The sequence below is a fragment of the Allonocardiopsis opalescens genome, from assembly GCF_003002095.1.
GTDB classification, from domain to species: domain Bacteria; phylum Actinomycetota; class Actinomycetes; order Streptosporangiales; family Streptosporangiaceae; genus Allonocardiopsis; species Allonocardiopsis opalescens.
Window position 1 is genome coordinate 54,829 of the sequence record NZ_PVZC01000003.1, and the last position, 57,061, is coordinate 111,889.

The 57,061-nt window shown below is 74.4% G+C and carries 48 protein-coding genes, 1 tRNA gene, 1 pseudogene and 1 riboswitch (2 of these 51 running past the window's edge); of the genes and pseudogenes, 19 read left to right on the forward strand and 31 right to left on the reverse strand.

Annotated elements, in window-relative coordinates; translation table 11 throughout:
* Positions 1 to 404, forward strand: partial view of a DUF1707 SHOCT-like domain-containing protein gene (locus CLV72_RS10360; protein ID WP_106243940.1) — the 3' portion only. 196 nt of this gene lie to the left of the window's left edge; only the last 404 of its 600 coding nucleotides appear in the window; the start codon falls outside the window, past its left edge; it ends in the stop codon at positions 402 to 404.
* Between the two features lie 95 nt (positions 405 to 499).
* Positions 500 to 1,714, forward strand: a complete 1,215-nt coding sequence (serB, locus tag CLV72_RS10365) for a phosphoserine phosphatase SerB (RefSeq protein WP_245930088.1) — start codon at positions 500 to 502, stop codon at positions 1,712 to 1,714.
* Positions 1,715 to 1,718: 4 nt separating this feature from the next.
* Here the strand turns inward: serB and CLV72_RS10370 are convergent, their stop codons facing one another.
* From CLV72_RS10370 to CLV72_RS10385, 4 genes and pseudogenes are all read right to left on the reverse strand, one after another.
* A complete protein-coding gene (locus tag CLV72_RS10370; protein WP_106243945.1) occupies positions 1,719 to 2,204 on the reverse strand; it encodes a SixA phosphatase family protein in 486 nt (161 codons plus the stop codon).
* 274 nt (positions 2,205 to 2,478) lie between these two features.
* Positions 2,479 to 4,797 carry a sodium-translocating pyrophosphatase gene (locus CLV72_RS10375; RefSeq protein ID WP_106243948.1) on the reverse strand — a complete coding sequence of 773 codons (2,319 nt, stop codon included), beginning with the start codon at positions 4,795 to 4,797 and terminating at the stop codon, positions 2,479 to 2,481.
* A 623-nt stretch (positions 4,798 to 5,420) separates the two neighbouring features.
* Entirely contained in the window at positions 5,421 to 5,906 is a 486-nt protein-coding gene (locus CLV72_RS10380) for an ATP-binding protein (protein ID WP_106243950.1), read from the reverse strand.
* A gap of 18 nt (positions 5,907 to 5,924) precedes the next feature.
* Positions 5,925 to 6,274 (reverse strand): annotated as a pseudogene (locus CLV72_RS10385) (STAS domain-containing protein).
* A 243-nt stretch (positions 6,275 to 6,517) separates the two neighbouring features.
* Between CLV72_RS10385 and CLV72_RS10390 the strand changes: the two are divergent.
* A complete protein-coding gene (locus tag CLV72_RS10390) occupies positions 6,518 to 8,797 on the forward strand; it encodes a DEAD/DEAH box helicase (protein ID WP_245930090.1) in 2,280 nt (759 codons plus the stop codon).
* Between the two features lie 1,654 nt (positions 8,798 to 10,451).
* Here CLV72_RS10390 and CLV72_RS10395 read toward each other — a convergent pair.
* The 7 genes from CLV72_RS10395 to ssd form a co-directional block, all read right to left on the reverse strand.
* Positions 10,452 to 10,868 carry an Rv3654c family TadE-like protein gene (locus tag CLV72_RS10395; RefSeq protein ID WP_106243956.1) on the reverse strand — a complete coding sequence of 139 codons (417 nt, stop codon included), beginning with the start codon at positions 10,866 to 10,868 and terminating at the stop codon, positions 10,452 to 10,454.
* Entirely contained in the window at positions 10,840 to 11,265 is a 426-nt protein-coding gene (locus tag CLV72_RS10400) for a TadE family type IV pilus minor pilin (protein WP_106243959.1), read from the reverse strand. Before CLV72_RS10400 ends, CLV72_RS10395 begins: the two co-directional genes overlap by 29 nt.
* Complete coding sequence (locus CLV72_RS33800) at positions 11,255 to 12,142, reverse strand: DUF4244 domain-containing protein (protein ID WP_342755663.1); 888 nt, start codon at positions 12,140 to 12,142, stop codon at positions 11,255 to 11,257. Before CLV72_RS33800 ends, CLV72_RS10400 begins: the two co-directional genes overlap by 11 nt.
* A 439-nt stretch (positions 12,143 to 12,581) precedes the next feature.
* A complete protein-coding gene (locus tag CLV72_RS10410; protein WP_245930094.1) occupies positions 12,582 to 13,394 on the reverse strand; it encodes a type II secretion system F family protein in 813 nt (270 codons plus the stop codon).
* Positions 13,395 to 14,552: 1,158 nt separating this feature from the next.
* Positions 14,553 to 15,269, reverse strand: coding sequence for a type II secretion system F family protein (locus tag CLV72_RS10415; protein ID WP_211302803.1), 717 nt, complete (start codon positions 15,267 to 15,269; stop codon positions 14,553 to 14,555).
* Positions 15,266 to 16,519, reverse strand: coding sequence for a TadA family conjugal transfer-associated ATPase (locus CLV72_RS10420; protein WP_106243966.1), 1,254 nt, complete (start codon positions 16,517 to 16,519; stop codon positions 15,266 to 15,268). The genes CLV72_RS10415 and CLV72_RS10420 overlap by 4 nt, the downstream gene beginning before the upstream one ends.
* Complete coding sequence (ssd, locus tag CLV72_RS10425) at positions 16,512 to 17,600, reverse strand: septum site-determining protein Ssd (protein ID WP_106243970.1); 1,089 nt, start codon at positions 17,598 to 17,600, stop codon at positions 16,512 to 16,514. Before ssd ends, CLV72_RS10420 begins: the two co-directional genes overlap by 8 nt.
* 195 nt (positions 17,601 to 17,795) lie before the next feature.
* A riboswitch (TPP riboswitch) is annotated at positions 17,796 to 17,913 on the forward strand.
* On the opposite strand from ssd, the gene tenA reads away from it, so the two are divergent.
* Positions 17,904 to 18,632: a thiaminase II gene (gene tenA, locus CLV72_RS10430; RefSeq protein WP_106243973.1), complete on the forward strand. Its 729-nt coding sequence runs from the start codon at positions 17,904 to 17,906 to the stop codon at positions 18,630 to 18,632. Its footprint overlaps the riboswitch before it by 10 nt.
* 762 nt (positions 18,633 to 19,394) lie before the next feature.
* Here tenA and CLV72_RS10435 read toward each other — a convergent pair.
* Positions 19,395 to 20,180 carry a Fic family protein gene (locus CLV72_RS10435; RefSeq protein ID WP_211302804.1) on the reverse strand — a complete coding sequence of 262 codons (786 nt, stop codon included), beginning with the start codon at positions 20,178 to 20,180 and terminating at the stop codon, positions 19,395 to 19,397.
* Between the two features lie 149 nt (positions 20,181 to 20,329).
* Between CLV72_RS10435 and acs the strand changes: the two genes are divergently transcribed.
* Positions 20,330 to 22,330 (forward strand): acetate--CoA ligase, encoded by a 2,001-nt coding sequence (gene acs / locus CLV72_RS10440; RefSeq protein WP_106243977.1) that lies wholly within the window; start codon positions 20,330 to 20,332, stop codon positions 22,328 to 22,330.
* A 463-nt stretch (positions 22,331 to 22,793) separates the two neighbouring features.
* Here acs and CLV72_RS10445 read toward each other — a convergent pair whose 3' ends face one another.
* A complete protein-coding gene (locus CLV72_RS10445) occupies positions 22,794 to 24,116 on the reverse strand; it encodes an amidohydrolase (RefSeq protein WP_211302805.1) in 1,323 nt (440 codons plus the stop codon).
* 209 nt (positions 24,117 to 24,325) lie between these two features.
* Here CLV72_RS10445 and nhaA point away from each other — a divergent pair, with 209 nt between their 5' ends.
* The 4 genes from nhaA (at position 24,326) to CLV72_RS10465 (ending at position 28,919) form a co-directional block, all read left to right on the forward strand.
* Entirely contained in the window at positions 24,326 to 26,218 is a 1,893-nt protein-coding gene (nhaA, locus tag CLV72_RS33180) for a Na+/H+ antiporter NhaA (RefSeq protein WP_106243980.1), read from the forward strand.
* A gap of 10 nt (positions 26,219 to 26,228) precedes the next feature.
* Positions 26,229 to 27,158: an alpha/beta fold hydrolase gene (locus CLV72_RS10455; protein WP_106243982.1), complete on the forward strand. Its 930-nt coding sequence runs from the start codon at positions 26,229 to 26,231 to the stop codon at positions 27,156 to 27,158.
* A gap of 26 nt (positions 27,159 to 27,184) precedes the next feature.
* A complete protein-coding gene (locus tag CLV72_RS10460; RefSeq protein WP_106243985.1) occupies positions 27,185 to 27,679 on the forward strand; it encodes a DUF309 domain-containing protein in 495 nt (164 codons plus the stop codon).
* 373 nt (positions 27,680 to 28,052) lie between these two features.
* Positions 28,053 to 28,919, forward strand: a complete 867-nt coding sequence (locus CLV72_RS10465; RefSeq protein WP_245930096.1) for an MBL fold metallo-hydrolase — start codon at positions 28,053 to 28,055, stop codon at positions 28,917 to 28,919.
* Positions 28,920 to 28,995: 76 nt separating this feature from the next.
* Here CLV72_RS10465 and CLV72_RS10470 read toward each other — a convergent pair whose 3' ends face one another.
* Complete coding sequence (locus tag CLV72_RS10470; protein WP_211302806.1) at positions 28,996 to 29,679, reverse strand: Crp/Fnr family transcriptional regulator; 684 nt, start codon at positions 29,677 to 29,679, stop codon at positions 28,996 to 28,998.
* Positions 29,680 to 30,054: 375 nt separating this feature from the next.
* On the opposite strand from CLV72_RS10470, the gene nth reads away from it, so the two are divergent.
* The 3 genes from nth to CLV72_RS10485 all read left to right on the forward strand — a co-directional run bounded on the left by nth (position 30,055) and on the right by CLV72_RS10485 (position 32,762).
* Positions 30,055 to 30,795 carry an endonuclease III gene (gene nth, locus CLV72_RS10475; protein WP_106243991.1) on the forward strand — a complete coding sequence of 247 codons (741 nt, stop codon included), beginning with the start codon at positions 30,055 to 30,057 and terminating at the stop codon, positions 30,793 to 30,795.
* Complete coding sequence (locus tag CLV72_RS10480; RefSeq protein ID WP_425428057.1) at positions 30,792 to 31,478, forward strand: NUDIX hydrolase; 687 nt, start codon at positions 30,792 to 30,794, stop codon at positions 31,476 to 31,478. Before nth ends, CLV72_RS10480 begins: the two co-directional genes overlap by 4 nt.
* A 93-nt stretch (positions 31,479 to 31,571) precedes the next feature.
* Complete coding sequence (locus CLV72_RS10485; protein ID WP_106243994.1) at positions 31,572 to 32,762, forward strand: MarP family serine protease; 1,191 nt, start codon at positions 31,572 to 31,574, stop codon at positions 32,760 to 32,762.
* Between the two features lie 376 nt (positions 32,763 to 33,138).
* On the opposite strand, the gene CLV72_RS10490 is transcribed toward CLV72_RS10485, so the two are convergent.
* The 5 genes from CLV72_RS10490 to CLV72_RS10505 form a co-directional block, all read right to left on the reverse strand.
* Positions 33,139 to 33,426 (reverse strand): putative quinol monooxygenase, encoded by a 288-nt coding sequence (locus tag CLV72_RS10490; protein WP_106243997.1) that lies wholly within the window; start codon positions 33,424 to 33,426, stop codon positions 33,139 to 33,141.
* Between the two features lie 104 nt (positions 33,427 to 33,530).
* Entirely contained in the window at positions 33,531 to 34,373 is an 843-nt protein-coding gene (locus CLV72_RS10495; RefSeq protein ID WP_211302807.1) for an NUDIX hydrolase, read from the reverse strand.
* 43 nt (positions 34,374 to 34,416) lie between these two features.
* The gene (locus CLV72_RS10500; RefSeq protein ID WP_106244001.1) at positions 34,417 to 34,884 is read right to left on the reverse strand and encodes a RidA family protein; all 468 of its coding nucleotides are present in this window, start codon (positions 34,882 to 34,884) and stop codon (positions 34,417 to 34,419) included.
* On the reverse strand, positions 34,881 to 35,042 hold the full coding sequence (sp36, locus tag CLV72_RS31715) for a Sp36 family protein (RefSeq protein ID WP_146159408.1): 162 nt from the start codon (positions 35,040 to 35,042) through the stop codon (positions 34,881 to 34,883). The genes CLV72_RS10500 and sp36 overlap by 4 nt, the downstream gene beginning before the upstream one ends.
* Positions 35,043 to 35,105: 63 nt before the next feature.
* Positions 35,106 to 36,188: a slipin family protein gene (locus CLV72_RS10505; protein WP_106244006.1), complete on the reverse strand. Its 1,083-nt coding sequence runs from the start codon at positions 36,186 to 36,188 to the stop codon at positions 35,106 to 35,108.
* Between the two features lie 256 nt (positions 36,189 to 36,444).
* On the opposite strand from CLV72_RS10505, the gene bagA reads away from it, so the two are divergent.
* On the forward strand, positions 36,445 to 37,452 hold the full coding sequence (gene bagA / locus CLV72_RS10510; RefSeq protein WP_211302808.1) for an ATPase BagA: 1,008 nt from the start codon (positions 36,445 to 36,447) through the stop codon (positions 37,450 to 37,452).
* A complete protein-coding gene (gene bagB, locus CLV72_RS10515) occupies positions 37,452 to 38,648 on the forward strand; it encodes an ATPase BagB (protein WP_106244013.1) in 1,197 nt (398 codons plus the stop codon). The genes bagA and bagB overlap by 1 nt, the downstream gene beginning before the upstream one ends.
* A gap of 19 nt (positions 38,649 to 38,667) precedes the next feature.
* Here the strand turns inward: bagB and CLV72_RS10520 are convergent, their stop codons facing one another.
* Positions 38,668 to 38,967, reverse strand: coding sequence for a WhiB family transcriptional regulator (locus CLV72_RS10520; RefSeq protein WP_106244015.1), 300 nt, complete (start codon positions 38,965 to 38,967; stop codon positions 38,668 to 38,670).
* A 372-nt stretch (positions 38,968 to 39,339) separates the two neighbouring features.
* Here CLV72_RS10520 and CLV72_RS10525 point away from each other — a divergent pair, with 372 nt between their 5' ends.
* The gene (locus CLV72_RS10525) at positions 39,340 to 41,511 is read left to right on the forward strand and encodes a transglycosylase domain-containing protein (RefSeq protein ID WP_245930097.1); all 2,172 of its coding nucleotides are present in this window, start codon (positions 39,340 to 39,342) and stop codon (positions 41,509 to 41,511) included.
* Positions 41,512 to 41,724: 213 nt separating this feature from the next.
* On the opposite strand, the gene CLV72_RS10530 is transcribed toward CLV72_RS10525, so the two are convergent.
* The gene (locus tag CLV72_RS10530) at positions 41,725 to 43,485 is read right to left on the reverse strand and encodes a S9 family peptidase (protein ID WP_106244018.1); all 1,761 of its coding nucleotides are present in this window, start codon (positions 43,483 to 43,485) and stop codon (positions 41,725 to 41,727) included.
* A gap of 111 nt (positions 43,486 to 43,596) precedes the next feature.
* Here CLV72_RS10530 and CLV72_RS32130 point away from each other — a divergent pair, with 111 nt between their 5' ends.
* Positions 43,597 to 43,743: a hypothetical protein gene (locus CLV72_RS32130; RefSeq protein ID WP_170140947.1), complete on the forward strand. Its 147-nt coding sequence runs from the start codon at positions 43,597 to 43,599 to the stop codon at positions 43,741 to 43,743.
* A gap of 909 nt (positions 43,744 to 44,652) precedes the next feature.
* The gene (locus CLV72_RS10535; RefSeq protein WP_106244023.1) at positions 44,653 to 46,050 is read left to right on the forward strand and encodes an alpha-L-fucosidase; all 1,398 of its coding nucleotides are present in this window, start codon (positions 44,653 to 44,655) and stop codon (positions 46,048 to 46,050) included.
* A gap of 46 nt (positions 46,051 to 46,096) precedes the next feature.
* On the opposite strand, the gene CLV72_RS10540 is transcribed toward CLV72_RS10535, so the two are convergent.
* Together CLV72_RS10540 and CLV72_RS10545 are read right to left on the reverse strand one after the other, a co-directional pair.
* Positions 46,097 to 46,375, reverse strand: a complete 279-nt coding sequence (locus CLV72_RS10540; RefSeq protein ID WP_106244027.1) for a hypothetical protein — start codon at positions 46,373 to 46,375, stop codon at positions 46,097 to 46,099.
* Positions 46,376 to 46,626: 251 nt separating this feature from the next.
* The gene (locus CLV72_RS10545) at positions 46,627 to 47,259 is read right to left on the reverse strand and encodes a dihydrofolate reductase family protein (protein WP_106244031.1); all 633 of its coding nucleotides are present in this window, start codon (positions 47,257 to 47,259) and stop codon (positions 46,627 to 46,629) included.
* A 111-nt stretch (positions 47,260 to 47,370) separates the two neighbouring features.
* Here CLV72_RS10545 and CLV72_RS33600 point away from each other — a divergent pair, with 111 nt between their 5' ends.
* A complete protein-coding gene (locus tag CLV72_RS33600; protein ID WP_106244035.1) occupies positions 47,371 to 50,016 on the forward strand; it encodes a helix-turn-helix transcriptional regulator in 2,646 nt (881 codons plus the stop codon).
* A gap of 21 nt (positions 50,017 to 50,037) precedes the next feature.
* On the opposite strand, the gene CLV72_RS10555 is transcribed toward CLV72_RS33600, so the two are convergent.
* A tRNA-Pro gene (locus CLV72_RS10555) sits at positions 50,038 to 50,111 on the reverse strand.
* Between the two features lie 60 nt (positions 50,112 to 50,171).
* The gene (locus CLV72_RS10560) at positions 50,172 to 51,089 is read right to left on the reverse strand and encodes a metallophosphoesterase (protein WP_106244040.1); all 918 of its coding nucleotides are present in this window, start codon (positions 51,087 to 51,089) and stop codon (positions 50,172 to 50,174) included.
* A gap of 26 nt (positions 51,090 to 51,115) precedes the next feature.
* Here CLV72_RS10560 and CLV72_RS10565 point away from each other — a divergent pair, with 26 nt between their 5' ends.
* Complete coding sequence (locus CLV72_RS10565) at positions 51,116 to 51,571, forward strand: GatB/YqeY domain-containing protein (RefSeq protein ID WP_106244043.1); 456 nt, start codon at positions 51,116 to 51,118, stop codon at positions 51,569 to 51,571.
* Positions 51,572 to 52,064: 493 nt separating this feature from the next.
* On the opposite strand, the gene CLV72_RS10570 is transcribed toward CLV72_RS10565, so the two are convergent.
* From CLV72_RS10570 to CLV72_RS10595, 6 genes are all read right to left on the reverse strand, one after another.
* On the reverse strand, positions 52,065 to 53,150 hold the full coding sequence (locus CLV72_RS10570) for an aspartate-semialdehyde dehydrogenase (protein WP_106244046.1): 1,086 nt from the start codon (positions 53,148 to 53,150) through the stop codon (positions 52,065 to 52,067).
* A complete protein-coding gene (locus tag CLV72_RS10575) occupies positions 53,147 to 54,415 on the reverse strand; it encodes an aspartate kinase (protein WP_106244049.1) in 1,269 nt (422 codons plus the stop codon). The genes CLV72_RS10570 and CLV72_RS10575 overlap by 4 nt, the downstream gene beginning before the upstream one ends.
* Before the next feature lie 109 nt (positions 54,416 to 54,524).
* Positions 54,525 to 55,064, reverse strand: coding sequence for a DUF5063 domain-containing protein (locus CLV72_RS10580; protein ID WP_106244052.1), 540 nt, complete (start codon positions 55,062 to 55,064; stop codon positions 54,525 to 54,527).
* On the reverse strand, positions 55,057 to 55,656 hold the full coding sequence (recR, locus tag CLV72_RS10585) for a recombination mediator RecR (protein WP_106244055.1): 600 nt from the start codon (positions 55,654 to 55,656) through the stop codon (positions 55,057 to 55,059). The genes CLV72_RS10580 and recR overlap by 8 nt, the downstream gene beginning before the upstream one ends.
* 66 nt (positions 55,657 to 55,722) lie before the next feature.
* Complete coding sequence (locus CLV72_RS10590) at positions 55,723 to 56,082, reverse strand: YbaB/EbfC family nucleoid-associated protein (protein ID WP_106244060.1); 360 nt, start codon at positions 56,080 to 56,082, stop codon at positions 55,723 to 55,725.
* Between the two features lie 96 nt (positions 56,083 to 56,178).
* Positions 56,179 to 57,061 carry the 3' end of a DNA polymerase III subunit gamma and tau gene (locus tag CLV72_RS10595; protein ID WP_106244063.1) on the reverse strand. The gene runs 1,112 nt beyond the window's last position, so 883 of the gene's 1,995 nt are visible here — the last part of the coding sequence; its start codon lies beyond the right edge, outside the window; the stop codon is at positions 56,179 to 56,181.

Here is a 57,061-nt window from a genome sequence, read left to right on the forward strand (position 1 = left end):
GCCGCGCGGCGCCGGGTCACCCGGCCATCTCGGTGGGCGTCGAGGGCACCGACACCATCACCACGATCATGAGCGGCGCCGAGCGCACCGGCCGCTGGGTGGTGGCGCCGCGGCTGGTCGTCAACAGCGTCCTCGGCGGGGTGGAGCTGGACTTCCGGGAGGCGGTGCTCGCCCAGCGCGAGATCACGGTGCAGCTGATGTGCCTGCTCGGCGGGGTGCGGATGGTGGTCCCCGAGGGGGTGCGGGTGGAGAACGCGGCCGCCGCGATCCTCGGCGGCGCGGAGCTGGGCGGCGCGGGAGCGGTGGACGACCCCGGCGCCCCCACCATCCGGCTCACCGGCATGCTGCTGCTGGGCGGGGTGGAGGTCAAGGTCAAGCGGCGCAAGCGCAGGCGCTCGGGCTGAGTCCGGGGCCTCGGGCGAACGTCCGGTGACGGCCCGCCGTCCACCTGGGAACCTCTCGAAGCGGCGCCGCGGGCGTTCGGTAGCGTGGGTCCGACATGGAATCGCACGCCAGCACCCTCCTGATGACCCTCACCGGCCGCGACCGCCCCGGGGTCACCGCGCGGCTGCTCACCGCGCTCTCGGTCTTCCCGGTGACCATCGTCGACCTGGAGCAGGTGGTGATCCGGGGCCGGCTCGTCCTGGGCATCCTGGTCTCCTACACCGACGAGCGGACCGCCGCCGACGTCCGCTCGGCGCTGGAGAAGACCGCCGTCGACCTGGGCCTGGACGCCGAGATCCAGGCCGGCACCGGCAACGGCGGGCCGCCGCGGCGCGGCTCGCTGCACGTCACCGTGCTGGCCGGGCCGCTGCTGCCCTCGGCCATGGCCGGGATCGCGGCGCGGATCGCGGCCGGCGGCGCCAACATCGACCGGATCGAGCGGCTGGCGTCCTACCCGGTCACCTGCATCGAGTTCGAGGTGTCGGGCGCCGACCCCGACCGGCTGCGCGCCGAGCTGGCCGCGGAGGCCGCGGCGCAGCGGGTCGACGTGGCGGTCCAGGCGGGCGGGCTGCACCGCCGGGCCAAGCGGCTGGTGGTGATGGACGTCGACTCCACCCTGATCCAGGGCGAGGTCATCGAGCTGCTGGCCGAGCACGCCGGCTGCGCCGAGGAGGTGCGCCGGGTCACCGAGGCGGCGATGCGCGGCGAGCTGGACTTCGAGGAGTCGCTGCGCCGCCGGGTGGCGCTGCTGGAGGGCCTGGACGCCTCCGTGCTGGACGACGTCCGGGAGAAGCTGGTGCTCACCCCGGGGGCGCGCACGCTGGTGCGCACCCTCAAGCGGCTGGACTACCGCTTCGCGATCGTCAGCGGCGGCTTCACCCAGATCACCGACGCGCTGGTGGAGCGGCTCGGCATCGACTACTCCGCCGCCAACACCCTGGAGATCGTCGACGGCCGGCTCACCGGCCGGCTGGCCGGGCCGGTGGTCGACCGCAAGGCCAAGGCGGCCTCGCTGGAGCGCTTCGCGGCCGCGGCGGGGGTGCCGCTGAGCCAGACCGTGGCCATCGGCGACGGCGCCAACGACCTCGACATGATCGCCGCGGCCGGCCTGGGCATCGCCTTCAACGCCAAGCCCGTGCTGCGCCGGGCCGCCGACACCTCGGTGAGCGTCCCCTACATGGACGCGATCCTGTTCATGCTCGGCATCTCCCGCGAGGAGGTCGAGGAGGCCGACGCCGCCGACGCCGCCGGCCCCCCGGTGGCGGGCTGAGCGCTCAGGGCGTCCAGAGCAGCCGCAGGTGCCGGGTCTCGGCGGAGATGTCGGCCCAGTCGCCGTCGAACTCCACCACGGCGAGGGTGGCCGGCGGGCAGTCGTAGAAGTCGGTGCGGGTGAGTTCGTCGACCAGTTCGGCGATGCCCGGGTTGTGCGCCACCAGCAGCAGCGAGTCCACGGCCGGGCCGGTGGCGGCCACCAGGCTGTGCAGCTGCTCGACGGGGGCGTTGTAGGCGGAGGGCTCGTAGCTCACCGAGGGCTGCTCGGGCAGCTGCGCGCGCACCACGTCGAGGGTCTCGCGGGTGCGCGCCGCGGGCGAGCAGACCGCGTGGTCGGGCACGATGCCCTCGGCGACCAGCTGCTTGCCGGCGGCGCGCGCCTCGGCCCGCCCGCCGGCGGTCAGCGGCCGCTCGATGTCGGGCTGGCCGAGGCCGCGCACGGCCGTGGCGTGCCGCAGCGCGACGAGCCGCCGCCGGACGTCAGTCATGGGAACTCTCCGAAGGTCACTGGAAGCCGCGCGGGCGCCCCGCCGGCTCGCGGTCACGGCGACAGGATCGTCGCCACCACGGCGAGCAGCACGATGACCCCCAGCATCGCCCCCACGAGGACGGCGAGGCCCTTTACTCCTGACATCGGCGCTCTCCCATCGATCTTCTCAAGTCAATCATGCTCGGGACCGGAAGGTGTCCGGGCCCGGGCATGGAGGCGGCCGGGGACGCCTGGGCGTCCCCGGCCGCGTACGGTGCGCCCGGCCGGGCGGGTCAGGTCGTGGCGACCTTCTCCGTCGCGTCCGGTTCGGCCGCCTGCTGCGAGGCGATGCCGCCGCCCTGCCGCTTGGACCAGATGATCACACCGACCAGCACGGCGATGGCGACCGCCGCGATGGCGTAGCCCACCGCGCTCTGGTGGTAGGCGACGGCGGTGGGGGCGATGAGCAGCGCCACCAGGTTCATCACCTTGAGCAGCGGGTTGATCGCCGGCCCCGCGGTGTCCTTGAAGGGGTCGCCGACCGTGTCGCCGATCACCGTGGCGGCGTGGGCCTCGGAGCCCTTGCCGCCGTGGTGGCCGTCCTCGACCAGCTTCTTGGCGTTGTCCCAGGCGCCGCCGGAGTTGGCCAGGAAGACCGCCATCAGGGTGCCGGCCGCGATGGCGCCGGCCAGGAAGCCGCCGAGCGGGTTGAAGCCGAGCAGGAAGCCGACGGCGATGGGGGTGAGCACCGCCAGCAGGCCCGGGGTGATCAGCTCCCGCAGGGAGTCGCGGGTGCAGATGTCGACCACGGGTCCGTAGTCGGGCTTCTCGGTGCCGTCCATGATGCCCGGCTTGAGGCGGAACTGCTTGCGGACCTCCAGCACCACCCGTCCGGCCGCGCGGCCGACGGCCATGATGGCCAGGCCCGAGAACAGGAACACCACCGCCGCGCCGACCATCAGCCCCACCAGCACGTCGGGCTGGTCGATGCCGAGGTTGAAGGTGCCCGCGGCGTCGCCGACCTGGTCGGCCAGGCTGCCCTCGACCGCGGTGCGGAAGGCGCCGAACAGCGCCGTCGCGGCGAGCACGGCCGTCGCGATGGCGATGCCCTTGGTGATCGCCTTGGTGGTGTTGCCGACGGCGTCGAGGTTGGTGAGCGCCTGCGCGCCCGCGCCCTCGACGTCGCCGGACATCTCGGCGATGCCCTGGGCGTTGTCGGCGACCGGGCCGAAGGTGTCCATCGACACGATCACGCCGACGGTGGTGAGCAGGCCGGTGCCGGCCAGCGCCACCGCGAACAGCGCCAGGGTGATGGAGCCGCCGGTGCCCAGCAGGAAGGCGCCGAACACGGCGCCGCCGATGAGCAGCGCCGAGTACACCGCCGACTCCAGGCCGACCGAGATGCCCGAGAGGATCACCGTGGCGGCGCCCGTCTCGGAGCTCTCGCCGATCTCCTTCACCGGGCGCCGGTTGGTCTCGGTGAAGTAGCCGGTGAGCAGCTGGATCGCGGCGGCCAGCACCAGGCCGATGAGCACCGCGCCCACGGCGAAGACCCGCGGGTCGCCGATGAGCATGCCGGCCGAGCCGTCGGTGTCCACGCCCAGCTCCTCGAAGCTGGCCGGCAGGTACCAGAAGGCGGCGCCGACCACGAGCACGGCGGAGACGACGGCCGACACGAAGAAGCCGCGGTTGATCGCCGACATACCGGTGCGGTCGCCGGCCCGTGGCGACACCGCGTAGATGCCGATCACCGCGGTGATCACGCCGATCATCGGCACGATCAGCGGGAACACGAGTCCGTAGGTGCCGAAGGCGGCGCTGCCCAGGATCAGGGCGGCGACCAGCACCACCGCGTAGGACTCGAAGAGGTCCGCCGCCATGCCCGCGCAGTCGCCGACGTTGTCGCCGACGTTGTCGGCGATGGTCGCCGGGTTGCGGGGGTCGTCCTCGGGGATGCCCTGCTCGACCTTGCCCACCAGGTCGGCGCCGACGTCGGCCGCCTTGGTGAAGATGCCGCCGCCGACCCGCATGAACATGGCCACCAGGGCGGCGCCGAAGCCGAAGCCCTCCAGGACGACGGGGGCGTTGCCGGTGTAGACGAGCACGACCACGGCGGCGCCGAACAGGCCGAGGCCCACGGTGAACATGCCCGCCACGCCGCCGGTGCGGAAGGCGATGCGCATCGCCGCCTTCTCCCCGTCGGACCTGGCGGCCGCTGCCACGCGGACGTTGCCGCGCACGGCCAGCCACATGCCGATGAAGCCGGTCAGCGCGGAGAAGCCCGCGCCGACGACGAAGAACAGCGAGCGGCCGATGCGAACCGGCCAGTCTTCCGCTGGAAGCAGCAGGAGCAGCAGGGGGATCACGACGACGAAGATCGCCAGTGTGCGGAACTGCCGTTTGAGGTAGGCGGCCGCTCCCTCCTGGACCGCCGTCGCGATGCTCTGCATCTTCTCTGTGCCTTGGCTGGCCGACAGAACCTCGCGTACCAGGTAGCCGGCGAAGAGCAGCGCGAGCAGCGCCACCCCCGCCACGACGGCCACCAGGACGAGGTTCTGACCTTCCAGGTTCAGGCCCGGGCCGCTTTCAGCGGCCAGGATGAGCCCAGACAATCCGTCCTCCTTGAGACGGGCACGCTTGAGGTCCCGCGCGTGAGTGCGCCGCCGTTCGGAGTGGACTGTCAGCTAGCCCGACGGCACACGTAGGGCGCGCTGCGTGGAGCGCGTGAACTCAGTCGCCTGAGGGCAAGCCTCCGCTCAGCACGTCCCGCAGGGACATGCGGGTGCCACCGTTTACGGGTAGAACCACCGCTCCGCCGAGTTCGGCGAATGGAGCGGTTCCGCGAGTCTACGCAGGAGTTAAGGAAAACCCGAACCGTACCCCGCCCTTCCGGCTCGACCAGCGGAAACCCCTTGCCGCGTCCGGTCGAAATGGGGCCGGGGCGCGCAATGCGCCGCATTGCGGCCGGCGGGCCGCGCCGCCGCCCGGTCCGCGCCGGCGGCGGCGCGTGCCGCGGCGCCGTTTGCCGCAAGCGCCGCAAACGGGCCGCTCCGGCAGAAGCGCACATATTTGTTTTAGCGCCCAACAATTCCGGGCCGGCATTGGGAGGGGCGCGCGGGGCGGCCCGGCGCCCGGAGGGGCGGAAACCGAAACCCCACCGGCTGCGGTACCGGTGGGGTCGTGCCGGGGACGCGGGGGCGAGAGGCCCGGATCCGCCGGCGGGGTCGGCCGGGGCTCAGGAGTCGGGGGTGACCGGCTGGGGCGAGCGCCGGTGCGGCACGCCGACGGCGTCGGACTCCGGCCGGGCGGGCGTCGGCCAGCTCATGGTGACGACGGTGCCGTCGGCGGAGGGCTCGATATCGGCGCGGTCGGCCAGCCCCATGATCACCGCCAGTCCGACGTCAGGGGAGAGCAGGTCGCCGATCGGATCCTGCCCCGGCCCGGACTCGGCGGGCCCGGAGTCGGCGGCGGAGGGGACGCGGTCGTGCACCACGACCTCGTAGCGGCCGGCGTGGTCGATCAGTTCGAGCCGGATCGGCTCGGCGGGGCTGCTGCGCCGGTGCGCCTCCACGGCCCTGGAACAGGCTTCGCCCACGGCCAGCCTGATCTCGTCCAGGGTGGGGTCGCCGATGCCCAGCCGCCGGGCGACGGCCGTGGCGAGCAGCCGGGCCGTGCGCACGTGTGCGGGCAGCGCACTTATGGTCAGCTCGACGGTTGCCATCACGCGCTCGCGGCCCGCCTACTTCTTCGACTGACGTTCTTCGAGGGCCTCGGCGACGGAGTTGTGGATGCCGAACACCTTGGTCAGACCCGTGATCCGGAAGATCTTCAGGATGCGCTCCTGGGTGCAGACCAGGTCGAGCGAGCGTCGTGGGCGCGGACCCGCTTGAGGCCGCCCACCAGCACGCCGAGGCCGGTGGAGTCCAGGAACTCGACCTTCTCCATGTTCACGACCAGGTGGAAGTTACCCTTGTTCACCAGGTCGATCAGCAACTCGCGCAGCCGCGGGGCGGTGTAGACGTCGATCTCACCCTCGACGACAACGATCTCGCTATCGCCCTCGGTGTAGTGGTCAAGCTTCAGATCCACAGAGTCCTCCAGCACCAACCGCGTCAGTCAAGGACGGGCGCTACCCCTTTGGGCGGCGTTCAACCTCGCCCTAGCCTTGTGTCATAACAGAGAATCACGACACCGCGCGTGATGTCCCCCCAGATCCCCGATGGAAAACCTGTGAGTTCGACCGTTCCGCCACGAGGTGCCGCAGACGGCCGGCTGCCAGCGACGCTGGGCCGGTTACTGCGTGACCCTACCCGCACATCCCGGGTCACGCATGTGGAGCGGGTGGACGTGCGGGAGGGCCGGACGGCGCCGTGGCCCGCGTGGGTGCCGGAAGCGCTGGTCAGCAGGGTGCGGGCCGAGGGGATCGACGCTCCGTGGGCGCATCAGGCCGAAGCGGCCGAACACGCCCGGGCCGGGCGCTCTGTGATCATCGCCACAGGCACCGCCTCCGGAAAGTCACTGGCGTACCTGATGCCGGCGGCGGCCGCGGTCGAGGAGGGCGGCACCGTCCTGTACCTGGCGCCCACCAAGGCGCTGGCCGCCGACCAGCTGCGGGCGCTGCGCGAACTGGAGCTGCCGGGGATGCGCGCGGCCGGCTACGACGGCGACACCCCGTTCGAGGAGCGCGCCTGGGTGCGGCGGCACGCCGACTACGTGCTGACCAACCCCGACATGCTGCACCACGCGATCCTGCCGCAGCACCGCGCCTGGGCGTCGATGCTGCGGCGGCTGCGCTACGTGGTCGTCGACGAGTCGCACCGCTACCGGGGCGTGTTCGGCTCGCATGTGGCGGCGCTGCTGCGGCGGCTGCGGCGGGTGTGCGCCCGCTACCGCAGCGAGCCGGTGTTCGTGCTGGCCTCGGCCACCATCGCCGCGCCGGGCGCGGTCGCCGAGCGGCTGGTGGGGCTGCCGGTGCGCGAGGTCACCGCCGACGGCTCGCCGCGGGGCGGCAAGGACTTCGTGCTGTGGGAGCCGCCGCTCACCGAGAAGACCAGGGAGCGGGGCGCCCCGGTGCGCCGCCCGGCCACCGCCGAGGCGGCCGAGCTGCTGGCCGAGCTGGCCGCCGATGAGGTGCGCACCCTGGCCTTCGTGCGCTCGCGGCGCGGCGCGGAGTCGGTGGCGCTGGAGGCCGGGGAGCGGCTGGCGGAGCTGCGCCCCGGCGGGCCGGCCGGCGAGGGGGCGGGCGGCGGGCGGATCGCGGCCTACCGGGCCGGCTACCTGGCGAGCGACCGCCGCCGCCTGGAGGCGGAGCTGCGCTCGGGCGAGCTGCTGGGCCTGGCGACCACCAACGCGCTGGAGCTGGGGGTGGACATCTCGGGGCTGGACGCCGTGCTGATCACCGGCTGGCCGGGCACCCGCGCGTCGCTGTGGCAGCAGGCGGGCCGGGCCGGGCGCGACGGCAGGCGGGCGCTGGCCGTCTTCATCGCCAGGGACGATCCGCTGGACACCTATCTCGTGCACCACCCCGACGCCGTGTTCGGGCGGCCGGTGGAGACGACGGTGTTCGACCCGGACAACCCCTACGTGCTCGGGCCGCACCTGTGCGCGGCAGCGGCGGAGCTGCCGGTCGGCGAGGCCGACCTGGAGCTGTTCGGCCCGGCCGCGCCGGCCGCGCTGGCGGAGCTGGTGGAGCGCGGCCTGCTGCGGCGCCGCTCCAACGGCTGGTACTGGACCCGCAGGGAGCGGGCGAGCGACCTGGCCGACCTGCGCGGCTCGGGCGGGACGCCGGTGCAGATCGTGGAGGCCGACAGCGGGGTGCTGCTCGGCAGCGTCGACGCCGCGGCCGCGCACAGCACCGTGCACGAGGGCGCCGTCTACCTGCACCAGGGCGAGACCTACCTGGTGCGGCGGCTGGACCTGGACGACGCCATCGCCCTGGTGGAGCCGGCCCGGCCGCCCTACTCCACCTGGGCGCGCGGGGTGACCCGGATCGAGGTGGCCGAGCCGGTGCGCGAGTGCGCGTGGGGCGAGGCGAGCCTGCACTTCGGCACGGTGCGGGTGACCGACCAGGTGGTGGCCTACCAGCTGCGCGACGCCGCGACGGGCACCCCCGTCGGCGAGGAGCCGCTGGACCTGCCGCCCCGCACCCTGCACACCCGCGCCTGCTGGTGGACGGTCGCACCCGAGCAGGCGGAGCGGCTGCGCGAGGAGGGCGTCGAACTGCCCGGCGCCGCGCACGCCGCCGAGCACGCCTCGATCGGGCTGCTCCCCCTCTTCGCCACCTGCGACCGCTGGGACATCGGCGGCGTCTCCACCGAGGCCCACCCCGACACCGGCCGCCTGACGGTCTTCGTCTACGACGGCCAGGCGGGCGGCGCCGGCTTCGCCGAGCGCGGCTACCTCCGCGCCGCCGACTGGCTGCGCGCCACCCGCGCCCTCATCGCCGACTGCGAGTGCCCCACCGGCTGCCCGTCGTGCATCCAGTCGCCCAAGTGCGGCAACGGCAACGAACCCCTCGACAAGTCCGGCGCCCTGCGCCTCCTGGACACCCTCCTCGCCGGCGCCCCCGACGTCACCACCCCCGAACCCGAAACCGCCCAACCGGCCGCCTGAGCGGCCGTCCGGGACGCCCGGCCCGACCATCGGCGGCCCAAGGCCGCACCCGGGCGGCCCCCGGCCGCAGGCGCCGACCGGAGCCAGGTCACCGGTAACGGCCCCGCCCCGACGCGCGGAGACCACCGTCGGGCGGATCCCGGGGGCCGCTTCCCGCTCCCGCGCCTCGGCCGCCGCCGGGAGACCCCGGGAGGGGACTTCCCGCTCCCCGGCGTTCCTCGTCCCCCGGCTCCCGCGTCCTCCGACTCCCGCACTTCGGCCGCCGCCGGAGAACCGGAGAGGCCGCCTCCCCCGGCGCTCATCGTCCTCCCGCTCCCGCGCCTCGACCGCCCCGGCGGCCCGCCCGCCGGCGCCCCACGCCAGGACCACCCCGCGCACGAAGACTCCACCCGGCGACGGCCTTGAACGGCACCGCACCCGCCGGTCCCACGGCCCCTCCACCACCTGGCCGAAAGACAGCGCAGCCACCGGAACCCGACTCATACGCCCGCCGACGCGCCCATCAGCAGGACCACCCCGCACCCACGGATTCCGCTCCGGAGCGGCCCCGAACGACACCATGCCCGCCGGTCCCACGGCCCCTGCACCACCTGGCGGTAAGGTGGCGGCCACCAGCACCCGACTCGTCCGCCCGCCGACATATCCCGCGGTAGGACCACCCCGCACACGCGAGGACTCCGCTCCGGGGACGGCCCCGAACGACACCGCACTCGCCGCTCCCACGACCACCTCCACCACCTGACGACAAGGCGGCGTGGCCACCGGCACCCGACCGGCCGCCTCCACCAGGACAAGGCGCCCCCCGCGAGCGTCCTCCTCCGGCCACGGCCGCCCCACCCTGGCGCCTCCCCCAGCTGCCGCATGACGCGCCCGCCGGGTACGCGAGCGAGTCCCCGCGCACGGGCACTCCGGCGCTCCCCCGACACCGTGGCGCCAGGCGTGCGTGCACGTAGGTCTGCGGTCGGGGAGCGCACCGGAAGGCCCTGCCACACCCGCCGAACCCGTTCGTTCCCAGACCGCGCCCAAGTGCGCATGCGACAGGTCAGCCCGGCAGAGGACGGCCGAGCCGCCGCCGGGCGGATCACGGCCCCGATCGTCCGGTCGCAGTGGCCGAGCGGCCGCCCGGTGGCCGAACCGCCGCCAGACGGGTCACGAGGTCCACCCCGCGGGACCAGCACGGAACCCCGCCCCGGCGTGGAACCGATGCCGAGCACCGAGGTCAGGCACGGCGACGACCACCGCGGCGACGAGGCCGTCGCCGGACAAGTCAACGGGTCCACGAACCTTCCTGGTCGCAGCGGCGAGCGACCGCTTGGTGGCCGAACCGCCACCGGACACGGAATCCACAGGACCAGCACGCCCCCCCCCGCAGCGCGGGGCCGATGCCGAGGGCCGCGGGCAGGCGGTCGACCGGAACGGCGACGACCACCTCGGCGGCCGGGCCGCCGCCGGACCCGTCACGGGATCCGCCCCACCGGACCAGCACGGGAGCCCGCCCGCGGCCTAGGACGGATGCCGAAGGCCGAAGGGAGTTGGTCGACCGGAATGACGACGGCCATCTCGGCGGCCGGGCCGCCACCGGGCAGGTCACAGGTCCACGAACCTCCCGGTCGCGGGAGCGAGGGGCCGCCCGGTGGCCGGATCGCCGGACAGGTCACGGTGTCCACCCCACGGGACCGGCACGGGAGCGTGCCTGGAGGTCGGGACCGATGCCGAGGGCCGCGGGGAGGCGGTCGACCGGGACGGCGACGACCACCTCCGCGGCCGGGCCGCGGACGGCGCAGGACTCCAGCCGCGCGCCGTTGCGCTGCGCACTCGCATCGGCGGCCGCGCAGGCGGCCGAGGCGCCCGCCACGGCACGCGCCGCCGCGGCCAGGGCGGCGAGGTCGGCGGCGCCCGCCGCCTGCTGGCGGTCGGCCCGGACGCCGGCCGCGGCGGCGAGGACGAGCGCGCTGGTCCACACGAGCGCGCAGAGCGCGACCGCCCAGACCGTGCCGCTGCCGCGCTGCGCCCGGAGCCCCGCGCTGGGACGGCGCGGCTGCTCAGTCGGCGGGCGGGGCGGGCACCGCATCGCGCTCACCTCCCGGTACGGCCCGGCCGGGTTCCAGCCGGGCGACGGTCGCGCAGTGGACCGGCAGCGTCACCCGGACGGCCATCCACAGCGGCACGTCGGCCTCCACTGCGACGCGCACGCTGCCCTCGGCCGGCCGCGGCTCGACCGCCACCCGCGCCCCGGGCGGGCCGAGCTGTCGCGCGGTGTCGCCGACCACGGCGTCGGACTCGCCCCGCGCCGCCAGCCGTGCGGCGGACCTGGCCGCGTCGGCGCAGGCCACCTGCGCGGAGGCGGCGGCCAGCATCGACAGGGCCATCCCGAGCAGCAGCACGACGGCGGGCAGTGCGATCGCGGTCTCGGCGGTGACCGCGCCGCGCTGCCCCCCACGGCGGCGCGGCCCGCGCTCAGCCCGCAAGGCCGAGCGCCCGGTTCACCAGCGCCACCAGCTGCTGGCTGACGTCCTCGCTGGTCAGAATGCGGTATAGCACAGCGGCGAAGGCGCAGGCAGCAATCAGGACGACCGCGTATTCGGCCGTGGCCATACCGTCGTCGGCACTTCCGCGAGGAGCCACACCGCCATGCCGGTACTCGGCGCGGCGCCCGACCCTCGCCACGCCGGTCCCGAGCCGCCCCTCAGGGAGGGCACCGCGACGGCGAGCGGCCGGGCACCCGACCGCCGGTCCACCGGCCGGGTGACGGCCAAGGGCGCCCCCGCCACGGCGGCGTACGGCGGCCCACCCGGCCCCGGCCGCATCCCCGCCGGCGCAGCGGCCACGCGGCCGGAAGCATCCGGCTCTGGCCGGCGAGGCCGAGCGGACACCCCGCCCGGCGAGCCCACGGGCAGGCACGATCCCCCGCGCGAGCTGGGTCAGTGCGCGCCCAGAGTCGGTTCGCATGGCTTCCTCCACAGATCCATCAGGCGGTCCCGCCACCGCGGCCGCGGCGGCAAGCACAGCCTCCGCCGCCAAGCCCGCGACAAGATGCGCACCACCAAACCTGTGGACAACTCCCCCACCCGCCCTCCCCCTGTGGACAACCCCGCCACAGCCCCTTCCCCCGCCCTCCCTGGGGGGCTCCCCTACAACCATCCTTGTGCCGCGAGGTGCGCGGCGTGAGGGGTTACCGGCGGGTTGTGGACAAGTCGACCTGGCGGCGCCTGCTTGTGGACGGGCGGATTGACAAGGGTGGAAGACAGGTGGGCGGGAGGCCGATATGTCGGCGCGTTGCGGTGTCGACATATTCGCTTGGCTTGAGAATGGCGAGTCGACAAGGCCATCTGATTCACTTGCCATTTTTTCGACAAGATGTTCTGCCGGTCGGCGGATCGACGATTCGCACTCACGATTGGCATTGGCTCGTTTCCCGGATCACCTGTCGCTTGGAAATGGCGGTCGTCCGAGCGGAAACGTGTACGGGACACGGCGGAATCTGCGCTTGCGAGCGGTTCCCGGTCGGTCGGGTCTGAGCCGGATCGCGCTGCGGCGTCGGAGGTTCAGCGGCCGAGCGAGCGAGAGTACGCGCGGGGAGGCGCCTAGGAGAGGCCCGGGCGGAAGGGCGGCGGAGCGGCCGGCGCCGTTGAATCCGGGGCGGGCGTGGACGGAGCGGAAAGGGATGGCGACTTTCCGTGATATCGGGCCCGTGTGTGCTCCGGACCGCCGCTCGGGCGGTGCGGGTGCAATTCCCGGCCGATCCGGCCGGGCGGCGGGGGGCGGAATCAGCGGACGGGCGGCGTCACGGTAGGACGACCGCGCCCATCAGGCCCACGGCCATCGGCACCACGCCGATGAGCACGAAGGCGGGCAGGAAGCACAGGCCGAGCGGCAGCACCGCCGCGACCGACGCGCGCTGGGCGGCGGCGACCGCGCGGGAGCGGGCGGCGCGGCGGCGGTCCCGGGCGAAGCGGTCCAGGGCGGCGGCGGGCGGGGCGCCGGTGCGGGCGGAGCGGGCCAGGGTGCGGCCGAGGGCGTGCAGGTCGTCGGGGCCCTCGGCCAGCCGCCACGCGGCGGCGGGATCGGTGCCAAGGCGCTGGCGTTCGGCGACCGTGCGCAGCTCCTCGCCGAGCGGGCCGGGCAGGGCCCGGCCGACGGCCTCCAGCGCGTCGGTCGGCGGCAGGCCGCTGCGCAGCGCGGCGGCCAGCAGCTCGGTGGCCACCGGCAGGCCCGACTCGATGCGCTCCCGGCGCTCGCGCACCGCGCGCGGCTCCGCGCGGGACACCACCAGGAAGGCGCCGCAGCCGGCCAGCGGAGCCGCCGCCAGGCCCACCGCCCCGCCGACCAGCGCGTAGCCGGCGACCATGGCGACGGCCGCGACGACCAGCCGCACCGGCCGCGGCAGCGTCGCGGCGGGCGGCTCGCCCCGGCGCTCCCGGCCGTCGGGCGGCACGGGCCGCGGTCCCGGCGGAGCCGGACCGAGCAGCGCGGCCAGCCGCCGCGCCGCCCGGCGGCGCGGCACGATCAGCGCGCCGAAGGCCGCCGCCAGCACCACTCCGCCCAGCCCCGCCGAGTACTCCCAGACCTCCACCACCGGACCTCCCGAATCGTCCACGACCCGGCCGGCTCAACCGGCCGGGTCGTCATGAACGCGACACCCCGCGCCTGTCACGGCCGCCGGACCATCGCGTAACGCGCGCTCCATGCGCATGTGCGGCCGCGGGTCCGACCACCCCGCCATTCGGGGCTCCGTACGTACCGTGCGGCCGCCGGCCGCAGGACCACCGAGTCATTCAGGCTCCCGTGCGTACGGGACCGCCAGACGCCTCGCACCACCGGCGGACCTGTGCGCCGCACTCACCACGGCGCACCTCTGCCACCGACGCTTCCGGCGGGTGGGAGTGTTCCGGGAGGCCCGGCCGCGCATGCGGGGACGACGCGTCGTCCCCGCATGCGCCGGGGGTGTTTCCTCCGCCGCGGCGGGTGGTGGGCCGTTCCTTGCGGCCGTCCCCGCACTCGCGGGTGTTCCCTGATCCCATGCGGTCTCGTCCGCCGACTCGTCGTCGCTCCACGTGCGCGCCGGGCGATGGCCCCCATGCAGGCCGGCCCAGGTGGCGGCCCGTCGCCGTGTGCGCGCGGAGCGATGGCCGCGCCGACCGGCGGCCAGGCGGTCCGAGCCCATACCGGGCCCAAGCGGGCGTGCGTATGCGCCTGCCGGAGTGAAGACGTGCCCGACCGCGCTGCCCCCTCGGACCGTGTGTGCGACGCCGCGGGATTCCGCCCGAGTCCCGGTTGACGGCATGCGGGTGACGGAAGGTCCATGCCGTGCGGACGTGGAACGGCGGCCGGTTCGGCTCGATCGTCCGCCCGGACCCCCTTGGTCCGGCCGGACGGCCGCTGTTGCTGAGGCGCACGGACGTGCCGGTGAAAGACGGGGCCGATGGCGGGTCCGCACGCCGGCAGAGATCCGGACCCGTGCGGACGTGGAGTAGCGGTCGGTCCACGCCGATCGTCCGCCTGCTCCGATCGCCCCCGGCCCGGCCGGACGGCCGCCGTCGTGGCGGTCGCGCGGACGTGCCGGTGTGGGACGGGGTCGACGGCGGGTCGGCGCGGTGGCGGCTTTCGCGGTGCGGACGGATGGGCCGGGCGGCGCCCACGGACCGGGGGCGACGACCTCCGGGAGTGGACGGTCGCCCGGGTCCCGTGGTGAGCGCGCATGGATCTCCCGGCGGAGGCGGGGCGGCTGGCCGGCCCCGGTCCGTGCCGGGGCGGGTCATCGGAGTTCCTGGGCGGTGCAGGCGCGGCTGCTGATGCGGAGGGTCCACCACAGGCCGGCGGCGTCGAGGGTGATGCCCGCCGCCAGACAGGCGAGGCCGGCGGGGGTGCCTAGGAGGAAGGCCAGCGGGCGTTCGTCGAGGCTGGTGGCGAGGGCGAGGCCGGCGGCGGGCAGGGCGGCGAGCAGGATCGCGGTGGTCCGCGGGCCGGCGAGCTGGGCGGCCGTCTCGCGGCGGCGGGCCAGGCCGTCGGCCAGGGTGTCGGCGAGGCGGTCGGCGACCTGGGCGAAGCCCGCGCCGGTGCCGGCGCCGACGCGCCAGCACGCCGCCAGGTAGGCCAGCCCGCCGGCGCCGGGGAGTCTGGAGAGGGCGACGAGCGCGTCGACCGGGTCGTCGCCGGAGCGGGCGGCGGCCGCCACCGGGGCCAGCCGCGCGGCGACCGCGGGCGGCGCCTCGTCGGCGGCGGCCGCCAGGGCGTCGGCGGCGGTGCGGCCGGCGTGCAGTTCGGCGGCGAGCGCCGCGCACAGTTCGACCACCGCCCGCTGCCAGAGTTCTCGTTCGCCGCCGCGCAGCACCGCCCGACGGAGGTCCGGCAGGGACCGGACGGGCGCGCCGCCGGAGGGCCGCAGCCGCCGCAGCCGCACCCGGCCGGGCGCCGCCGAGCCGAGCAGCCACACCGCGAGCCCGACGCAGGCCGCGGCCGCGAGCGCGGTCACGGCTCGCCCAGGGCGGTGGGCCAGTACGGGCCGAGTCGGGCGGCGAGCTCGGCCGCGCCGGGGCCGGGGATGACCGGGCCGGGGGCGGCGAAGGCGACGGCGGGCAGCACCCTGACCAGGCCGGTGGCGTCGGCGGCCAGTACGCACACCTCGGCCACCCGGCGCAGTCCGCCGCGCGGCTCCCTGGTGACCCGGACCACCACCACGCGGGTGGCGGCCAGCAGGCTGTGCACCGCCTCCCTGCTCAGCCCGGCCGCGCAGCCCAGCGCCTCCAGGCGGGCGGGGACGTCGGCGGCCGCGTTGGCGTGCAGGGTGCCGCAGCCGCCGTCGTGGCCGGTGTTCAGGGCGCTCAGCAGCTCGGCGGCCTCCGCGCCGCGGACTTCGCCGACCACCAGGCGGTCGGGCCGCATCCGCAGCGCCTGCCTGACCAGCTCGCGCATGGGGACGGCGCCGGTGCCCTCCAGCCCGGGCGGCCGGCTCTGCAGCCGGACGACGTGGGGGTGCTCGGGGCGCAGTTCGGTGGACTCCTCGACGAGCACGATCCGCTCGCGCGGGTCGACCAGGGACAGCAGCGCGTTGAGCAGGGTGGTCTTGCCGGAGCCGGTGCCGCCGGCGATCAGGAAGGCGGCGCGGGCGGCGATGAGCGCGCCGAGCAGCTGGGCGCCGACCGGCGGGAGGCTGCCCGCTTCGACCAGCTCCGCGAGGGAGAAGACCCGGGAGCGGGCCAGCCGAAGCGACAGGCAGGTGCCTTCGGGCGCGACCGGGCGGAGCACGGCGTGCAGGCGCACTCCGCCGTCGAGCCTGGCGTCGCAGTACGGAACGGCGTCGTCCAGCCTGCGGCCGGCCGAGGCGGCGAGCCGCTGGGCGAGGCGGCGCACGGCGTCGTCGTCGGCGAAGGTGACGCCGGTGCGGCGCAGGCCGTCGCCGGCGTCCACCCAGACCTGGTCGGGGCCGTTCACCAGGACGTCGGTGACGTCGGGGTCGGCCAGCAGGGGGTCGAGCGGTCCGGCTCCGGCGAGGTCGGCCCGCAGCACCCGGGCGATCGCGAGTACCTCGGCGTCGCCGAGCACGCCGCCCTCGGCGCGCAGCGCCGCAGCGACGCCGGACGGGCTGGGCTCGACGCCGGTGCGCACCAGCCAGGAGCGGACCGCCTCCAGGAGTTCGGGGGCGGGTTCGCGGCCGGCGGCGCCGTCGCCGTCGGCCCACCGGCCGGGCGGCCAGCCGGGTTCGGCCGGGCGGGGGTCAGCCATCGCCGGCCTCCGTCCGGGCGGGCAGCGCGTCGAGCAAGGACTCGCAGAAGGCGGCGAGCGGGCCGCGGGCGGTGCGGGCGGGGAGGCGGCCCTGGTCGATCGCGCGGTCGAGGTCGGAGTCGGCGGGGAGCCGGCCGGCGAGCGGCGCGCCGAGGGTGTCGGCGACCTCCTCGGCGGCGAGCCCGCCGGGGGCGGGGCCGCGCACCACCACGGCCAGCCGCCCGGTGTACCCGCGCAGCTTGTGGGCGACGCGGGCCGCCGCGACGACGGACCTGACGTCGGCCGGTACGACGAGGAGGACGCGGTCGGCGAGGGTCGCGGCCTCGGCCGCGGCGGGGTCGAGGCGGCGCGGCAGGTCGGCCACGACCAGCCGGGAGCCGCGCACCGCGGCCGCCAGCACCGAGCGCACCGCCGCCGCGGGCACGGGTTCGGCCGGCCCCCGCGACCAGGTGAGGACGGCGAGGCCGTCGTGGGCGGGCAGCGCGGCGCGCAGGGCCGCGCCGCTGAGCCGGCCCCGGGTGCGCACCAGCTCGCCCCAGCGGGAGCCCGCGGCGTTCTCCCAGCCGAGCAGGAGGTCGCCGCCGCTGCCGAGGGGGTCGAGGTCGACCAGGGTGGCGGACCGGTCGCGGCGGGCGGCGGCCAGGGCGAGCGCCGCGGACAGCACGCTCGCGCCCGCGCCGCCCCGGCCGCCGACCACCCCGATGACGGCGCCGCACCGCGACCGGGGTTCGGCCGCGTCGGCGAGCCGGTCGACCAGCAGGGGCTCGCCGCGCGGCAGCGCCACCACGTCGCGTGCGCCGAGGGCGACGGCCTGCCGCCACACCTCGGGCCGGGAGTCGTCGGTTGCGACCAGCAGCACCTCGCCGCGGCGCGGGAGCTCGTCGGCGATCAGGCGGGGTGCGAGGTCGGCGCCGACGAGTACCAGCGGGGCGGCCGCCCACTGGGCGCGGACGTCGCCCGGGGCGGCGGCCACGCTCAGCTCGACGTCGGCGGCCGCGGCGAGCCGCAGCAGGTCGTCGAGCAGCCGGGGGTCCTCGGTGACGAGCAGCGGGCGGACTCGGGCTGCCGGGGCGGACGGCATGGCGGCCTCCTGGGGGACGGGACTGCGGGAACGCGTCCACGCTCCCGGATCCGCGCCGGGCCGCCAATGCCCGGTCCACCGCCTGTGGACAACCGGCCGGGACTTGTCCACAGATCGCGCGTATACCGCATACAAAGTTTGAATTCCAGCGCCATCCGGGGGTGATTCGTGCCCGTTCGCCCGGTAACGTGGCGGCTGACCCACGCGGGGTGTCCGGCACACGACCAGCCGTCCGGACTGAGACGGGCCCGGCCCGAACCCGACGAACCTGATCTCGTTGACACGAGCGGAGGGACGGTGGAAATGACTTCTGCCTCCACGGAGACGACCTTCGGCGCCGAGCCCGGCGAGGCGGGCTTCACCGCCGGCCTCGGCAAGCGCCACGCCCACCTGTTCGAGGAGTTCTGGGAGCACCCGTTCCTGGCCGGGCTCCGCGACGGCACCCTGGCCAAGGAGAAGGTGCTGCACTACGTCGGCCAGGACAACCAGTACCTGACCGCCTACCTGCGCTGCTACGGCCTGGGCATGGCGCTGTCGCCCGACCGCCGCTGGATGCGGCACTTCCACGACAGCGCGGCGTTCATCCTGGACGACGAGACCCACCCGCACCACGTCATGTGCGACTACGCGGGCGTCGCCTACGAGGACGCGCAGGTGGAGCGGCTGGCGCCGACCGCCCAGGCGTACATCAACCACATGATGGCGGCCGGCCGCGACAGCCTCGGCGTGCTGCTCGCCGCGCTGCTGCCCTGCCCGTGGACCTACACCTGGGCGGGCGCCCGCTTCCTGGCCGAGGCTCGCCCCGGGCCCGAGCACCCGTTCTACGGCTGGTGGGAGTTCTACGGCACCCGCGCGACCGGCGGCGTCACCGACCGGCTACGCGTGCTGGTCGACGGCCTGGCCGAGGACGCCGGCGCGGCCGAGCGCGCGAGGATGGAGCGGGCCTTCGAGGACAGCTGTCACTACGAGATCCGGTTCTGGGAGATGGCCTGGACCCTGGAGGACTGGCCGCTGCGGCCGCGGCCCGCCTGAGGGCGGTGCCCGCACGGGCCGGAAGAAGTGGCGACCCCCGCCGGGGGGAGAGCGGGGGTCGCCGTACGGTCCGGCTCCGGGGGGGTAGAGCCGGTCCCGCTTCCAAGAAAGCTCTTGTGGGGCCCGCCGGGGCCTTACTGGGTCATGCTTCCGTCGATTAGGAGCAAAACAAATCTACTCCCAAGCAGTCTAGGCAGAACAAGCTTTGACAACGACTGCCACCTCGTACCTGCGATGATCGTCCCCGCGATCCGGACATACGGGGGCATCAGCCTCATTCGACCGTCCGATCGCCGTCGCGGCCGCGCGCCGCGCGCCGCTCCGCCGCGCGTGCCGGAAGGCCGACACGGACGGTGAAGCAGCACACTAGCCCAGGTCGGCGGCGATCTCGGGACGGCGCCGTGCGCACCCGGCGGCACGCGGCCGAAATTCGATGCCGGATAGCCCTTTTCAAGCCGCGGCATCGGGCGTACAAAAGTGTTACGGGCCTATCACGCCCGTGCACGCCAATCGGACAAGCACGCGCAACCAACCGCGAGATACGGTCGCGACAGGCTAATGACCTGGTCCGACATGTGAAGGTGCAGTGAGCTGACTGCCTGGCTGGCGTGACCTGCGCGACGGCGCCCCGTGTTCGGGGGCGCCGTTCGCCTGTGCAGGGGCCGCTCCCGGTTTACTTGTCGGACGCGTCCGAAACGTCACCTAATCGAAATCCGGCCCGACGCGCCCCTTCGCCGCTGCCGCACCCCGCCGACCGGGGCGCTAACCGCGAGTGAGCGCCTCGCACACCGCGAGCGACTCCCGCGCCCCGGCCACCACGGCGTCCGCGCAGTGCCGCACCCAGCCCGCCACGCCCGCGGCACCGCCGGACAGGTAGCCGCGCAGCGCGTCCGGGTAGCCGGCGCCCAACTCCAGGTGGCCCACCTCGGGGGCGATCGCGGACTTGGGGTCGAGCCCGAGGTCGAGCAGGACCAGCCGCATCGCGGCCCGCGCCACCAGGCCGTCGGCGGTGCCGAACGGCCGCACCGCGGCGAGTTCGGCGTGCACGACGGCGGCGACGACCAGCGCGGGCGCGCCGCCGCGCGCCGTGACCAGCTCGCTCAGGGCGGCCAGCCGCCCGGCCGCCTCGGCCGGGGCGGGCGCCTCCCCCAGCCCGAGCGGGTCGGCGGCCGGGGCGCCCGAGCGCGGCCGTCCGAGGGCGTCGGGGGCGGCGAGGTCGGCCGCGCCCAGCACGTGCAGCCGGGCCAGCACCTGCCGGGGCGCGTGCCGCCAGGTGTCGCGCAGCCGGCCCAGCTCCGCCGAGATCCGCAGCGCGCCCTGGACGCGGGGGTCCGCGCCGGGGTCGGCGCGGATCCGCTCCAGGGTGATGGACGCGCCCTCCAGCACCGCCGAGGCGCGCGCGCCGCGCAGCAGCGACTCCGCCGACACCTCGGGGCCGTGCCGGCGCATCGCGCGGTGGCCGAGCAGCCGGTCGGCCGCGGTCCTGGCGTCGTGGACGGCGTCGGCCACCCCGGGCAGCTCGGCGATCGCGGTCATCGGGTCGGTCACGGAGACCGACTCTAGGGCACCGCCCGTCCCGCGCGGATGAGCGCGGCGCCGACCCGCCCCGCTGCCCCTTGTGGTTCGGGTGCTGTACTGGTGAAGTGGTCCCGACCACAACTGTTCGGGCGCGCACGCAGACGAGAAGGGGTGTCGCGGTGGCACAGGAGACGCCACAAGGAGGATCCGGGGCGCGGGGGCCGGAGGGTCAGCAGACCCTCTCCAACCTGCTGCAGGAGTCGCGGCGCTTCGCGCCGCCCGCCGAACTCGCCGCGGCCGCCAACGTCAAGGCCGACGCCTACGACGAGGCGGCCGCCGACCGGCTGGCGTTCTGGGAGCGGCAGGCGGGCCGGCTGCAGTGGGAGCGCCCCTGGGACACCGTGCTCGAATGGGACGCGCCGTTCGCGAAGTGGTTCACCGGAGGCACGCTCAACGCCGCCGTGAACTGCGTCGACCGCCACGTCGCCGCCGGACGCGGCGACCGGGTGGCCTACTACTGGGAGGGCGAGCCCGGCGACGCCCGGGTGATCACCTACGCCGAACTCCAGGACCTGGTGAACCAGGCGGCCAACGCGCTCACCGAACTGGGCGTGGCCAAGGGCGACCGGGTCGCGATCTACATGCCGATGATCCCCGAGACCGTGGTGGCCATGCTGGCCTGCGCCCGGATCGGCGCCCCGCACATGGTGGTGTTCGGCGGCTTCTCCGCCGACGCGCTGCGCGGCCGCATCGACGACAGCGACGCCTCGGTGGTCATCACCGCCGACGGCGGCTACCGCCGCGGCGCGCCGAGCGCGCTCAAGCCGAACGTCGACGAGGCCGTCAAGGACCGCCCGGGCGTGCGCACGGTGCTGGTGGTGCGGCGCACCGGCCAGGAGGTGGCCTGGACCGAGGGCCGCGACGTGTGGTGGCACGACGTGGTGGAGCGGCAGAGCACCGAGCACACCGCCGAGGCGCACGACGCCGAGCACCCGCTGTACATCATGTACACCAGCGGCACCACCGCCAAGCCCAAGGGCATCCTGCACACCACCGGCGGCTACCTCACCCAGGTGGCCTGGTCGCACTGGGCGGTCTTCGACCTCAAGCCCGAGACCGACGTCTACTGGACGGCGGCCGACATCGGCTGGGTCACCGGCCACTCCTACATCGTCTACGGGCCGCTGGCCAACGGCGCCACCTCGGTGATGTACGAGGGCACCCCCGACACCCCGCACCGCGGCCGTTGGTGGGAGCTGGTGGCCAAGTACGGCGTCACCATCCTGTACTGCGCGCCGACGGCGATCCGCACCTTCATGAAGTGGGGCGACGAGGTGCCCGCCCAGCACGACCTGTCGTCGCTGCGGCTGCTCGGCTCGGTCGGCGAGCCGATCAACCCCGAGGCCTACGTCTGGTACCGCCACCACATCGGCGGCGACCGCACCCCGGTGGTCGACACCTGGTGGCAGACCGAGACCGGCGCCATCATGGTCTCGCCGCTGCCGGGCGTCACCGAGGGCAAGCCGGGGGCGGCCATGCGGCCGCTGCCGGGCATCTCCGCCGACGTCGTCGACGACCAGGGCGCGCCGGTGCCCAACGGCGGCGGCGGCTTCATCGTCGTCAGCGAGCCGTGGCCGTCGATGCTCCGCGGCATCTGGGGCGACGACCAGCGCTACCGCGACACCTACTGGTCACGCTTCGAGGGCCTGTACTTCCCGGGCGACGGCGCCAAGCGCGACGAGGACGGCGACATCTGGCTGCTGGGCCGGGTCGACGACGTCATGCTGGTGTCCGGGCACAACATCTCCACCACCGAGGTGGAGTCGGCGCTGGTCTCCCACCCCAAGGTGGCCGAGTCCGCGGTGGTGGGCGCCACCGACCCGCTCACCGGCCAGGCCATCGTCGCCTTCGTGATCCTGCGCGGCGAGGGCGCCGACGACGGCGACGCCTTGGTGCGCGAGCTGCGCGACCACGTCGGCGCCTCGCTCGGCCCGATCGCCAAGCCGCGCCAGATCCTGGTGGTGCCGGAGCTGCCCAAGACCCGGTCCGGCAAGATCATGCGGCGGCTGCTGCGCGACGTGGCCGAGAACCGGCAGCTGGGCGACGTCACCACGCTCACCGACTCCACCGTGATGGAGCTGATCGCCGCCAAGCTGCCGGGCGCCAAGTCCGACGAGTAGCGCGGCCGCCCGGCCCGCTCCGGCGGGCCGGGCTCCGACCGGCGACGCCCCGGCCGCCCGTGTGCGGCCGGGGCGTCCGCGTGTGCGGACGCGCCTCGCGACCGTCGAGGCTGACGCTCGGCGGACCCCGGCGCTGCACGGTACGGCTCCCCGGCCGGTGACCGGGGAGAGGCCGCGACTTGTCAACAGGTCGGCATCACCGCGCCGCGACTTGTCCACAGCCGCCGGTCCGGGGCTCGCGGCGCGCACCGCGTGGCGCGAGAATGGTTCCAAGGGGAGCCCCCCAGGGTGGGCGGGGGACTGACCTCGTGCAGGGGACCGTTGGCCGCGGCGGTGAGCCGGGCGCGGCGGGAGTGTGCGGCGGGGGCGGCGGGTTGCCGCCCCGGGCAAGGGCACGTCGTGCCGCCTGAGCGGCCGGCGCCCGTGGTGGAGCGGTTCCCGGCCGGGTGAAGCCGGGCCCCGCTCAGGCCGACAGCCGCTCCACCGCCTCGTCCACGCGCGCCAGCAGCCGGGCCTCGTCGATCGTGGTCAGCTCGCGGTCGCGCAGCACCACCCGCCCGTCGATGACGACGTGGCGCACGTCGGCGCCCGCGGCGGCGTAGGCCAGCGCGGACCAGGGGTCGCGGTGCGGGCGCAGGTGCGGGCGGTCCAGGTCGACCACGACGATGTCGGCCCGGTGGCCGGGCGCGAGCGCGCCCAAGCTGCCGGCCGCGCCCAGCGCCTCGGCGCCGCCGAGGGTGGCCAGCCGCACCGCCTGCTCGGCCGGGACGGCGGTGGGGTCGCCGCCGCCCTTGTGCAGCAGCGCGGTGAGCCGCAGCACGGTGAACATGTCCAGGGTGTTGGAGGTGACGGCGCCGTCGGTTCCCAGGCCCACCGGTACGCCCGCCTCCAGCAGCGCGGGCAGCGGCGCGACGCCGCAGGCGAGCTTGAGGTTGGAGGCCGGGCAGTGCGCCACCGCGGTGCCGGTGCGGGCGATCTCGGCGATCTCGTCGTCGGTGAGGTGCACGGCGTGCGCCAGCAGCACGTCGGGGCCGAGCAGCCCGGTGTCGGCCAGCAGTTCCACCGGGCGCCTGCCGTACCGCTCCACCGCGGCCGCGACCTCCCCGGCGGTCTCGGCGGCGTGGACGTGCAGCAGCGCGCCGTGCTCGCGGGCCAGCGCGGCGACCTCGCGCAGCCGGTCGGGGCCCAGGGCGTAGACGCTGTGCGGGAACACGTAGCGGCGGCCGCCGGGGCCCGGCGCGTAGCCGGCCAGGTCGGCGCGGGCCCACGGTATCCGCTCGGCGTAGCCCCGGCCGTCGGGGCCCTCGCCGAGGTCCATGAAGACAGGGCCGGCCAGCAGCCGGAAGCCGGTCCGCTCCGCGGCGGCGGCCGCCGCCTCGTGGTACCAGTACATGTCCAGGGCGGTGGTGGTGCCGGCCCGGATCGACTCGGCGATGGCGAGTTCGGCGCCGAGCCCCACCAGCTCCGCGTCCAGCTCCCCGGCCTCCATCGGCAGCACGCGGGCCAGGAAGTCGTGAGTGTCGACGTCGTCGGCCACGCCGCGCAGCAGGGTCATCGCCAGGTGGGTGTGCGTGTTCACCAGCCCGGGCAGCACCAGTCCGCCGCACGCGTCGACGACCTCGGCCGCGGGGTGCCGCGCGGCCACCTCGGCCGCGGTGCCGACCGCGAGCACGGCGCCGTCGCGCACCGCCACGGCGCCGCCGGGCAGCGGCGGGCGGCCGTCCATCGCCAGCAGTGTGCCGCCGGTGACCACCAGGTCCGCCGCCGTCGGGGTCTCCTGCCGCACCAGCGCCTCCCGGATCGTCGTGACACCCCATTGTCCCGGTATGCCGCGGCGTTCGGGCCGCGGACGGCACCGCGGTGCGATGATCTTCGGGGCCGAGGGCGCCCAGCGCGTCCCCGCACGTCGATCTGTATCGTGTTGCGAGGTGTGCCGGGAAGTCTGGTCGGCGGGCGTCGCCGTATGTCCGAACCACGAGACCGGAGGTCCCTTCCATGGCGCGAATCCCCGCGGTACTCCGCCGGTCGCTCGACGGGCTGCACAACCCCACCGTGGGGGGCGTGGCGATGCTCGTCGCCGCGGTGGTCGCGCTGGTCTGGGCGAACTCGCCCTGGGAGGGCCTGTACACCGCGCTCCGCGACACCGAGATCGGCATCGCGAGCCTGCACTTGGAGCTGACGGTCGGCCACTGGGCCGCCGACGGCCTGCTCGCGATCTTCTTCCTCGTCGTCGGCCTCGAACTCAAGGAGGAGTTCGTCAACGGCGAGCTGAGCGACCCGCGCCGCGCCCGGCTGCCGATCATCGCCGCCTTCTGCGGCATGGCGGTGCCGGCGCTGATCTACACGGCGGTGAGCTTCGGTACGCCCGGCGCGGCGGCGGGCTGGGCGATCCCGATGGCCACCGACATCGCGCTCGCCGTCGCGGTGCTGGCGGTGGCCGGCGGCGCGCTGCCGCTGGCGCTGCGCGTGTTCCTGCTGACCTTGGCGGTGGTGGACGACCTCGGCGCGATCGCGGTCATCGCGGTCTTCTACACCGACCACCTCGAACTCGGCTGGCTGGGCGCGACGGTCGCCGTGCTGGCCGTTTACTGGGGGCTGCAGCGCCTGGGGGTGCGCGGCGCCTGGATCTACATCCCGCTGGGCGTGCTGGCCTGGGCGTTCATGCACTACAGCGGCGTGCACGCCACCATCGCGGGTGTGGCGATCGGCCTGCTGACCCGGCTGGAGGAGCGGCCCGGGGAGTCGGAGTCGCCGCTGGACCGCACCCTGTTCCTGGCGCAGCCGATCTCCACCGGCCTGGCCATACCGCTCTTCGCGCTCTTCAGCGCCGGCGTGGCGCTGACCCCCGAGGCGCTGGAGCGGGCGGTGGCCGACCCCGTCGCGATCGGCATCGTGCTGGGCCTCGTGTTCGGCAAGTTCATCGGAATTCTCGGCGGTTCGTGGTTGTCCGTGCGGTTGGGATTCGCCAAGCTGTCAGATGAACTCGGCTGGCGCGACATCGGCGCGGCGGCCGCGCTCGCCGGAATCGGGTTCACGGTGGCGCTGCTCATCGGCGAACTCGCCTACGGCGGCACCGAGCGGTACGAAGAAGTGAAGATCGCCGTCCTGACCGCCTCCGCGATCGCGGCGACGGTCGCGGTGGTCCTGCTCCGCCTGCAGATCCGGCGGCGCAGGCGTCAGGCGCCGAGCCGGGAGGAGGTGGCCGCGGCGGCGCGCGAGCACGACTACAGCCACGCCGAGGGCGTCTTCGGGGCGGCCGGGCCGTTCGCCGGCGAGGAGCACGGCGCGCACCCGGCCGGCAACCGACCGAACAGCCCGCCCCCCGCCGATCCGGCCCTCCCCGCCGGACCCGGCGCCCGGCCCGCCGCCGGCGCCTCCGGACCGCCCCCCGGTCGCGGCGGCCCGCGGATCGCGAACGCGGAGGGCGCCGCGGAGCACGAAGGAGCCGCACGAATGTCCGTACCCCAGACCGGGCGCTTGGACGCCGCCGAGCGGGAGCCCACGGCGCACTCCCTGGGCGACCTGGTGGCGCTGGCCACCCAGGACGTCTCCGAGCTCGTCCGGGGGGAGATCGAGCTGGCCAAGCTCGAGATCGCCCGCGACACCCGCCGGGTGGCGATCGGCGTCGTCCTGGGCGCGATCGCCGCCTTCATGGGCCACCTGGTCCTCATCCTGCTCTCGATGGCGCTCGCGCTGGGGATCGCCGCCTTCGGCCTGCCCGACTGGGCCGGCTTCCTGATCGCGGCCGGGGTGTACGTCCTCGTCGCGGTGGTGCTGATCTTCGTGGCCAGCCGCTGGCTGCGGAACTTCGACGCGCTCAAGCGCACCCGTGAGACGCTCGGCGACGACCTGGCCATGCTCAGGCGCGGTTCCGAGCTGTCGGGCTGATCCAGCGCCGATGCCAGCGGAGTCCGTGGTCTTCGTCGATGGGCCCTGGGCCCACCGCACCGTCACCGCGGGCGGCACCCGATTCCACCTGGCCGAGGCCGGCGAGGGGCCGCTGGTGCTGCTGCTGCACGGCTTCCCGCTGTTCTGGTGGTCGTGGCACCACCAGCTCACGGCGCTGGCCGAGGCCGGGTACCGGGCGGTCGCCGTCGACCTGCGCGGGTACGGCGGCAGCGACAAGCCGCCGCGCGGCTACGACCTGAACACCCTGGCCGGCGACGCGTCGGGCCTGGTGCGCGCGCTGGGCGAGCCGCGGGCGGCCGTGGTGGGCCACGCGCTGGGCGGGCTGGTGGCGTGGACGATGGCCAGCCAGTACCCCAAGGTGGTGCGGCGGCTGGCGGTGGTGTCCATGCCGCACCCGGTGCGGTTCCGCGGCGCGGTGCTGTCGTCGGTGCCGGCGCGGCGGAGCCAGGCGTGGGCCAGCCGGCACATGCTCGGCTTCCAGCTGCCGGTGGTGCCGGAGCGGCGGCTGGTGGCCGGCGAGGCCGAGCTGGTCGGGCGGATCCTGCGGGCCTGGTCACGGCCGGGCTGGCCCGATCCGGCGACCGAGCGGCGGTTCCGCGAGGCCTTCCGGATCCAGGGGGTGGCGCACAGCGCGCTGGAGTCCTACCGGTGGCTGTTCCGCTCGCAGGTGCGCCCCGACGGGCACCGCTACCTCAACGCGATGCGGCGCCGCCCGGTCCAGGCGCCGACGCTCCAGCTGCACGGCGCGCTGGACACCTGCGTGCTGCCGGGCAGCGCGCAGGGCTCGGGCCGCTACGTCGACGGCCCGTACCGGTGGCGGCTGATCGAGGGGGCGGGCCACTTCCCGCACCAGGAGCGGCCCGACGACTTCGACACCGCGCTGATCGGCTGGCTGGACGACACCGAGCCGGACCGGTGAGCAGGGCATAGACAGGAGGGACGGCGATGGAGGGACCGGCGGCGCGCAGCCGCGACGAGGCGGGCCGGGCCCGCAACGACCGGCCGCGGGACGGCTACGGCCGGCCGCTGGCGCGCGGCGCCGCCGAAGGGGTGCCGCGGGTGCCCGACGACGCCGTGTTCGCACCTGATGAGGGGCTCGACCGCGCCCAGGAGCTGCTGGACACCGACTACCCCTTCCACGCGCACGAAGTGCTCGAAGCGGTCTGGAAGGCGGCCGAGGAGCCCGAGCGGGAGCTGTGGCGGGGCCTCGCGCAGCTGGCGGTGGGACTGACCCACGTGCGGCGCGGCAACCCGGCGGGCGCCGCCACCCTGCTGCGCCGCGGCGCCGGCCACCTGGCCGGCTACCCCGAGCCCGCCCCGCACCGCATCGACACCGCCGGCCTGCGCGCCCGCGCCCTGCAGCTCGCCGACCGGATCGACCGCGAGGGCCTGTCCGCCTTCGAGGGCCGCGAACTGACACTCCGGCTGCGCCGCCCGTAGCCGCGGCCGCGCGGCCCCGTCGGCCGACACCGTCGAGCCACACCGCCTGGACAGTCCCCCGCCCTCCCTGGGGGCACCCCTTGGAACCATTCTCGCGCTTCAAGGTGCGCGCCGCGAGCCCTGTACGGGCGGCTGTGGACAAGTCGCGGCGTCGCGGTGCCGGTCTGTGGACAAGTCGTCCGCTCGGCCGGCCGGCGCGCCGCCGCCCTCTAGGGTTCGGGCAATGGGCGGCTCACCGGCGCGGCGTACGTGCCGAGGGGTCGACCCGGGTACACGTCGACGGGGCGACCGGTCGACGTGGCGCCGGCGGCCTCGCGCTACCGTCTGGCGCAGCGGACGCGACGAGGCGCGGGTTACGACGGAGGTGGTCGACGTGGCGGACACCGGAGCGGCGGGCGGGCCGAGACCGGCACCGGATCGGGACGGCATCGACGGCTCGGGCACCGACCGGGCCCGCTGCGTGCTGGCCGACAACCCGGGGCCGATGACGCTGACCGGCACCAACACCTGGATCCTGGCCGAACCGGGGGCGTCGTCGGCGCTGGTGGTGGACCCGGGGCCCGACGACCCCGCGCACCTGCGCCGCGTGCTGGCCGCTCTGGACGCCCGCGGCCTGCGGCCGGCCGCCGCGCTGCTCACCCACCGGCACCTGGACCACTCCGGCGGCGCCCGCCGATTCCACGAACTAACCGGGGCGCCCGTCCGCGCCCTCGACCCGCACTACCGCTTCGGCGCCGAAGGGCTCACCGACGGCGACGTCATCGAGGCCGACGGCCTCGAACTGCGGGTCGTCGGCGCCCCGGGGCACACCTCGGACTCCCTCGCCTTCCACCTGCCGGCCGACGGCGCGCTGCTCACCGGCGACACCGTGCTGGGCCGGGGCACCACCGTGATCGCGCCGGACGGGGGCAGCCTCGGCGACTACCTCGCCTCGATGGAGCGGCTGCGGGCGCTCGCGGCGTCCACCGGGATGCGGGCGCTGCTGCCGGGCCACGGCCCGCTCTCCACCGCGCCGCTCGACCTGATCGACGCCTACCTGCGCCACCGCACGGAGCGGCTCGCCGAGATCCGGGCCGCGATCGCCGCGGGCGCGCGGACCGACGAGGAGGTGGTGGCCGCCGTCTACCACGACGTCGACGACAGTGTGCTGACCGCGGCCCTGTTCTCGGTGCGGGCGCAGCTGGACTACCTGCGGGAGCGCGGCGAGTTCCCCCCTCGGGCCGATGCTCCCGCGCCCTGAGCCCGGCCGGCGGCCCGGGACCTCCCACGTCCCCGGACCGCGCGCACACCGCGCCCCCGGCCGCCGTGCGGCGGCCTCAGCGGGCGCGCTTCTGCATCCGCTCCACGTCGACCAGCACCACGGCCTTGGCCTCGATCCGCAGCCAGCCCCGGCCCGCGAAGTCGGCCAGCGCCTTGTTCACTGTCTCACGCGAGGCGCCGACCAGCTGGGCCAGCTCCTCCTGGGTGAGGTCGTGGTGCACGTGCAGGCCGTCGTCGCCCTGCTTGCCGAAGCGCTCGGCGAGGTCGAGCAGCTGCTTGGCCACCCGGCCGGGCACGTCGGTGAAGACGAGGTCGGCCATCACGTCGTTGGTCCTGCGCAGCCGCTGGGCGAGCGCCTTGAGCAGGTGGACCGCCACCTCGGGGCGGTCGGCCAGGAAGGGGCGCAGGTCGTCGTGGCCCAGCCCGGCGAGCACCACGTCGGTGACCGCGATCGCGCTCGCGGTGCGCGGGCGGGGGTCGAACAGCGACAGCTCGCCGAACATCTCGCCCGGGCCCAGCACGCCGAGGAGGTTCTCCCGGCCGTCGACGGCGGTACGGGTCAGCTTCACCTTGCCGCTGAGGATGACGTACAGCCGGTCGCCGGCGTCGCCCTCGGCGAACAGGCGCTGCCCCCGGCCCAGGCGGATCTCCGTGATCGACGCCCGGAGCGCGTTGGCCCCCTCGTCGTTCAGCGCCGCGAACAGCGGGGCCTTACTCAGTACGTCGTCAGTCTGGTCCACCCGTTCCTCCTTGCAACCGTCGCCATCAGTGTGACGCACGTCGCACTCGCCTGTGAACCCAGGATCAGATCCGGCCGTTCGTCGCTTCGGTCCGGCCCCGCCCGCGGTGCCGGCCATCGGCGCCGAGGCGTTTCCGCCCAGCGCGCCACCAGCGGACACCTTAGGCGATCGGCCCGGTGGCGGTCACCACTTCCCCGAGTCCCGCGGGGTGCTCCGTGTTCCGAGGTCAGTAACGGTCGATCGCCGGTTAATGTTCCACAGGTCACGTTTGGCGGCCGCGGAACCGGGTCCAGGACGGCCGCAGGCGGGCTGCGCGGCGGGGCGGGCCGCCGGGATCGGGCGGGAGGGCGGCGGCGCACGCCGTACGCTGGCGGCATGGCGACGAAAACGGCGGTTCCGGGACGAGCGCGCGCCCGCCGGCCGGAGACCCGGCTCGGCCTGGTGCGGCGGGCGCGGCGGATGAACCGCATCCTGACCGAGACCTATCCCGACGCCCACTGCGAACTCGACTTCGCCGACTCCTTCCAGCTGCTGGTCGCCACAGTGCTGTCGGCGCAGACCACCGACGTGCGGGTGAACCGCACCACCCCCGCGCTGTTCGCGCGCTTCCCCACCCCCGAGGAGATGGCGGCCGCCGACCCCGAGGAGCTGGAGGCGCTGATCAGGCCGACCGGTTTCTTCCGGGCGAAGGCGAGGTCCCTGCTCGGCCTGTCGGCGGCGATACGCGACCGCTTCGGCGGCGAGGTGCCCAGGACCCTGGACGAGCTGGTCACCCTGCCCGGTGTGGGGCGCAAGACCGCCAATGTCGTGCTCGGCAACGCCTTCGGCGTGCCCGGGCTCACCGTCGACACCCACTTCGGGCGGCTGGTCCGCCGCTTCGGCTGGACCGAGGAGACCGACCCCGTCCGGGTCGAGCAGCGGATCGCCGACCTGTTCCCGCCCAAGGAGTGGACGATGTTGTCGCACCGGCTGATCTGGCACGGCCGCCGCATCTGCCACTCCAGGCGCCCGGCGTGCGGGGTGTGCGGGCTGGCGGCGCTGTGCCCGTCGTTCGGCACCGGCCCGGTCGAGGAGGCGGCGGCCCGCAAGCTCGTCCGCACGGGCCCGTTCTCGTGACGGGGCTCTACGGGCGCGGCGGCGCGGCCGGCGCGGAGCCGGCCGACGCGGCGGCGCCGGAGTGGCTGCGGGAGCTGCACCGTGCCGCGCTGGCCGCGCCGGTGCCGGTCAACATGCGGCCGCCGCGCGAGGGCGGGCGGCCGTCGGCGATCCTGGTGCTGTTCGGCGAGGGCACGCACGGCCCCGACCTGCTGCTGATCCAACGCGCCACCGGGCTGCGCCGGCACGCCGGCCAGCCGGCCTTCCCGGGCGGCGCCATCGACGCCACCGACTCCGGGCCGGTCGCGGCGGCGCTGCGCGAGGCGACCGAGGAGACCGGCCTTGACCCGTCCGGTGTGCAGGTGCTGGGCACGCTGCCGCAGCTCTACGTCGCGCACAGCGGTTTCCGGGTGAACCCGGTGCTGGCGTGGTGGCGGAGCCCGAGCGCGGTGTGGCCGGCCGACGCGGGCGAGGTGGCGGCGGTGGCGCGGGTGCCGGTGGCCGAGCTGGTCGATCCGGCCAACCGGCTGCGGATCAGGGTGCGGCAGGCCGGTATCGGGCACCTGAGCCCGGCATTCCGGGCCCAGTCCATGCTGATCTGGGGCTTCACCGCCGGGGTGCTGGACCGGCTGCTGGCCTTGGGCGGCTGGGAGCGGCCGTGGCTGGCGGACGCCCCGGTGGAGGACCTCACCCCGCTGAACTGAGCCGCGGGATCTCGGTTCCGGTGCGGGGGCGGGGTCTGAAACGATGGTGTCCGACCCCGAGGGCCGCCTCGGGCCGATAGGTACGGTTGGCGAATGCACGGCAGTCTCCTGGACGTCTTCCTGATCCTCCTCGTCGTGCTCTTCGGCTTCCTCGGCTACCGCCAGGGCTTCATCGTCGGCGCGCTCAGCTTCGTGGGCTTCATCGGCGGCGGCGTGCTCGGAGCGCTGCTGGCGCCGCCGCTGGTGCAGCAGGTGGTGTCGGTGCCGGCGCAGCAGTCGCTGCTGGCCATCGCGGTGGTATTCCTCGGCGCGGCGCTCGGGCAGTTCCTGACCTCCTACGGCGGTGCGCTGATCCGCGAGCGGGTGGTGCTGCACAGCGCCCGGGTGGTGGACTCGATCGGCGGCGCGCTGATCAGCGGCCTGTCGGTGCTGCTGGTCGCCTGGCTGGTCGGCAGCGCGCTGGCGAACTCCGCGTTCCCCGTCGTCGGCGGCCAGGTCAGGGACTCCCAGGTGCTGCGCACGGTCGACGCCGCCATGCCCGACGTGGCGCACACCTGGTTCGCCCAATTCCGCCGGATCGTCGACAACAGCGCGTTCCCGCAGTTCTTCAGCGGGCTCGGGCCGGGCGCCACGGTGGAGGTGCCCGAGCCCGATCCGGCCGTGCTGAACACCGAGGAGCTGCGGGAGGCCAGCCACAGCATCGTCAAGGTGCTCGGCACGGCGCCGTCGTGCGGACGGCAGATCGAGGGCACCGGTTTCGTGTTCGCGCCGGAGCGGGTGATGACCAACGCGCATGTCGTGGCGGGGGTGACCGAGGGCCCGGAGGTGATGACCCGGTCGGGGCAGCAGCTCGAGAGCGAGGTCGTCCTCTACGACCCCCAGCGCGACCTGGCGGTGCTGAACGTGCCCGGCCTGGACCTGGAGCCGCTGGAGTTCGCCGAGGGCGCGGAGTCGGGCGACGACGCGGTGGTGGCGGGCTTCCCGCGCAACCAGGGCTTCACCGTGGTGCCGGCGCGGGTGCGGGCCAGGCAGATCGCGCAGGGCTTCGACATCTACCAGGAGGAGCAGGTCAGCCGGGAGATCTTCCAGCTGCGCGCCGAGGTGGCGCCGGGCAACTCCGGCGGGCCGCTGCTGTCGCCGGACGGGCGGGTGTACGGCGTGATCTTCGCGGCCGCCACCGACGACCCGGAGACCGGCTACGCGCTGACCGCCGAGGAGGTGTCGGCCCCGGCCGAGGAGGGCGCCGGGGCGGTGCGCCCGGTCTCCACCCAGGAGTGCGACTGACCGGGCCCTCGCTCGCGCGGTCGTCGGGGGGCGGTCAGCACGATTCAGCAGGATGCGGGCGGCTCCGGGCGGCCAACGATACGGCTCCGCCGCCCGGTCCGCGAGAACCGGCGCCGGTTATCCACAGGTCGCCACCGCGAGGTCCCGACTTGTCCACAGACGGCTGCGCCGACTGGCGCCCGGCGCCCGCGGCTGCCAGCGTGGTTCCGGGGAGCCGGAGGCGGGACCGCCCGGGGTGGGTGTGCCCCCCTTGGGAGGGTGGGGGGTGGGGGAAACCGGGAGGCGCGCGTTTCGAGAACGGGCCCGAACCGAGGGGGCAGGTGCCGGGGCCCGGGCCCCGGCCAGGCAGGGGCCCGGGTAAGGCCGGGGATCCGGATCAGGTCAGATCCCGGCTCCCCGCGATGTCGTACTCGGCCACCGTGGCGGCCAGCACCGCGGCGGTCTGCTCGCCGGAGGGGCCGCTGCCCCGGAAGTCCTCGACGGCGGCCTGGGTCTCCCACCGCTCGAAGATGTTGACGCGGCCGGGGTCCAGCGGGTCCGCGCCGATCGCGAAGTCGAGGCAGCCGGGGGCGCGCCTGGCCTGTTCGACGACGCCGACGCAGCCGGCCAGGTACGACTCACGCTGGTGCGGCTCGACCATGATGTGCCCCGCGACGATGACCATGTGCGCTCCCGTGTCCGGTTCGACGATCCGTCACGGGTGACGACCTCCGGCCGGCGCGGAACTCATCGCCCAACCGGCCGTGGCCCGTCCGGAACGGGACCCGGCTAGGCCGGGTACTCCACCTCGCCGTGCGGCACGATGTGGGGTTCGCCGTCGATGAGGACGATCTTCGGTTCGATGGGCACGACCGTGCGGGGCCGGGCCAGGACGTCGGCGACGGTGCGGGAGCGCGCGACCTGGCGCAGCGTGGTGACGGTCGGCGGCAGCATCGGCAGCCGCCCCTCCCGCCAGGCGGCCACGGCCGCGTCGGCGTCCAGCCACTCGCCGTGGTCGGCCTCGCCGCCGACCAGGCGGGTGCGCTGCCCCTGCGGGAGGGCGGCCGCGAAGAACCTGGTGTCGTAGCGGCGCGGCTCGACGGCGGGGGTGATCCACCTGGCCCAGGGCGCCAGCAGGTCGGAGCGGAGCACCAGGCCGCGCCGGTCCAGGAAGGCGGCGAGGGACTGGGAGTGGTCCTCCAGGGCGCGGCGGTCGGCCTCCCAGTCGTCGCCGCGGGTGTCGGCCACCACGGAGCGCGTGTCCGGGCCGGCCAGCAGCACCCCCGTCTCCTCGAAGGTCTCGCGCACCGCGGCGCACACCAGGGCCCGCGCCAGCGCCGGGTCGGCGCCCAGCGCCTCGGCCCACCACCGCGGCGGCGGCCCGGCCCAGCGGGGCGCGCTCTCGGCGTCGCGCGGGTCCACCCGGCCGCCGGGGAAGACGTGGAAGCCCGCCGCGAAGGGCATCGTCGCCGCCCGGCGCAGCAGGTAGGCGCGCGGCCCGGCGGCGCCGTCGGCCAGCAGCACCACCGTGGCGGCGTCGCGCGGTTCGGCGGGCTCCAGCCGCCCGGCCAGGATCTCGGCGGCCCGCTCGTCCAGTTCGGTGGCGAGTCTCACCCGTCGCGGACGGTCCATCGGCGCACTCCCCTCGACGGTGCGGGCCGGGCCCGCCGCCCGGTCACTCCACTTCGACGATCAGCTCCACCTCGACGGGCGCGTCCAGCGGCAGCACCGGCACGCCGACCGCGCTGCGCGCGTGGCGGCCCCGGTCGCCGAAGACGGCGCCCAGCAGCTCGCTCGCGCCGTTCAGCACGGCGGGCTGCGCGGTGAAGCCGGGGGCGCTGGCGATGTAGCCGGTGACCTTGACCACCCGCACCACCCGCGCGAGCGCGCCGATCTCGGCCTTGACCGCGGCGAGCGCGTTCAGCGCGCACACCGCGGCCAGTTCGGCGGCCCGCTCGGGCGTGACGTCGGCGCCGACCTTGCCGGTGCCCGCGAGCTCGCCGTCGACCATCGGCAGCTGCCCGGCCGTGTAGACGTGGTCGCCGGTGCGCACCGCGGGCACGTACGCGGCGAGCGGTCTGGCCGGCTCGGGCAGCCGCAGGCCGAGTTCGGCGAGGCGCCCCTCGGGGTCGGCCCCGCTCACACCTTCTCGCGCTTCAGGTAGGCCACCAGCTGCTCGGGGTTGGGCCCGGGGATGACGGTCACCAGCTCCCAGCCGTCCTCGCCCCAGTTGTCGAGGATCTGCTTGGTGGCGTGCACCAGCAGCGGGACGGTCACGTACTCCCATTTCACGTTCGCCATGGGGAAAGCGTACGGGTTCCGGCCCCCGGGTACCGCCCTGGCCCGGCCCCGCACCGCGGCCGGTCAGCCCGGCTGCGGTCCCCAGCCGGGCGCGGCCGGCGGGTAGCCGGGCTGCGCGGGGTACTGCTCCCAGTCGCCCTGCTGCCCGGGCCGCACGGTCTGGGTGCGCTGCGCGTCGGGGTTCCCGCCGCTGGGGTCGCTCCAGCCGCCGTGCGCCGCCGGGGCGTCGTAGGGCCCGGAGCCGGTGGCGGCGGGCAGGTCCTCGCGGCGCTGCCCGCTGGTCAGTTCGGTGCCGCTGATCTCGCGGACCTCGGCGTCGAGCGGGTCGGCGTGCTCGGACGGAGCCGCCTCCTCGGCGTGGTCGCCGCCCGAGGGCGCCGCGGTGCCGCGCCCGGCGTCGCCGACGAAGCGCAGCAGCTCGATCGGCAGCGGCATGATGACGGTGTTGTTCTTCTCGGCCGCCACGTCCACCAGGGTCTGCAGCAGCCGCAGCTGGAGCGAGGCGGGGTCGCGCTGCAGCACCTGCGCGGCGGCGGCCAGCCGCTTGGACGCCTGGTACTCGGCGTCGGCCGAGATCATCCGGGCGCGGCGGTCGCGGTCGGCCTCGGCCTGGCGCGACATGAGCCGCTGCATGTCCGGCGGGAGCGCCACGTCCTTGATCTCTACCCGGTCCACCCGGATCCCCCACGGCCCCTCGGTCGGTTCGTCGATGATCCGGGCCAGCTCGTCGTTGATCATGTCGCGCTCCGACAGCAGCTGGTCCAGCTCGCTGCGCCCGATCACGGCGCGCAGCGAGGTCTGCGAGACCTGCGACACGGCGTACATGTAGTTCTGCACGTTCACGATCGCCTTGATCGGGTCGACCACGATGAAGTACACGACGGCGTCGACGCGCACCGTGACGTTGTCGCGGGTGATGCACTCCTGCGAGGGCACGCCCATCACGGTGACCTGCATGTTGACCTTCTGCATCGTGTCCACGAAGGGCAGGATCACGGTGAGGCCGGGCTCGCGCACGCCGGGCAGGATCCGGCCGAAGCGGAACACGATGCCCTTCTCGTACTGCTGTACCTGTTTGATCGACGCGAACAGGAAGATCAGGATCAGAAGGAGGAAGAGGCCGAGGCCGATCAGGGCGAATTCCATGGGTCTGTGAACACCTCGTCGGAGTGGTCGTGCGGTCGATCGCGTCATGTCGTCGCGAACGACCATGGCACAGGCGAGGGTTCACGTGAAACCTCGCGGCCCCTCCTGGCCGCGGCGGACGGCGCGGCCGGTCCGCTGTGCGGCCCGCGCCGGAGCGAACGCTAGTCTCGGGATCAAGGGGTCCCGAAGCCGCAGGCCGCAGGCGCGGCCCGGCCGGAACGGACGAGGACCCGACAGGCAAGGGGCGTAGCGAGAGGTGCACACACCACCGCGTGCACGCGACTCCGACTGGGAGGGCGTACGGCTGCACGTCGTGACCGGCAAGGGCGGTACCGGGAAGACCACCGCGGCCGCCGCGCTCGCGCTCGGCCTGGCCTCCGGCGGCCGCAAGGTGCTGCTCATCGAGGTGGAGGGCCGGCAGGGCATCGCCCAGCTGTTCGACGTCCCGCCGCTGCCCTACGAGGAGCGCAAGGTGGCGGTGGCGCCCGGCGGCGGCGACGTCTTCGCGCTGGTGGTCGACCCCGAAGAGGCGCTGCTGGACTACCTGGCCATGTTCTACAACCTGCGCCAGGCCGGGCGGGCGCTGACCCGCCTCGGGGTGATGGACTTCGCCACCACCATCGCCCCCGGTCTGCGCGACGTGCTGCTGACCGGCAAGGCGACCGAGGCGGTGCGGCGCCGGGACAAGCGCACCGGCCGCTTCGTGTACGACGCCGTCGTGATGGACGCGCCGCCCACCGGCCGCATCACCCGCTTCCTGAACGTCAACACGGAGGTGGCCGGGATCGCCCGGGTCGGCCCGATCCGCAACCACGCCGACGCGGTGATGAAGGTGATCGGCTCCCCGCAGACCGCCGTGCACTTCGTCACGCTGCTGGAGGACATGCCCGCGCAGGAGACGCTGGACGGCATCGAGGAGCTGCGGGCCGCCGGGCTGCCCGCCGGCGGGATCATCGTGAACATGGTGCGGTCGCCGCTGCTGTCCGACGACGACATGGCGGCCGCGGCCGGCGGCGGCGTCGACACGGCCCGGCTGGTGCTCGGCCTCAAGGCGGCCGGGCTCGACGAGCCCGAGCGCACCGCCGAGGGGCTGTCGGCGGAGCTCGTCGGGCACGCCCGGCGGGTGGCGCTGGAGCGGAACGTGCGGGAGGTGCTGGAGCGGGCCGGGCTGCCCTGCTACGAGCTGCCGCTTCTCCCCGACGACATGGACCTGGCGGGCCTGTACCGGCTGGCCGGGGAGCTGCGCGAGCAGGAAGCGGCGTGATGGCGGTAGGAGCGCAGGCCGAACCGGCGGCCCTGGACGCGGACGCGCTGATCGACGACCCGCGGACCCGGATCATCGTCTGCTGCGGCTCGGGCGGGGTGGGCAAGACCACCACGGCGGCCGCGCTGGGGCTGCGCGCGGCCGAGCGGGGCCGCGACGCGGTGGTGCTGACGGTCGACCCGGCCCGCCGGCTGGCCCAGTCGATGGGGCTGACCGAGCTGGACAACATCCCCCGCCCGGTCCCGGGCGCCGACACCGCGGCGGGCGGCACCCTGCACGCGATGATGCTGGACATGAAGCGGACCTTCGACGAGATCGTCGAAGCGCACGCCGATCCCGACCGGGCCAGACAGATCTTCGCGAACCCGTTCTACAAGTCGCTGTCGTCCAGCTTCTCCGGCACCCAGGAGTACATGGCGATGGAGAAGCTGGGGCAGCTGCGCCAGTCCGACGAGTGGGATCTGATCATCGTCGACACCCCGCCGAGCAGGTCGGCGCTGGACTTCCTGGACGCGCCCAAGCGGCTCGGCCGCTTCCTGGACGGGCGGCTCATCAAGATCCTCACCGCCCCGGCGAAGGCGGGCGGGCGCGCCTACCTGCGGCTGCTGGGCGCCGGCTTCGGCATGTTCACCGGGGTGGTCACCAAGGTGCTCGGCGCGCAGGTGCTCAAGGACATGCAGACCTTCGTCACCGCCTTCGACGCCGTCTTCGGCGGCTTCCAGGAGCGCGCCGAGCAGACCTACCGGCTGCTGCAGACCCAGGGCACCGCGTTCGTGGTGGTGGCGGCGCCCGAGCGCGACGCGCTGCGGGAGGCGTCCTACTTCGTGGAGCGGCTGGACCGGGAGCGGATGCCGCTGGCGGGGCTGGTGCTGAACCGGGTGCACCGCAGTGCGCTACCGGAGCTGTCGGCGGCCCGAAGCCTGGCCGCGGCGGAGACGCTGGCGCAGGGCCGGACCGGCTCCGCCGCCGCGGAGCCGGCCGAGGGCCGCGGACTGACCGAGGCGGCGCTGCGCCTGCACGCCGACCGGATGAGAACCATCGCCAGGGAGCGCAGGCTGCGCGAGCACTTCACTTCGGCGCATCCCGCGATCGCGGTGGCGGAGGTGCCGGCGCAGCCGGAGGACGTGCACGACCTGGCGGCGCTGCGCCGGATCGGGGCGGCACTCGGGGGTGGCTCCGCCGAGGCCGGGGACTGACCCGGCGCCGCGCCGGGGGTCAGCTGGCGACGAGTTCGTCGCCGGTCTGCTCGTAGGCCTGGCGGGCGTCCTCCAGGAGGTCGCGCCAGGAGTCGACGTCGGGGCGGCGGCGCAGCAGCGCGCGGCGCTCCCGCTCGGTCATTCCGCCCCAGACACCGAACTCGATCCTGTTGTCCAGCGCGTCAGCGAGGCACTCCGTGCGCACCGGGCAGCCCCGGCAGACCAGCTTGGCCCTGTTCTGCGCCGCGCCCTGGACGAACAACGCATCCGGATCCGTCGTACGGCACGCGGCGCGAGCGGTCCAATCCGTGATCCACATGAGTCCACTCCCCAAATTCTTCGTGCGTAGCTCTGGGTGGCCGACGGGCGCGGACGCCGTGCCGCCTTTCATGAAGCCGCAGGCAAGAAGTTAGGAGAACGGACCCGTCCATCAACAGCCCCCGTTGGGCCCATTTCTGGCATAGCCCGGGAGTGCCATGCCATCCGAACGGACTAGTCATCTACGGGGAGAAGGGCAACCGCCCAGGTGGGAGCGGTCGGCGCTTGCGCGGCGGCCGGATCGGGAGGGGGTGGCAATGGGGTCATCGCCGGTCTTGAAGGGCCGCGTGCGGTGCGATACGTAACAAGAACGGTTGAATCCGAACGCATCGGGCGCACCCGGTGCACCGTATCGACACGTACCCTTGGAGCCGTGGTTCAGTTGACGATTCTTCGCAAGATCGGGCAGCTGATCGGCATCGGGGTCATCGCGGGCGTGCTCGTCGCCGCGCTGGCGCTGCCTGCCGTCGGCGGCATGGGCATCACGGCGCGAAACGCGTCGCTGGGCTTCCTGGAGCTCCCGACGGAACTGGAGACCCCGCCTCCCCCGCAGCGCTCGGTGATCCTGGACCGCGATGACGAGGTGATCGCCGAGATCTACGACCAGAACCGCGAGCTGGTCGGCCTGGACGAGATCTCCCCGGTGATGCAGCAGGCCATGCTCGCCATCGAGGACGAGCGCTTCTACGAGCACGGCGGCGTGGACGTGCAGGGCACCTTCCGGGCCGCGCTGCGCACCCTGTCGGGCAACACCGAGGGCGGTTCGACCCTCACCCAGCAGTACGTCGAGAACGTGCAGGTCTACAGCGCAGCCACCCAGGAGGAGGCGCAGGCGATCCGCAACGCCAGCATCCCGAGCAAGCTGCGGGAGCTGCGCTACGCGCTGGCGCTGGAGCAGCGGCTCACCAAGGACGAGATCCTGGAGCGCTACCTCAACATCGTGTACTTCAGCGACGGCGCCTACGGCATCGAGTCGGCGGCGCAGCACTTCTTCAACACCACCGCCGCCGAGCTGACGCTGCCGCAGGCCGCGCTGCTGGCCGGGCTGGTGCGCTACCCGTACCAGTACGACCCCACGGTGTACCCGGAGAACGCGCTGATCCGGCGGAACGAGGTGCTCGGCCGGATGCTCGCCAACGGGATGATCACCCAGGAGCAGCACGACGAGGCGGCAGCCACCGAACTGGAGCTGGACGTCGTCGAGCACGAGAACGGCTGCTACTTCAGCGAGGCGCCGTACTTCTGCGACTACGTCGTCCGCGAGATCGAGAGCAACCCGCAGTTCGGCGAGACCCCCGAGGAGCGCTCGGAGTTCCTGCGCCGCAACGGCCTGGTCATCCACACCACCCTCGACCTCGACATGCAGGAGGCGGCGCAGAACGCGATCGAGGAGCGGGTGCCGGTCGGCGACCCGTCCAACAAGATCGCGGCCGAGGTGCTGATGGAGCCGGGCAGCGGCGAGATCCGCGCCATGGCGCAGAGCACCGAGTACGGCAACGAGGACGAGCGCGGCGTCACCGCCGTGAACTACTCCGTCGATGCCGACCAGGGCGGCAGCACCGGCTTCCAGCCCGGGTCCACCTTCAAGGCGATCACCCTGGCGGCGGCGCTGGACGAGGGCATGGGCTTCGGCACCGACTTCAACTCGCCGGGCAGCATGTCGCTGAGCTCCGGTTTCCAGGACTGCGACGGCAACAACGTCACCTCCCCCGCGGACCCGTGGAACGTCGCCAACTCCAGTGAGAGCAACGCCGGCATCCACGACATGCGCAGCGGCACGGCCGGTTCGGTGAACACCTACTTCGCGCAGTTGGAGAGCCGGGTGGGGCTCTGCGACGTCGTGCAGATGGCCGAGCGGCTGGGCGCGCACCGCGCCGACGGCAACGAGCTGAACCAGGTGGCCTCCTTCACCCTGGGCAGCAACGAGGTGTCGCCGCTGACCATGGCGACGGTGTACTCCACCTTCGCCAGCCGCGGCATCCGCTGCGAGCCGATGGCGATCACCGAGATCCGCGACCGGGTGAACGGCGAGACGATGGAGTTCGAGTCCGACTGCGAGCGGGCCATCTCCCAGGAGGTCGCCGACGGGGTGAACACTCTGCTGCAGGCCGGCTTCCGGCCGGGCGGCACCGCCTACGGCAGCGGCCTGTCCCGCCCGGCGGCCGGCAAGACCGGCACCGCGGACCGGTCCCAGTACGCCTGGTTCGCGGGTTACACCCCGAACCTGACCGGTATCGTCGCCGTCGGCGACCCGCGCGGCTCGCAGCCGGAGCACCGCCTGGAGAACGTCGAGATCGGCGGCCAGTACTACCCCGCCGTGTACGGCGGCACCATCCCCGCCCCTATCTGGCAGGCCACCATGCAGGTCGCCACCGAGGGCCTGGAGGCCGAGGGCTTCCCCGGCGCACCCGGCCGCTTCAACACCCCCTCCCAGCTCCGCCAGCAGCAGGAACAGCAGCAGCAGGAGAACGACGAGGGCGGCGGCGAAGGCGGCGGCGGGAACGGCAACGGGAATGGCAACGGCCGCGGCAACGACGACGACTGACGAACCCGGTGCCTGTGGACGCAGCGTCCCGCTCCGTCCACAGGCACCGGGACGGGGCTGGCCCTGTGGGCGGGGATCGGGCAGGCTTTAATCAAGGGGTCCCCCCTGGTCCCGGGGAGGGGTGTGCCCGGCGGACGGTTCGGTGCCGGCCGCACCGGGGCGCCCCGCCGGTCCGCCGCGAGCAGCCCGGGCCGATCGGGCGGGGGCCTTCCGTCAGCCGAGGTACTTGCGGATGAAGGCGATCTCGGCGGCCATCTGGCGCACGCGTTCCTCCACGACGAGTGAGCCGTGGCCGGCGTCGAAGCGGTACACCTCGTGCGCCTTGCCGAGTTCGGCGAGGCGCTTCAGGTAGTTGTCGATCTGCCGGATCGGGCAGCGCGGGTCATTGGCCCCGGCCAGCACCAGCACGGGCGCCTTCACCTGCTCGATGTAGGTGATGGGCGAGGACTCCCGATAGCGGTCCGGCACCTCGTCCGGGCTTCCGCCGAACAGCGAACGGTCGAACGCCTGGAGCGCTTCCATTTCGTCTTCGTATGCCGCGACGTAATCCGCGACCGGCACCGCGGCCGCGCCCGCGCTCCATGCGTCTGGGTGGACGCCGAGGCCGAGCAAGGTGAGGAATCCGCCCCACGATCCCCCGGTCAGCGCGATCCGGGCCGGGTCGGCCTGGCCGGAGGCGACCATCCAGTCGCGCACCGCCCGGATGTCCTCCAGTTCGGTGAGCCCGATGCGGGCTTCGAGCGCGTCCCGCCAGGCGCTGCCGTAGCCGGTCGAGCCCCGGTAGTTCACCCGCGCCACGGCGTAGCCCTGGTCGACCCAGGCGGCGACGTCGGGCGCGAACTGGTCGGCGTCGTGCGCGGTGGGGCCGCCGTGCGCGATGAAGACGGTCGGGTACGGGGCGGTGGCCTCGGCCGGCAGCGATATCAGCGCGTGCACGCGTCCGCCGGGCCCGTCGACCCACGCGTCGACCGCCGGCACCGAGGGAGGGGCCGCAGGGCCCTCGGCGGTGAGGATGACGCGGCCGTCGGAGGCGCGGACCGCCGGCGGCCGGGCCGAGCTGGACCAGGAGTACTCGACCGTGCCGTCGGGTCGGGCGGTGGCCGAGCCGATGGAGCCGGCGGGCGTGTCGATCTCGGTGAGGGCGCCGCCGGCCAGCTCGTACCGGAACAGTCGGGTGCGCGCCTGGTACTCGTGCGCGATCAGCAGCGCCGACGCGTCCGGGTACCAGTCGGCGCTGATCTCCCCGGGCAGCTCGATCCGCGGTTCGAACTCCTCGCCGCTGCCGGGATGCCAGATCAGCGGCGCGCTGCGGCCGCGCCGCTCGTGCAGCACGAGCAGCCGATCGTCGCCGGGCAGCGGGGCGAAGCCGACGGCCGCCAGGCCCTTGCCCGGACCGTCCCACAGGTCGGCGACGGTGGTGCCGTCGGCGGTGAGCACCCGCAGGGCCGGGTGCCGGCTGTCGCCGTGCTCGCTGTGCTCGATGGCGATCAGCCGCTCGTCGCGGGAGAGCGCCGCGACGCCGCCGTCCTGCTCGTGGCGGTAGATGAGCCGGGTCGGGCGGCCGGGCCCGGAGATGTGCACGGTGAAGCCGTCGTCGGTGGAGCCGCCGACCACGGCGGTGCCCGACGCGCCCAGGCACAGGCCGGACGGGTAGGAGGGTTCCAGGCCGGCCACGGCGGGCTCGTCGGGGCCGCCGGTGAAGGGCTGCCGCCGCCAGACGCCGAACTCGTCGCCGTCGGTGTCGTCGAACCACCACAGCCATTCGCCCGAGGGGTCGACGGCTCCGGTGACCGTGCCCTCGGCGCGGTCGGTGACCTGGCGGTGGGTTCCGGATTCTCGGTCCCAGGTGTACAGCTCCCACACTCCGGTGGTGTTGCTGCGGTACAGGTTCCGATGAGGTGCCTGCTCGGCCCACTCGGGCAGTGAGACCCGGGCGGCCCGGAACCGCGCCTTCCAGCGCTCGTCGTCGACCATGCGGCCAGTTAACCAGGCTGCGCATGCGGCCCAATGTGGCCATGGCGCCGAGTCGCGACAAGTGCGCCCAACCGGACACTCTGGTTAGATTCCTGATACCAAGGTGTGACTATGTCGCAATCAGAGGAGAGCCGGAGAGTGGAGTTCCTCCCGTTGCCCAACGATCTGCTCATGGACGAGCTCTGGGAGATCATCTCGGAGCCCCCGCCCCCGCCGGACGTCCTGGAGCGCGTCGAGCGACTGCTCGCGGAGCTCTAGCACCTCGACGGCCGCCTCGCGGCTCGCACCCCCGGCCGTTCGCCGGATGACGAGGCTCGTCCCCATCCGTCCGATCGGTTCCCGCCGCCGAGCGGCCCTTTTCCCACGCCGTACGCCGGTGACCGACTGTGGTCAGGCGCACGCAGATGCAAATTCCATCCGGATTGACCACCGCTGACAGCGCGTTGGTGCCCGACTGACCCCCTCTGGCAGTAGGGCACCAACGCGGCTGTGCCCCTACTTGTCGCCCGGGTTGCGCATCGCAAACGCAAAATGCATTTACGCCTTGATAACCGTCCGGCCATGGGCGCGGGAAAGCCTGCTGAGCTGCGGCACGAAGCACGTACCAGGCGTTGTAACGTTCTCTCAAGCCGGTCCCGCTGACCCCCCTCTTCCGGCGGGACCGGTCCCATTCCTTCGGCGCGCAGCGCCAAGCCACCCGCGGGCGATCTCCGCACCGCCACAGCGGCCCGCGGACCCGCCGACAAGGACGCACGGCCGGCCCGACGCGTTCTCCCGAGCCGCCGCCTTCGCGTCCGCCCCGCGCCGGCCGCTCACCGTACGGCCTCCTTCCCGCTTCCGAGCGCGCCCGCGGCCTTTCCCGTTCGGACGGATATCGCCCGATCACGCTGCTGCCCCGGCGAGGTCAATCGCACCGGCCGCCCGATTCCGCCGCCCTCGCCACCCTCCGATGTATTCGAATGACAGAGCGGATATACAACCGCGCACGTGTTCACGGACCCGTCGCGAACCCACCGCACAAGACCACACGTTTCCCCAGGTGAAGCACGGTTCATATAAATCGCCATATGGATTCGTATGCGTATTGCGCCGCAGATCCGCTAGCGTTCGGCGCGGCGGACCGAGGGTTCGCGAAATGGACGTGCAGAATAGTGGAGGTATGCCCTCATGTCGGTTTCCAGTGCTGAGCGGCGGGTCAGGCCGACGTGGTTCGATGACGCGAAACTGGGCGTCATGGTGGTGTGGACGCCCGCCGCGGTCCCGGCCTTCGCGCCCCTTTTCCCGTCTGCCGCCGACTGGGAGCGGATGACCGACGAGGAGAGCACCGCGCTGCTGCGCGACCACCTCCCCTTCGCGGAGATGTACCTGAACCAGCTGCACATTCCGACCAGTGCCACCGCCCGCCACCACGCGGAGCACCATCCCGGCCGCGACTACGACTCCTTCGCGGCCGAGTTCCGCGCCGGACTGCACCGCTGGGATCCGCGGCCGTGGGCGGAGCTGTTCGCGGCGGCCGGCTGCCGCTACGTGGTGCTCACGGTGAAACACCAGGACGGATTCCTGCTCTGGCCGAGCGCCGCGCCGAATCCGCACAAGCGCGCCTGGCAGGCCGAGCGCGACATCGCCGGCGAGCTGGCCGAGGCGGTGCGTGCGCGCGGCATGAGGTTCGGGGTGCTCTACAGCGGCGGGCTCGACTTCACCTTCACCGAGCCGCCCGCCTCGGACGACTACGAGAATCTGCCGGAGCGGATCGCCCAGGACCCGCGGTACAGCGCCTACGCGGACGCGCACTGGCGCGAGCTGATCGAGCGCTACCGGCCCTCGGTGCTCTGGAACGACGCGGGCTATCCGGCCGGCGCCCGGGCCGGCGAGCTGATCGCCTGGTACCGCGAGCAGGTGCCGGACGGCGTCGTCAACGACCGGTTCGGCCCGCACCCGGCCGGCTCCGAGGAGGAGCTGGCCGATTTCGCGACCCTGGAGTACCAGCGCGACTACGCGAACGAGGCGCCCGCGGGCCGCGGCTGGGAGTCGTGCCGCGGCCTGGGCTCGTCCTTCGGCTACAACCGCCAGGAGACCGACGGCACCCTGCCCAGCCGTACCGAGCTCATCCACGAGTTCGTGGACTGCGTCGCCCACGGCGGCAACTTCCTGCCCGCCGTCGGCCCGACCGCGAGCGGCCGCATCCCATGGATCCAGGCCGAGCGGCTGCTCGCGCTCGGCTGGTGGCTGCGCGAGAACGGCGAGGCCGTCTACGGGACGCGTCCCTGGCTGCGCGCCGCCGGCACCACCCGGGACGGCCTCGGCGTCCGCTACACCCGGTCCGCCGACGCGGTCCACGCGATCGTGCTCGGCACCCCCGCCGCCGCCCGGGTGGAGCTGGACGTGACCGTCGACGACGCAGCCGCCGTCACCCTGGCCGGCGACCGGTCCCCGCTCGAATGGGCGCCGACCGGGCACGGGGTCGCGGTGCGCCTGCCCGAGGTCCCCGATGAGCGGCCCGCGCTGGTCCTGCGGATCTCGCCCGCCGAGGCGGTGCGTCCGGTCGCGGCCGAGCGGGCGCGATGACGGCCGCGCGATCCGCCCGGCCGCACCGGGCGGGTTCCGGCTCCCGTCAGTGGTCCGCCCGGCGCCGGGCGTTCGCCCACAGCGCCCAGCACGGCACCGACGCCGCCAGCGGGTAGAAGGCGCCGGCCAGCACGTCCGCCCGCGCCAGCCGGCAGTCGTCCCGGTACTGGTAGGAGGTGCGCTCGAAGGCGGTCGGATACTCGATCAGCGGCGGGCATTCCGAGTCGATGCTCTCTTCGCGCCCCTGAGGCGTGGCGAACAGCATCATGCCGACCGCCGCCCCCCAGAGCGCGACCGCGAGGCAGCCCCACACAATGCGCCACATATCGACCCCTTTCCGACGCGCCGCACAGCCTGTCAGACGGAGGGTCGGGGATGCCGCCGTTCTTAGGAAACTCATAACGGCCGCCGCGGCGGGGCGTCAGGGCTCCGGCGGCCGCGCCTGCGGAGGATCGCGCCCGCCGTCCTGCCGGTCCGGTGCGGGAAGGACCACCGCCGACCGTGCGCACAGCGGGACGGCCCCCGGGAATGTCGTCCTCCCGGAGAGCCGTCCCTGCGGTTGCGCGTCCGCACGGGTCACCGCGCGCCGGCCGCCTCGCGGAGCCGGTCGTAGACGAGCACCAGGGCGCCGGTGTCCGTGCTGGTCACATTGGTCAGGCTCCAGGAGGTCGACGGGAAGCCCTGGTCGAACATCCGGATCCCTCCGCCGGACAGCTCCGGGCAGAGGACCATCGTGATCCGGTCGATCTCGTCGACGGCCAGCAGCGCCCGGATCAGGCTGAGGCTGTTCTGGACGACGATGTCCCCGCCGTCACGCCCGCGCAGCTCCCGGACCACTTCGGCCGGGTCGCCGCTGACGATCCGGGCGCCGGACCAGTCCGTTCCGGTCAGCGTGGTGGAGAACACGACCTTCTCCACCTGGTCCAGCCACTGCCCGTAGGCGCGGTCGCGCGGATCGGCGTTCTCGTCGCGGCCGACCGCGGGCCAGTAGCCGCGGAAGCCCTCGTAGTTGCGCCGGCCGAGCAGCGCCGTGGTGCCGCCGTTGACGATCTGGGTGAGCACGTCCCTGGCCTGGTCGCTGACCGCGTGCCGGGCCACCCAGCTCATGTCGCCCGCGCCGCCCGGCCCGGTCACGTAGCCGTCCAGGGACATGCTGAAGTTCGCCACCACGGTCCGTCCGCCGGTGTTCTTCGCGGCCGTCTCGGTCATCGCAGTTCCTCTCGGTCTCGCTCGGTACTGTGATCGATGGTGGCCGGGGAGCCGTGCCGGGACATCTGCCGACTGGCAGATATTCCGGAACGGGTGGCAGACTCATCGGCCATGGTGATCCACCTTCCGGCGGACCTGTCCTCGTTCGTCGGGCGGGCGGCCGAACTGGAGTCGGTCGTCCAGGCGCTGGCCGGCGGCCGGCTGCTCACGCTGGCCGGTCCCGGGGGCTGCGGCAAGACCCGGCTGGCGGTCCGGGCCGCGCGGCGGGCCTCCGGCGGCGGCGCCGTCTGGGTCGACCTGTCCGAGGAGTCCCGCGACGAGCAGGTGGTGCAGCGGGTCGCCGAGGCGCTGGGGGTGCCGGTGCCGCGTTCGGATCCGGCCGCCGCGGTGGCCGCCCTGGCGGACGGCCCGGCCATGGTCGTGATCGACAACTGCGAGCAGGTGCGCGCCGGCGCGGCGGAGTTCGCCGAGGCCGCGCTGCGCCGGTGCCCCGGGCTGACCGTCCTGGCCACCAGCCGGGAGCCCCTCGGGGTCGCCGGGGAACGGGTCTGGCGGGTGGCGCCGATGGTGCTGGCCGAGGCGGTCGAGTTGCTCCTGGAGCGGTCCGGCGCCGACGCCGCCGACCAGGCGGCGCGGGCCGCGGCCCGCCGGATCTGCGAGCGGCTCGACCGGCTGCCGCTCGCCCTGGAGCTGACCGCCTCGTGGGCCGGCACCCTCTCGCTGCCCGAGATCGCGGAGATGCTGGGCGGCGGTGCCGATCAGCTGCTGCTGGACGGCGGTCGGCGGTCGGCCCCGTTCCGGCAGCGCACCCTGGCGGACTCGATGGACTGGAGCCACCGGCTGCTCACCGGTGATGAACGCGTGCTGCTGCGCCGGCTCGCGCCCTTCCAGCAGTTCGGCGTCGACGCGGTGCGGGCGCTGGCCGGAGACGGGCAGGGCGGCGGGATGCTCCGTGCGCTGCGCGGCCTGATCGACAAGTCCCTGGTCGTCTGCGACGTGTCCGGGCCGCGGGCGCGGCACCGCATGCTGGCCGTCGTGGCGGAGTACGCGCTGGCCAGACTGCGCGAGGCGGGCGAGGAGACCCAGGCCAGGCATCAGCATGCGCGCGTCCAACTGGATCTGCTGCGGGCGCTCGCGCCGCTGGCCGCCACCGACAAGGACCGGTGGCGGGAGCGGGTGCGGGAGTTCCGGGCGGATCTGCTGGCCGCGGCGGAGTGGTGCCTGGCGGGGGGTGACGCCGACCTCGGCCGCCGGCTGTGCGTCGCGGCGGCGTGGTGGTGGCACCTGACCGGCGACCGGGCGGGGCGGCGGCTGCTCCGGCGCGCCGCCGAGCTGGATCCGGGCGGCGACCAGGCGCTGCAGGGCCGGGTGCTGGTCTCGCTCGCGCTGGTCGGCGAGGTGGTGCAGCCCGACGCGGAGACCTTCGCGGCCGCGGAGCGGGCCGCGGTGCTCGGCGGGCAGGCCGGTGATCCGGGTACGGTGCTGCTGGCGCAGCAGCTGGTCGCGATCGGCCTGCTGCACTCGGATCTGGCGGCCGCACGCGAGCTGGCGCTGCGCACCCACCGCGAGGCCGCCGCCGCGGGCGACGCGTTCAGCCGTGATGCCAGCGGAGTGCTGGTCGGGCTGGTCGACCAGTTGGGCGAGAACCACGCCGACGCGTGCGAGTGGCTGGAGCGGTCCGCGGTGTCGCTGCTGCGCCGCGGCGACCGGGGCATCGCCGCCACCGGGCTCGCCGCCCTGGCCGTCGGCAAGTCGCACACCGGGGAGCTGGAGCGGGCCGAGCGGACCGCGGTCCGCGCCAGGGAGGCCGCCGCGCCGCTGCGCGACTTCGCCCGCAGCGGCACCGCCGCCTGGGGCCTGGCGCGGGTCGTCGCCCTGCGGGGCCGGCTGGACGAGGCCGAGGCGGTCATGGACGAGCTGCAGCGGGTGATCGACGAGGCGTCGCCGGCTCCCTACGTCCCCGGCTGGTCGGCGACCCGCGCCCGGGTCGCCCTGTGGCGCGGGGCCGTGCCGCAGGCGCTGGACTGGTGCGAGCGGGAGCGGCACGCGGTCACCCCCGACCTGCTGCTCGTCCACGCGGCCGCACTGCGGCTGGCCGGGGACGCGGACGCGTCCCGGCGCAGGCTGGAGCAGGCCGAGGCCGCGCCGACCCTGGACGGGATGCCGCATCTGCGGGCCGGGGCGCTGGCCGAGCGCGCCCGGCTGCTCGCTCCCGCGGATCCGGCGGCGGCCGCCGCCCTGCACCGGGACGCACTGCGGATCCGGCTCGATCACGGCCTCGTCCTCGGCTGCGTCGACAGCCTGGAGGCCCTGGCACCGCTGGCCGGCACGCCGGAGCGGACCGGGCTGCTGCTGGGCGCGGCCGACCGGGCCCGCCGCGAGACCGGTTACCGCGCCGGACGTCCGGTGCTGCCCGAGGGGCCCGAGTACGCCACGGCCCTGGACCGGGGCCGCGCCCTCCCGTTGGACCAGGCGGCCGACCGGGCTTTGAGGGGCCGCCGCGCCGCCCGGCCGGTGACCGGCTGGGCCAGCCTCACGCCGGCCGAACGCTCGGTGGCCGAGCTCGCCGTCCGCGGACTCAGCAACCCCCAGATCGCGGCGGAGCTGTTCATCGGCCGCGGCACGGTGAAGACCCACCTCTCGCACGCCTACGCCAAGCTCGGCGTGGCCAACCGCACCGAACTGGCCCGCAGCCGCCCGCCGGACCGGCGCCAGCAGGCGGCAGGCGAGCGCATGCGAAAGACGCCACCTCCGTGATCGGAAGTGGCGTCTGAGCTGTCGGGGTGGCGGGATTTGAACCCACGACCTCTTCGTCCCGAACGAAGCGCGCTGCCAAGCTGCGCTACACCCCGTGTGCCATCAGCAGTCTAGCCGAACCGGGGAGTGGTCGCGTCCCAATATGGGCGGGAGGCTCAGGTGCGGGGGACGAGGTTGAGGAGGGCGGCTTCGGGGCGGCAGGCGAAGCGGACCGGGGCGTAGGGGGAGGTGCCGAGGCCGGCCGAGACGTGCAGCCAGGAGGGGCCGTTGCGGCTGAGGCCGTGGGCTCGGGCGCGGTCGATGCCGCAGTTGGTGACGAGCGGGCCGGAGAAGGGCAGGCAGACCTGGCCGCCGTGGGTGTGGCCGGCGAGGAGGAGTTCGTAGCCGTCGTCGGTGAAGGCGTCGAGGTTGCGGGGTTCCGGGGAGTGCATGACGCCGATGCGGACGTCGGCGGCGGGGTCGGCGGGGCCGGCGATCTGCTCATAGCGGTCGCGCTTGATGTGGGAGTCGTGGATGCCGGCCAGGGCGACGGTGAGCTCGCCGACCTTGAGGTGGCCCTTGTGGTTGTTGAGGTCGAGCCAGCCGGCCGCGCGCATCGCGGCGCCCAGTTCCTCGTACGGGAGGTCGGGCACCGTGCGTCTCCTGTACTCCTTGCCGGAGGTGCGCCACAGGTAGCGCACCGGGTTCTTGAAGATGGGCGCGTACAGGTCGTTCGACCCGTAGACGAAGACGCCGGGGCGGTCCAGCAGCGGGCCGAAGGCCTCCATGAGCGGGCCGACGGCGTCGGGGTGGGCGATGGAGTCGCCGGTGTTGACGACGAGGTCGGGGGCGTAGGCGTCCAGCGACTTGACCCACTCGATGAGCCGGCGGCGGCCCGGGGTGAGGTGGGTGTCGGCGAGGTGCAGCACGCGCAGCGGCGGGCTGCCCGCGGGCAGGACCGGCACCGTGTAGTGGCGCAGCCGGAACCAGTTGCGTTCGATCAGCGATGCGTACCCCAGCCCGAGCGCTCCGGCGGCCCCCAGCGCCAGGGCGCCGCGGCCGGCCGCGCGGACCAGAGAATTCGTCCTACCCATGGCTCCATGGTGACAGACTTACCGCTATGACTGCGCTGAAAGAACGGCTCCGCGCCGACCTGACGGAGGCGATGCGCGCCCGCGACGGGCTGCGGACCCGCACGCTGCGGCTGGCGCTCACGGCCATCACCAATGAGGAGGTGGCCGGCTCGCAGGCGCGCGAGCTCAGCGATGACGAGGTGGTGCAGATCCTCGGCCGCGAGGCCAAGAAGCGGCGCGAGGCCGCCACCGCATTCGACGACGCCGACCGCCCCGAGCAGGCCGCCGAGGAGCGGGCCGAGGGTGAGGTGCTGGCGGAGTACCTGCCCGCCCAGCTCACCGACGAGGAGCTGAGCGCGCTGGTGGCCACCGCCATCACCGAGGCCGGCGCCACCGGCCCCAAGCAGATGGGCCAGGTCATGAAGCTGGTCACCCCGCAGGTGGCCGGGCGCGCCGAGGGCCGCCGGGTGGCCGACGAGGTCAGGCGGCAGCTGGCGGGCTGAGCCCGGTGGTGTGGGCCCGGCGGTTCGCGCCGGCGCGCGTGCGTGGGGCGCCGGGCCGAGCTTCCTGGCAGGCGCCGGGCGCAGTGCGGCCTGGGACCGGGGGGTGCCCCCTGATTCACCATTCTGCCGTTGGGCCGGGCGGACGGGAACGGCCGCTTGGGCGGCTGTGGACGGCGCCGGGCCGAACGGCGGGCTTATGCACAGATTCGCCGCCGGGGCTGGTGCGGGGGCTTGACAGCCGCCAGGCTCGGGGCGCGGGCTTGCTTCTTGACGGGGTGGTCTGCCCCCGGTAGGGAGGGGCCCGGAGGGGTGGGGGTGGTTTGCTCCGCCCCCCTGCCGCCCGGCGCCGGTCGGTGCGGGTGCGGGCGGTGCCGGGCCGGGCTTGATGGCTCTGCCCGTGTGGTGCAGTGGCCCGCCCACCCCGGTGGTCACCCCGACATGCCACGGCCCGCCGCCCCGTACGGGGCGGCGGGCCGGAGCGCGGGGTGTGGGGCTAGGCCGTGAGTTCCTCCGCCAGCAGCTCGGCGATCTGGGCGGTGTTGAGGGCCGCGCCCTTGCGGAGGTTGTCGCCGCAGAGGAACAGCTCCAGGCCGTGCGGGTCGTCCAGGGAGCGGCGGATACGGCCCACCCAGGTGGGGTCGGTGCCGACCACGTCGGCGGGGGTCGGGAACTCGGCCTTGGCGGGGTCGTCGGAGACGACCACGCCGGGGGCCGAGGCGAGCACCTCGCGGGCCGAGGCAGCGGTCAGCTCCTGCTCGAAGACGGCGTGCACCGACAGCGAGTGGGTGGTGATCACCGGCACCCGCACGCAGGTGGCGGTGACCCGCAGCTCGGGCAGGCCGAGGATCTTCCGCGACTCGTTGCGGACCTTCAGTTCCTCCGACGACCAGCCGTCGTCCTTCAGCGAGCCCGCCCACGGCACCACGTTCAGCGCCAGCGGCGCCGGGAACGGACCGAGGTCGCCGACGGCGGCCCGGACGTCGCCGGCCCTGCTGCCGAGGTTGCGGTCGCTGGCGACCTTGGCCAGCTGGTCCTGCAGGGCGTCGATACCGCTCTGCCCGGCACCGGACGCGGCCTGGTAGGACGCCACCACCAGCTCGCGCACGCCGAAGGCGCGGTGCAGCGCCCCGATCGCCACGATCATCGACAGGGTGGTGCAGTTGGGGTTGCTGATGATGCCCCGGGGCCGCCTGCGGGCGGCCGCCGCATTCACCTCGGGCACCACCAGCGGGACGTCGGCGTCCATCCGGAAGGCGCCGGAGTTGTCGACGACGATCGCGCCGCGCTCGACGGCGACCGGCGCCCACTCCTTGGAGACCTCGTCGGGCACGTCGAACATGGCGACGTCGACGCCGTCGAAGACCTCGGGCGCGAGCGCCAGCACCTCGACGTCCTCGTCGCGGACCCGCAGCCGCCGCCCGGCCGAGCGGGGCGAGGCGATCAGCCGGATCTCGCCCCAGACGTCCTCGCGGGTGGACAGCAGGTCGAGCATGACGGTGCCGACCGCGCCGGTGGCGCCGACCACCGCGAGGGTGGGGCGCCCGGCACGCGCGGCCGCGGTGTCGGTGGGCGCGCTCATCGTCCGGTACCTCCGTACACCACGGCCTCCACCTGCTCGCTGTCCAGATCGAAGGCGCGGTGCGCCGCGGCGACCGCCTCGTCGACCCGGTCCTGGTTGACGATCACGGAGATCCGGATCTCCGAGGTGGTGATCATCTCGATGTTGGTGCCGACGCTGGCGATCGCGTCGAAGAAGCGGGCCGTCACCCCGGGGTGGGAGCGCATACCGGCGCCGATCAGCGAGATCTTGCCGATCTGGTCGTCGTAGCGCAGGGAGTCGAAGCCGATCTTCTCCTGGATCTTCTTCAGGGTGGCCATCGCGACCTGCCCGCTGTTGGCGGGCAGCGTGAAGGAGATGTCGGTGCGGCCGGTGGCCGCCGCCGACACGTTCTGCACGATCATGTCGATGTTGATCTCCGCATCGGACAGGGCCGTGAAGATCGCGGCGGCCTCGCCGACCCGGTCGGGCACACCGACCACGGTGATCTTCGCCTCGCTCCGATCGTGTGCCACACCGGAGATGATCGGCTGTTCCATCTCGTTTCCCTCAATGCTTCCGGTGACCCAGGTGCCCTCCTTCATGGTGAAGGAGGAGCGGACGTGGATCGGCATGTTGTAACGCCTGGCGTATTCGACGCAGCGCAGGTGCAGGATCTTCGCCCCGCACGCGGCCATCTCCAGCATCTCCTCGTAGGTGATGCGCGGGATGCGCCGGGCGGCCGGCACGATGCGCGGGTCGGCGGTGAAGACGCCGTCGACATCGGTGTAGATCTCGCACACGTCCGCTTCCAGGGCCGCGGCCAGCGCCACCGCGGTGGTGTCGGAGCCGCCGCGCCCCAGCGTCGTGATGTCCTTGCTGTCCTGTGAGACGCCCTGGAACCCGGCCACGATCGGGATCGAGCCGTCGTCGATGGCCGTGGAGATCCGGCCGGGCGTCACGTCGATGATGCGCGCGGCACCGTGCAGGGAGGTGGTGATCACGCCCGCCTGCGAGCCGGTGAAGGAGCGCGCTTCGTGTCCGAGGTTCTCGATGGCCATCGCCAGCAGCGCCATGGAGATGCGCTCGCCCGCGGTGAGCAGCATGTCGAGTTCGCGCCCGGGTGGGAGCGGGCTCACCTGCTCGGCCAGGTCGAGGAGCTCGTCGGTGGTGTCGCCCATGGCGGACACGACGACGACCACGCTGTGGCCGGCTTTTTTGGTCGTGACGATCCGCTGGGCGACCCGCTTGATGCTCTCGGCATCGGCGACGGATGAACCACCGTATTTCTGCACGACAAGAGCCACTGGCCGGCGCTCCTGGGACTAGGGGTCGGAATGAACCAATCGGCAAGTCTACCGAGCGGTGCGTGATTACCCCAGACAGCGGTCGGCTAACCAGCGGCATCGCCCGCGGTCAGGCGTCCGTCGGCTCGGGGGCGACGTCGAGGCGGGCGTGCGCGATGACCGCGTGCAGCGCGCGCATCGCGGCGCCGGCGTGGTTGCCCCAGTGGTTGAAGTAGGAGTACTGCCACCACCACAGCGCCTCGTGCGGCCGCTGCGCGTCGTAGTGGCGCAGGCCGTGGATGAGGTCGGAGGCGACGTCGGCGATGTCGTCGGACAGCCGGTAGGCGGTGCCCTGGCTGTCGGTGTAGGGGTCGAACAGCTCGCCGTAGGTGTCGACGGGCGCCAGCACCTTGGCCAGCCCCTGCCGCAGGTCGTCGAGGTCGGGGTCCTCGCCGACGTCGGGCTCCCAGTTGCCGGGCAGGATCACGTCGCGGCTCGCGCCGAGCTGCGCCCCGGCCAGCAGGATCTGCGAGACCTGGAGCAGCAGCAGCGGGATGGCCTCGCCGTCGTGCTCGCCGCGAGCGGTGGCGCGGGTGGTGTCGAGGTAGTCGCGTACTTGGCCGGCGACGCGGTCGGCGAGCGCGTGCCAGTCGTCGGTTCGGTCAGACATCGAGCAGTCTCCGCCCTTCGAAGGCCCGGCCGAGGGTCACCTCGTCGGCGTACTCGAGGTCGCCGCCGACGGGGAGTCCACTGGCCAGCCGGGTGACTTTCAGACCCATCGGCTTGACCAGACGGGCGAGGTAGGTGGCGGTCGCCTCGCCCTCCAGGTTCGGGTCGGTCGCGATGATCAGTTCGGTGATGCCGCCGTCGGCGAGCCGGGCCATCAGCTCCCTGATCCGCAGCTCCTCGGGGCCGACCCCTTCGATCGGGCTGATCGCCCCGCCGAGGACGTGGTAGCGGCCGCGGAACTCGCGGGTCTTCTCGATGGCGACGACGTCCTTGGGCTCCTCGACGACGCAGATGACCGCCGGGTTGCGCCGCTCGTCACGGCAGATGCGGCACTCCGCCTCCTCGGAGACGTTGCCGCAGATCGCGCAGAAGCGGACCCGCTCCTTCACCTCGACCAGCGCGCCCACCAGCCGCTGGACGTCGGCGGAGTCCGACGAGAGCAGGTGGAACGCGATCCGCTGCGCGCTCTTGGGACCGATGCCGGGCAGCCGGCCGAGCTCGTCGATGAGGTTGGCGACGGCACCTTCGTACATCGCGTTCGTTCTCCCGCTCGTCTTCCACGGGCCGGCGGCGGGCGGCCGCCGGCTGCTGCGGCCGGCCTAGAAGCCGGGCAGGCCGAGCCCGCCGCCGGCTCCGCCGAGCCCTTCGGTCAGCGGCCCCATCTTCTCGCGCTGGAGCTCGCCCACGGCGCGCTCGGCGTCGCGGATGGCCGCGAGGACGAGGTCGGCGATGGTCTGGGCGGTCTCCTGCGGGTCGTCGGGGTCGACGGCCTTGGGGTCGATCGTGACGTCGATGACCTCGCCCTTGCCGTTCACCGTCGCCGACACCAGCCCGCCGCCGGCCGTTCCCTCGACCTCGGCCTCGGCCAGCTCCGCCTGCGCGGACATCAACTGCTGCTGCATCGCCTGGGCCTGCTGCAGCAGCGCCTGCATGTTCAGCTCGCCACCAGGATTCACCATCTGCTCCTCGGGTCGGTGTCTTAGGCCCGAGCGTAGTTGGTGCCGGGCCCTCGCGGCTCGCCGCAGGCGCCGCGGGCGCGGCCGTGGCGCGAGGGCTCAGCCGGCCTGGTCGAACTCCTGGATCAGCTCGCCGCCGAGCTCCTCGCGGATGAGGCGCTCGCCGGTGGGCTCCGGGCCGTCGTCGGCGTCGGCGTCGTGCAGCGGGTCGGCCACGTCGGGGCCGGGGTCGGGCGGCGGGGGCGGCGGCTCGGGGCGGCTCTCGACGGGGGGTGCGGGCGGGGCGGCGGCGGGGGCCGGCCGCTCCGGCGGGGGCGCCGACCAGGACGCGCCCGGGTCGGGCGGTGGGGGCGGCGGCTCCGGCGGGGCGGCGCGCGGCGCCGACCGGGTCGGCGGCGCGCCCGTGACGGTCTCCACCCGCAGGTCGGCGCCGAGGACGGTGCGGATCGCCGCGGCGAGCGGGGCCCCGCGGTTGCCCGCCTGGAAGCCGCGCCGCTCGCCCTCGCGCTCGAAGGCGAGCACCAGGGTGCCGCCGTTCACCTCGGCGACGCTGACACCGCCCGAGTTCACCACCATCCACGCGACGCGGCTCTGCCCCTTCAGGGTCTCCAGGATCCGCGGCCAGGCCTCGCGCACGGCGGCGGCGTCCAGCCGCCCCCCGGCCGGGGCCGCCGGAGCGGGCGGCGGCGCGGCGGGCGGCGGGGCCGACGGCCGCGATGGCTCCGACCAGCCACCGCTCTCGGCGCGCGGCGCCGGCTCGGGCGGCGCGGGCCGCGGCTCGGGCTCGGGGGCGGCCGGACGCGACGGGGGACGGCGCGACTCCGCCACCGCCTGCCGCGCGGCCGCCGCGCCCGACGCCGGCTCGGCCGCGGGACGGACCGGCGGGGCGGGTACCGCGGCCGGGCCGGACGGCGCGGCCGCCGGAGCCGGACCCGACGGCGCCCGCCGCTCCAGACGCTCCAACCGGGCCAGCACCCCCGCG

Coding starts and splice junctions, on each gene's coding strand:
- CLV72_RS10505 (WP_106244006.1), bottom strand. CDS start 36,188: ATGGAATTCGCCCTGATCGGCCTCGGCCTCTTCCTCCTTCTGATCCTG.
- CLV72_RS33800 (WP_342755663.1), bottom strand. CDS start 12,142: ATGGCAAGTGAATCAGATGGCCTTGTCGACTCGCCATTCTCAAGCCAA.
- serB (WP_245930088.1), top strand. CDS start 500: ATGGAATCGCACGCCAGCACCCTCCTGATGACCCTCACCGGCCGCGAC.
- CLV72_RS10540 (WP_106244027.1), bottom strand. CDS start 46,375: ATGTGGCGCATTGTGTGGGGCTGCCTCGCGGTCGCGCTCTGGGGGGCG.
- CLV72_RS10460 (WP_106243985.1), top strand. CDS start 27,185: ATGGAGGGACCGGCGGCGCGCAGCCGCGACGAGGCGGGCCGGGCCCGC.
- CLV72_RS10570 (WP_106244046.1), bottom strand. CDS start 53,150: ATGAGCGCGCCCACCGACACCGCGGCCGCGCGTGCCGGGCGCCCCACC.
- CLV72_RS10380 (WP_106243950.1), bottom strand. CDS start 5,906: ATGGCAACCGTCGAGCTGACCATAAGTGCGCTGCCCGCACACGTGCGC.
- CLV72_RS10580 (WP_106244052.1), bottom strand. CDS start 55,064: ATGTCTGACCGAACCGACGACTGGCACGCGCTCGCCGACCGCGTCGCC.
- CLV72_RS10520 (WP_106244015.1), bottom strand. CDS start 38,967: ATGTGGATCACGGATTGGACCGCTCGCGCCGCGTGCCGTACGACGGAT.
- CLV72_RS10455 (WP_106243982.1), top strand. CDS start 26,229: ATGCCAGCGGAGTCCGTGGTCTTCGTCGATGGGCCCTGGGCCCACCGC.
- recR (WP_106244055.1), bottom strand. CDS start 55,656: ATGTACGAAGGTGCCGTCGCCAACCTCATCGACGAGCTCGGCCGGCTG.
- CLV72_RS32130 (WP_170140947.1), top strand. CDS start 43,597: ATGTCGCAATCAGAGGAGAGCCGGAGAGTGGAGTTCCTCCCGTTGCCC.
- CLV72_RS10490 (WP_106243997.1), bottom strand. CDS start 33,426: ATGGTCATCGTCGCGGGGCACATCATGGTCGAGCCGCACCAGCGTGAG.
- sp36 (WP_146159408.1), bottom strand. CDS start 35,042: ATGGCGAACGTGAAATGGGAGTACGTGACCGTCCCGCTGCTGGTGCAC.
- CLV72_RS10530 (WP_106244018.1), bottom strand. CDS start 43,485: ATGGTCGACGACGAGCGCTGGAAGGCGCGGTTCCGGGCCGCCCGGGTC.
- CLV72_RS10395 (WP_106243956.1), bottom strand. CDS start 10,868: ATGCGGTGCCCGCCCCGCCCGCCGACTGAGCAGCCGCGCCGTCCCAGC.
- ssd (WP_106243970.1), bottom strand. CDS start 17,600: ATGCCGTCCGCCCCGGCAGCCCGAGTCCGCCCGCTGCTCGTCACCGAG.
- CLV72_RS10545 (WP_106244031.1), bottom strand. CDS start 47,259: ATGACCGAGACGGCCGCGAAGAACACCGGCGGACGGACCGTGGTGGCG.
- CLV72_RS10590 (WP_106244060.1), bottom strand. CDS start 56,082: ATGGTGAATCCTGGTGGCGAGCTGAACATGCAGGCGCTGCTGCAGCAG.
- CLV72_RS10560 (WP_106244040.1), bottom strand. CDS start 51,089: ATGGGTAGGACGAATTCTCTGGTCCGCGCGGCCGGCCGCGGCGCCCTG.
- CLV72_RS10495 (WP_211302807.1), bottom strand. CDS start 34,373: ATGGACCGTCCGCGACGGGTGAGACTCGCCACCGAACTGGACGAGCGG.
- CLV72_RS10370 (WP_106243945.1), bottom strand. CDS start 2,204: ATGACTGACGTCCGGCGGCGGCTCGTCGCGCTGCGGCACGCCACGGCC.
- CLV72_RS10535 (WP_106244023.1), top strand. CDS start 44,653: ATGTCGGTTTCCAGTGCTGAGCGGCGGGTCAGGCCGACGTGGTTCGAT.
- CLV72_RS33600 (WP_106244035.1), top strand. CDS start 47,371: ATGGTGATCCACCTTCCGGCGGACCTGTCCTCGTTCGTCGGGCGGGCG.
- CLV72_RS10565 (WP_106244043.1), top strand. CDS start 51,116: ATGACTGCGCTGAAAGAACGGCTCCGCGCCGACCTGACGGAGGCGATG.
- CLV72_RS10420 (WP_106243966.1), bottom strand. CDS start 16,519: ATGGCTGACCCCCGCCCGGCCGAACCCGGCTGGCCGCCCGGCCGGTGG.
- CLV72_RS10485 (WP_106243994.1), top strand. CDS start 31,572: ATGCACGGCAGTCTCCTGGACGTCTTCCTGATCCTCCTCGTCGTGCTC.
- bagB (WP_106244013.1), top strand. CDS start 37,452: ATGGCGGTAGGAGCGCAGGCCGAACCGGCGGCCCTGGACGCGGACGCG.
- tenA (WP_106243973.1), top strand. CDS start 17,904: ATGACTTCTGCCTCCACGGAGACGACCTTCGGCGCCGAGCCCGGCGAG.
- nhaA (WP_106243980.1), top strand. CDS start 24,326: ATGGCGCGAATCCCCGCGGTACTCCGCCGGTCGCTCGACGGGCTGCAC.
- nth (WP_106243991.1), top strand. CDS start 30,055: ATGGCGACGAAAACGGCGGTTCCGGGACGAGCGCGCGCCCGCCGGCCG.